General features: G+C 43.7%; 57 protein-coding genes and 2 pseudogenes (2 of these 59 only partly in view). 33 read left to right on the forward strand and 26 right to left on the reverse strand.

Annotated features, from left to right (window positions below; genetic code table 11):
* Positions 1 to 486: the 5' portion of a TetR/AcrR family transcriptional regulator gene (locus ACFI6G_RS03370; RefSeq protein ID WP_010432517.1), read on the reverse strand. The gene continues 108 nt to the left of window position 1, outside the view; the window shows 486 of its 594 coding nt (coding positions 1-486); its start codon is at positions 484 to 486; its stop codon lies off the left edge, out of view.
* Positions 487 to 755: 269 nt separating this feature from the next.
* Between ACFI6G_RS03370 and ACFI6G_RS03375 the strand changes: the two genes are divergently transcribed.
* Entirely contained in the window at positions 756 to 1,712 is a 957-nt protein-coding gene (locus tag ACFI6G_RS03375) for an AEC family transporter (protein WP_016766911.1), read from the forward strand.
* A gap of 122 nt (positions 1,713 to 1,834) precedes the next feature.
* Positions 1,835 to 2,875 carry an acyltransferase gene (locus ACFI6G_RS03380; RefSeq protein WP_016766910.1) on the forward strand — a complete coding sequence of 347 codons (1,041 nt, stop codon included), beginning with the start codon at positions 1,835 to 1,837 and terminating at the stop codon, positions 2,873 to 2,875.
* Positions 2,876 to 3,078: 203 nt separating this feature from the next.
* On the opposite strand, the gene ACFI6G_RS03385 is transcribed toward ACFI6G_RS03380, so the two are convergent.
* Positions 3,079 to 3,903 (reverse strand): AraC family transcriptional regulator, encoded by an 825-nt coding sequence (locus tag ACFI6G_RS03385; RefSeq protein ID WP_016766909.1) that lies wholly within the window; start codon positions 3,901 to 3,903, stop codon positions 3,079 to 3,081.
* Between the two features lie 109 nt (positions 3,904 to 4,012).
* Here ACFI6G_RS03385 and ACFI6G_RS03390 point away from each other — a divergent pair, with 109 nt between their 5' ends.
* Positions 4,013 to 4,489, forward strand: coding sequence for a YHS domain-containing (seleno)protein (locus tag ACFI6G_RS03390; protein WP_010432507.1), 477 nt, complete (start codon positions 4,013 to 4,015; stop codon positions 4,487 to 4,489).
* 282 nt (positions 4,490 to 4,771) lie between these two features.
* A complete protein-coding gene (locus ACFI6G_RS03395; protein ID WP_016766908.1) occupies positions 4,772 to 5,407 on the forward strand; it encodes an START domain-containing protein in 636 nt (211 codons plus the stop codon).
* 32 nt (positions 5,408 to 5,439) lie between these two features.
* Here ACFI6G_RS03395 and ACFI6G_RS03400 read toward each other — a convergent pair whose 3' ends face one another.
* The 3 genes and pseudogenes from ACFI6G_RS03400 to ACFI6G_RS03410 form a co-directional block, all read right to left on the reverse strand.
* Complete coding sequence (locus ACFI6G_RS03400; RefSeq protein ID WP_010432498.1) at positions 5,440 to 5,970, reverse strand: hypothetical protein; 531 nt, start codon at positions 5,968 to 5,970, stop codon at positions 5,440 to 5,442.
* Positions 5,971 to 5,978: 8 nt separating this feature from the next.
* Positions 5,979 to 6,365: an MAPEG family protein gene (locus tag ACFI6G_RS03405; protein WP_010432496.1), complete on the reverse strand. Its 387-nt coding sequence runs from the start codon at positions 6,363 to 6,365 to the stop codon at positions 5,979 to 5,981.
* Positions 6,366 to 7,145: 780 nt separating this feature from the next.
* Positions 7,146 to 7,372 (reverse strand): annotated as a pseudogene (locus tag ACFI6G_RS03410) (nucleoside recognition domain-containing protein); the annotation flags it as partial.
* A gap of 109 nt (positions 7,373 to 7,481) precedes the next feature.
* On the opposite strand from ACFI6G_RS03410, the gene nhaD reads away from it, so the two are divergent.
* On the forward strand, positions 7,482 to 8,921 hold the full coding sequence (nhaD, locus tag ACFI6G_RS03415; RefSeq protein ID WP_016766906.1) for a sodium:proton antiporter NhaD: 1,440 nt from the start codon (positions 7,482 to 7,484) through the stop codon (positions 8,919 to 8,921).
* On the opposite strand, the gene ACFI6G_RS03420 is transcribed toward nhaD, so the two are convergent.
* The 3 genes from ACFI6G_RS03420 to ACFI6G_RS03430 all read right to left on the reverse strand — a co-directional run bounded on the left by ACFI6G_RS03420 (position 8,918) and on the right by ACFI6G_RS03430 (position 11,528).
* Positions 8,918 to 9,304 (reverse strand): hypothetical protein, encoded by a 387-nt coding sequence (locus tag ACFI6G_RS03420; RefSeq protein ID WP_102424554.1) that lies wholly within the window; start codon positions 9,302 to 9,304, stop codon positions 8,918 to 8,920. The genes nhaD and ACFI6G_RS03420 overlap by 4 nt on opposite strands.
* Positions 9,305 to 9,532: 228 nt before the next feature.
* Positions 9,533 to 10,015 carry a methylated-DNA--[protein]-cysteine S-methyltransferase gene (locus ACFI6G_RS03425; protein WP_016766904.1) on the reverse strand — a complete coding sequence of 161 codons (483 nt, stop codon included), beginning with the start codon at positions 10,013 to 10,015 and terminating at the stop codon, positions 9,533 to 9,535.
* Between the two features lie 64 nt (positions 10,016 to 10,079).
* Positions 10,080 to 11,528, reverse strand: coding sequence for a DNA-3-methyladenine glycosylase 2 family protein (locus ACFI6G_RS03430; RefSeq protein ID WP_016785484.1), 1,449 nt, complete (start codon positions 11,526 to 11,528; stop codon positions 10,080 to 10,082).
* A gap of 234 nt (positions 11,529 to 11,762) precedes the next feature.
* On the opposite strand from ACFI6G_RS03430, the gene ACFI6G_RS03435 reads away from it, so the two are divergent.
* Positions 11,763 to 11,966 (forward strand): hypothetical protein, encoded by a 204-nt coding sequence (locus ACFI6G_RS03435; RefSeq protein ID WP_010432480.1) that lies wholly within the window; start codon positions 11,763 to 11,765, stop codon positions 11,964 to 11,966.
* Between the two features lie 201 nt (positions 11,967 to 12,167).
* On the opposite strand, the gene ACFI6G_RS03440 is transcribed toward ACFI6G_RS03435, so the two are convergent.
* On the reverse strand, positions 12,168 to 13,061 hold the full coding sequence (locus ACFI6G_RS03440) for a LysR family transcriptional regulator (RefSeq protein WP_010432478.1): 894 nt from the start codon (positions 13,059 to 13,061) through the stop codon (positions 12,168 to 12,170).
* Positions 13,062 to 13,215: 154 nt separating this feature from the next.
* On the opposite strand from ACFI6G_RS03440, the gene ACFI6G_RS03445 reads away from it, so the two are divergent.
* Both ACFI6G_RS03445 and nagB read left to right on the forward strand, forming a co-directional pair.
* On the forward strand, positions 13,216 to 13,569 hold the full coding sequence (locus ACFI6G_RS03445) for a MaoP family protein (protein WP_010432477.1): 354 nt from the start codon (positions 13,216 to 13,218) through the stop codon (positions 13,567 to 13,569).
* Positions 13,570 to 14,119: 550 nt separating this feature from the next.
* Positions 14,120 to 14,920 carry a glucosamine-6-phosphate deaminase gene (gene nagB, locus ACFI6G_RS03450; protein WP_010432474.1) on the forward strand — a complete coding sequence of 267 codons (801 nt, stop codon included), beginning with the start codon at positions 14,120 to 14,122 and terminating at the stop codon, positions 14,918 to 14,920.
* Between the two features lie 298 nt (positions 14,921 to 15,218).
* Here nagB and ACFI6G_RS03455 read toward each other — a convergent pair whose 3' ends face one another.
* From ACFI6G_RS03455 to ACFI6G_RS03465, 3 genes are all read right to left on the reverse strand, one after another.
* Positions 15,219 to 15,755 carry an MltR family transcriptional regulator gene (locus ACFI6G_RS03455; RefSeq protein ID WP_022571110.1) on the reverse strand — a complete coding sequence of 179 codons (537 nt, stop codon included), beginning with the start codon at positions 15,753 to 15,755 and terminating at the stop codon, positions 15,219 to 15,221.
* Between the two features lie 50 nt (positions 15,756 to 15,805).
* Positions 15,806 to 16,954 carry a mannitol-1-phosphate 5-dehydrogenase gene (locus ACFI6G_RS03460; protein ID WP_010432469.1) on the reverse strand — a complete coding sequence of 383 codons (1,149 nt, stop codon included), beginning with the start codon at positions 16,952 to 16,954 and terminating at the stop codon, positions 15,806 to 15,808.
* A gap of 193 nt (positions 16,955 to 17,147) precedes the next feature.
* Positions 17,148 to 19,037, reverse strand: coding sequence for a PTS mannitol transporter subunit IICBA (locus ACFI6G_RS03465; RefSeq protein ID WP_102363695.1), 1,890 nt, complete (start codon positions 19,035 to 19,037; stop codon positions 17,148 to 17,150).
* A 572-nt stretch (positions 19,038 to 19,609) separates the two neighbouring features.
* On the opposite strand from ACFI6G_RS03465, the gene ACFI6G_RS03470 reads away from it, so the two are divergent.
* The 4 genes from ACFI6G_RS03470 to norW all read left to right on the forward strand — a co-directional run bounded on the left by ACFI6G_RS03470 (position 19,610) and on the right by norW (position 24,570).
* On the forward strand, positions 19,610 to 20,476 hold the full coding sequence (locus ACFI6G_RS03470) for a glycerol kinase (RefSeq protein WP_371968912.1): 867 nt from the start codon (positions 19,610 to 19,612) through the stop codon (positions 20,474 to 20,476).
* A gap of 289 nt (positions 20,477 to 20,765) precedes the next feature.
* Positions 20,766 to 21,422, forward strand: coding sequence for a nitroreductase family protein (locus ACFI6G_RS03475; RefSeq protein ID WP_010432463.1), 657 nt, complete (start codon positions 20,766 to 20,768; stop codon positions 21,420 to 21,422).
* Positions 21,423 to 21,857: 435 nt separating this feature from the next.
* A complete protein-coding gene (gene norV, locus ACFI6G_RS03480) occupies positions 21,858 to 23,420 on the forward strand; it encodes an anaerobic nitric oxide reductase flavorubredoxin (protein ID WP_065099312.1) in 1,563 nt (520 codons plus the stop codon).
* A 1-nt stretch (position 23,421) separates the two neighbouring features.
* On the forward strand, positions 23,422 to 24,570 hold the full coding sequence (gene norW, locus ACFI6G_RS03485; RefSeq protein WP_016766900.1) for an NADH:flavorubredoxin reductase NorW: 1,149 nt from the start codon (positions 23,422 to 23,424) through the stop codon (positions 24,568 to 24,570).
* A 114-nt stretch (positions 24,571 to 24,684) separates the two neighbouring features.
* Here the strand turns inward: norW and gltS are convergent, their stop codons facing one another.
* Both gltS and ACFI6G_RS03495 read right to left on the reverse strand, forming a co-directional pair.
* Positions 24,685 to 25,911, reverse strand: a complete 1,227-nt coding sequence (gene gltS, locus ACFI6G_RS03490; RefSeq protein WP_010432457.1) for a sodium/glutamate symporter — start codon at positions 25,909 to 25,911, stop codon at positions 24,685 to 24,687.
* Positions 25,912 to 26,225: 314 nt separating this feature from the next.
* Positions 26,226 to 26,582: a YibL family ribosome-associated protein gene (locus ACFI6G_RS03495; RefSeq protein WP_010432454.1), complete on the reverse strand. Its 357-nt coding sequence runs from the start codon at positions 26,580 to 26,582 to the stop codon at positions 26,226 to 26,228.
* Positions 26,583 to 26,826: 244 nt separating this feature from the next.
* Between ACFI6G_RS03495 and ACFI6G_RS03500 the strand changes: the two genes are divergently transcribed.
* Positions 26,827 to 27,648, forward strand: coding sequence for a DUF4344 domain-containing metallopeptidase (locus ACFI6G_RS03500; RefSeq protein WP_215945649.1), 822 nt, complete (start codon positions 26,827 to 26,829; stop codon positions 27,646 to 27,648).
* Between the two features lie 104 nt (positions 27,649 to 27,752).
* Here the strand turns inward: ACFI6G_RS03500 and ACFI6G_RS03505 are convergent, their stop codons facing one another.
* Positions 27,753 to 28,139 (reverse strand): tautomerase family protein, encoded by a 387-nt coding sequence (locus tag ACFI6G_RS03505; RefSeq protein ID WP_010432446.1) that lies wholly within the window; start codon positions 28,137 to 28,139, stop codon positions 27,753 to 27,755.
* Positions 28,140 to 28,462: 323 nt separating this feature from the next.
* On the opposite strand from ACFI6G_RS03505, the gene ACFI6G_RS03510 reads away from it, so the two are divergent.
* The 16 genes from ACFI6G_RS03510 (at position 28,463) to ACFI6G_RS03585 (ending at position 41,193) form a co-directional block, all read left to right on the forward strand.
* The gene (locus tag ACFI6G_RS03510) at positions 28,463 to 29,083 is read left to right on the forward strand and encodes an LON peptidase substrate-binding domain-containing protein (protein ID WP_010432444.1); all 621 of its coding nucleotides are present in this window, start codon (positions 28,463 to 28,465) and stop codon (positions 29,081 to 29,083) included.
* Positions 29,084 to 29,193: 110 nt separating this feature from the next.
* Positions 29,194 to 29,841 carry a sigma-70 family RNA polymerase sigma factor gene (locus ACFI6G_RS03515; protein ID WP_010432441.1) on the forward strand — a complete coding sequence of 216 codons (648 nt, stop codon included), beginning with the start codon at positions 29,194 to 29,196 and terminating at the stop codon, positions 29,839 to 29,841.
* Positions 29,834 to 30,556: a ChrR family anti-sigma-E factor gene (locus ACFI6G_RS03520; protein WP_010432438.1), complete on the forward strand. Its 723-nt coding sequence runs from the start codon at positions 29,834 to 29,836 to the stop codon at positions 30,554 to 30,556. The genes ACFI6G_RS03515 and ACFI6G_RS03520 overlap by 8 nt, the downstream gene beginning before the upstream one ends.
* 175 nt (positions 30,557 to 30,731) lie before the next feature.
* Entirely contained in the window at positions 30,732 to 31,679 is a 948-nt protein-coding gene (locus ACFI6G_RS03525; protein WP_010432435.1) for a YbgA family protein, read from the forward strand.
* Positions 31,676 to 33,106 carry a deoxyribodipyrimidine photo-lyase gene (phrB, locus tag ACFI6G_RS03530; protein ID WP_016766899.1) on the forward strand — a complete coding sequence of 477 codons (1,431 nt, stop codon included), beginning with the start codon at positions 31,676 to 31,678 and terminating at the stop codon, positions 33,104 to 33,106. The genes ACFI6G_RS03525 and phrB overlap by 4 nt, the downstream gene beginning before the upstream one ends.
* 14 nt (positions 33,107 to 33,120) lie before the next feature.
* The gene (locus ACFI6G_RS03535; protein WP_215945650.1) at positions 33,121 to 33,552 is read left to right on the forward strand and encodes a nuclear transport factor 2 family protein; all 432 of its coding nucleotides are present in this window, start codon (positions 33,121 to 33,123) and stop codon (positions 33,550 to 33,552) included.
* Positions 33,552 to 34,283, forward strand: coding sequence for an SDR family NAD(P)-dependent oxidoreductase (locus ACFI6G_RS03540; protein WP_010432430.1), 732 nt, complete (start codon positions 33,552 to 33,554; stop codon positions 34,281 to 34,283). The genes ACFI6G_RS03535 and ACFI6G_RS03540 overlap by 1 nt, the downstream gene beginning before the upstream one ends.
* A 2-nt stretch (positions 34,284 to 34,285) precedes the next feature.
* Entirely contained in the window at positions 34,286 to 35,557 is a 1,272-nt protein-coding gene (locus ACFI6G_RS03545; protein WP_010432429.1) for an NAD(P)/FAD-dependent oxidoreductase, read from the forward strand.
* The gene (locus ACFI6G_RS03550) at positions 35,554 to 36,360 is read left to right on the forward strand and encodes a DUF1365 domain-containing protein (RefSeq protein WP_016766895.1); all 807 of its coding nucleotides are present in this window, start codon (positions 35,554 to 35,556) and stop codon (positions 36,358 to 36,360) included. Before ACFI6G_RS03545 ends, ACFI6G_RS03550 begins: the two co-directional genes overlap by 4 nt.
* A gap of 118 nt (positions 36,361 to 36,478) precedes the next feature.
* On the forward strand, positions 36,479 to 37,759 hold the full coding sequence (locus ACFI6G_RS03555) for an SAM-dependent methyltransferase (protein WP_010432426.1): 1,281 nt from the start codon (positions 36,479 to 36,481) through the stop codon (positions 37,757 to 37,759).
* On the forward strand, positions 37,737 to 38,258 hold the full coding sequence (locus tag ACFI6G_RS03560) for a DUF2878 domain-containing protein (protein ID WP_016790498.1): 522 nt from the start codon (positions 37,737 to 37,739) through the stop codon (positions 38,256 to 38,258). Before ACFI6G_RS03555 ends, ACFI6G_RS03560 begins: the two co-directional genes overlap by 23 nt.
* Before the next feature lie 3 nt (positions 38,259 to 38,261).
* A complete protein-coding gene (locus ACFI6G_RS03565) occupies positions 38,262 to 38,885 on the forward strand; it encodes a chalcone isomerase family protein (protein WP_016787504.1) in 624 nt (207 codons plus the stop codon).
* Entirely contained in the window at positions 38,882 to 39,424 is a 543-nt protein-coding gene (locus ACFI6G_RS03570; protein ID WP_016766892.1) for a DUF3833 domain-containing protein, read from the forward strand. The genes ACFI6G_RS03565 and ACFI6G_RS03570 overlap by 4 nt, the downstream gene beginning before the upstream one ends.
* Before the next feature lie 264 nt (positions 39,425 to 39,688).
* Positions 39,689 to 39,952, forward strand: coding sequence for a hypothetical protein (locus ACFI6G_RS03575; RefSeq protein WP_010432418.1), 264 nt, complete (start codon positions 39,689 to 39,691; stop codon positions 39,950 to 39,952).
* A 214-nt stretch (positions 39,953 to 40,166) separates the two neighbouring features.
* Positions 40,167 to 40,841 (forward strand): SDR family NAD(P)-dependent oxidoreductase, encoded by a 675-nt coding sequence (locus ACFI6G_RS03580; protein ID WP_016790008.1) that lies wholly within the window; start codon positions 40,167 to 40,169, stop codon positions 40,839 to 40,841.
* Positions 40,842 to 40,953: 112 nt separating this feature from the next.
* Entirely contained in the window at positions 40,954 to 41,193 is a 240-nt protein-coding gene (locus ACFI6G_RS03585) for an RNA recognition motif domain-containing protein (protein WP_010432413.1), read from the forward strand.
* 139 nt (positions 41,194 to 41,332) lie between these two features.
* Here the strand turns inward: ACFI6G_RS03585 and ACFI6G_RS03590 are convergent, their stop codons facing one another.
* The 5 genes from ACFI6G_RS03590 to ACFI6G_RS03610 form a co-directional block, all read right to left on the reverse strand.
* Positions 41,333 to 41,677 carry a ribosome recycling factor family protein gene (locus tag ACFI6G_RS03590; RefSeq protein WP_010432410.1) on the reverse strand — a complete coding sequence of 115 codons (345 nt, stop codon included), beginning with the start codon at positions 41,675 to 41,677 and terminating at the stop codon, positions 41,333 to 41,335.
* A gap of 173 nt (positions 41,678 to 41,850) precedes the next feature.
* Positions 41,851 to 43,083 (reverse strand): MalY/PatB family protein, encoded by a 1,233-nt coding sequence (locus ACFI6G_RS03595; RefSeq protein ID WP_010432407.1) that lies wholly within the window; start codon positions 43,081 to 43,083, stop codon positions 41,851 to 41,853.
* Positions 43,084 to 43,212: 129 nt separating this feature from the next.
* Positions 43,213 to 43,674 (reverse strand): OsmC family protein, encoded by a 462-nt coding sequence (locus ACFI6G_RS03600; RefSeq protein WP_371968182.1) that lies wholly within the window; start codon positions 43,672 to 43,674, stop codon positions 43,213 to 43,215.
* Between the two features lie 26 nt (positions 43,675 to 43,700).
* Positions 43,701 to 44,093, reverse strand: a complete 393-nt coding sequence (locus tag ACFI6G_RS03605) for a GFA family protein (protein WP_010432401.1) — start codon at positions 44,091 to 44,093, stop codon at positions 43,701 to 43,703.
* A gap of 108 nt (positions 44,094 to 44,201) precedes the next feature.
* Positions 44,202 to 45,137, reverse strand: coding sequence for a LysR family transcriptional regulator (locus tag ACFI6G_RS03610; RefSeq protein WP_010432398.1), 936 nt, complete (start codon positions 45,135 to 45,137; stop codon positions 44,202 to 44,204).
* Positions 45,138 to 45,262: 125 nt separating this feature from the next.
* On the opposite strand from ACFI6G_RS03610, the gene ACFI6G_RS03615 reads away from it, so the two are divergent.
* The 4 genes and pseudogenes from ACFI6G_RS03615 (at position 45,263) to ACFI6G_RS03630 (ending at position 48,631) form a co-directional block, all read left to right on the forward strand.
* Positions 45,263 to 45,946: an SDR family oxidoreductase gene (locus ACFI6G_RS03615; protein ID WP_016766886.1), complete on the forward strand. Its 684-nt coding sequence runs from the start codon at positions 45,263 to 45,265 to the stop codon at positions 45,944 to 45,946.
* 75 nt (positions 45,947 to 46,021) lie between these two features.
* Positions 46,022 to 47,230 carry an MFS transporter gene (locus ACFI6G_RS03620; protein WP_016766885.1) on the forward strand — a complete coding sequence of 403 codons (1,209 nt, stop codon included), beginning with the start codon at positions 46,022 to 46,024 and terminating at the stop codon, positions 47,228 to 47,230.
* Positions 47,231 to 47,377: 147 nt separating this feature from the next.
* Positions 47,378 to 48,055, forward strand: a pseudogene (locus tag ACFI6G_RS03625) (oxidoreductase); the annotation flags it as partial.
* A 156-nt stretch (positions 48,056 to 48,211) separates the two neighbouring features.
* Entirely contained in the window at positions 48,212 to 48,631 is a 420-nt protein-coding gene (locus ACFI6G_RS03630; RefSeq protein ID WP_462710141.1) for a hypothetical protein, read from the forward strand.
* A gap of 279 nt (positions 48,632 to 48,910) precedes the next feature.
* Here ACFI6G_RS03630 and rlmJ read toward each other — a convergent pair whose 3' ends face one another.
* The 6 genes from rlmJ to ACFI6G_RS03660 all read right to left on the reverse strand — a co-directional run.
* A complete protein-coding gene (gene rlmJ / locus ACFI6G_RS03635) occupies positions 48,911 to 49,777 on the reverse strand; it encodes a 23S rRNA (adenine(2030)-N(6))-methyltransferase RlmJ (RefSeq protein WP_016766882.1) in 867 nt (288 codons plus the stop codon).
* Between the two features lie 201 nt (positions 49,778 to 49,978).
* Positions 49,979 to 50,932: a protein translocase subunit SecF gene (secF, locus tag ACFI6G_RS03640; RefSeq protein WP_016766881.1), complete on the reverse strand. Its 954-nt coding sequence runs from the start codon at positions 50,930 to 50,932 to the stop codon at positions 49,979 to 49,981.
* A 2-nt stretch (positions 50,933 to 50,934) separates the two neighbouring features.
* Positions 50,935 to 52,734, reverse strand: a complete 1,800-nt coding sequence (gene secD / locus ACFI6G_RS03645; RefSeq protein WP_016787497.1) for a protein translocase subunit SecD — start codon at positions 52,732 to 52,734, stop codon at positions 50,935 to 50,937.
* A 271-nt stretch (positions 52,735 to 53,005) separates the two neighbouring features.
* Positions 53,006 to 53,470: a hypothetical protein gene (locus ACFI6G_RS03650; RefSeq protein ID WP_010432361.1), complete on the reverse strand. Its 465-nt coding sequence runs from the start codon at positions 53,468 to 53,470 to the stop codon at positions 53,006 to 53,008.
* Between the two features lie 294 nt (positions 53,471 to 53,764).
* Positions 53,765 to 56,545 carry a M16 family metallopeptidase gene (locus ACFI6G_RS03655; protein ID WP_016800466.1) on the reverse strand — a complete coding sequence of 927 codons (2,781 nt, stop codon included), beginning with the start codon at positions 56,543 to 56,545 and terminating at the stop codon, positions 53,765 to 53,767.
* 192 nt (positions 56,546 to 56,737) lie between these two features.
* Positions 56,738 to 57,082, reverse strand: partial view of a LytR/AlgR family response regulator transcription factor gene (locus tag ACFI6G_RS03660; RefSeq protein WP_010432359.1) — the 3' end only. Its footprint extends 504 nt past the window's final position; the window shows 345 of its 849 coding nt (coding positions 505-849); its start codon lies off the right edge, out of view — the gene reads right to left on this strand; it ends in the stop codon at positions 56,738 to 56,740.

Consider the following 57,082-nt stretch of genomic DNA (forward strand, 5'->3'; position numbering starts at 1 on the left):
CCCATATAACTCAAAAGTTGCCTGTTTAGGTTCTAAATCAACTCTAAACTGCTTGCTCTCGATCGCTTTAGCGACCTGAATGGTCAAGTAATCAATCCACACTGAAATGGTTTTCTGCAGTGCCTTCTGAATCACAGACGTTTCGCTGCCTGCATCTTTCCATGCATCAATAAACATGCAGCTACCTTGAAACGAGTGATTCCAACCCAGCCAATTATCGAGCAGCTGTTTCAATTTCGCTTCAATGTCACCATCTCCCAACTCTCTTGCAGGCGTGATGACTCTTTCAGTGAATATGGCGTTGGAATACTCGAGCACAGAGAGTTGTAGGTTCTCTTTAGAGTTGAAGTGCGCGAACAATCCACTCTTAGACATACCACACTGCTTGGCTAATTCGCCAATCGTTAAACTCTCGAGACCATTTTCACTCGCAAGCGCGAATGCATGGCTCAAAATATACTCTTTGGTTATCTTTCCTTTGCTCATTATTCACCAATGATAAATCTGATGATTATTTTTAGCACGTTCGTACTTTTTTTCAAAGTTTTTTGCTTAACCGCAGGGATTTAATTTCTCTTATCAAAGAATTGTGGAAAAATGCGACAGTATTCAAAAGATATTGAGCGAAGCAGCTATTGATCGAAGTAAAAATTGATCGAAGCAGCGCCAAGTTATTCAGTTATTCAGTTATTCAGTTATTCAGTTATTCAGTTATTCAAAAAGTAACGACTCAATTAAACAACAAAGGAAAAATAATGAACACACTTTGGGAACAGTTTGCGTTTTCGGCGTCAGTAACAGGCCCCATCTGTCTAATGCTGTTTCTTGGTGTGATGCTCAAGCGAATCGGCTTGATCAATGACAACTTCATCGATGTCGCATCAAAGGTCGTCTTTCAGGTCACTCTACCAGCAATGCTATTTTTGAGTATTGTTCAGTCTAACCACGATTTTTCGGCTAGCGGCAAGCTCGTTATTTTTGGCTTGGTGGCGAACCTTGTGTTCTTCATATTTACCACGGTAAGCACGAAAATAGCCTTTAAAAAACCAGAAGACCAAGGCGTAATAGTGCAAGGTGGCTTTCGAGCTAATACCGCCATTATTGGACTCGCCTATGTTGCAAACATCTACGGCAACGACGGCGTTGCGCTCGCAGCTCTTTATGTCGCATCACTGACCGTTCTCTACAACATTCAGGCGGTTATCGCACTCACTCCGAAGGGTCAAGAGTCTGGTGATAAAGCCGTTCAAGTGATTATTAAAACACTGACCAAAAACCCTCTGATTATCTCTATCGCAATGGGGGTCTTGTTTTACTTACTGTCGATTCCAGTGCCGAAAATGGTGTCGGATGCAGGACAATATTTTGCCAATATGACCTTACCACTGGCTCTTTTATGCACTGGAGGGTCGCTTGACATACGATCTCTGAAAAAAGATAAGGGCCCCACCTGGTTCTCTACGGGATACAAGCTGGTCTTGGCTCCGCTGCTAATTACTTCAGTTGCTATATTCTTCGATTTTAGAGGATTAGATCTTGGTCTTATTTTCTTGATGAGCGCCGCGCCAACCGCTGCCGCAAGTTACGTAATGGCGCGAGCGATGGGGGGAAACTCTACCTTAGCCGCCAATATTATCGCTCTAACGACTGTCGTTTCTCTTATCACTTGCACGCTTGGTATATTCGCACTCACTGCAATGAATTTAATATAGCTGCGACAGGCTTCAAATAATCAACACAAGCCTTAAAACTAAGGCCGCAAGCCTTGATTTAGGACTAACGTATTCGCCATAAAGACTGTTAGATTTTACGAAATTTTTCTTAGAGATCTGATATGTCTTCCGTTCAACATACGCCTGCACAACGCATTGCCAGTATCGAGTTGGGCCGAGTGATTGCTATATTGGCGATCATTGGTTTACATGGCCAAATGGCACTGACTTATTGGCAAATCAATGAAGTGCCATGGATTGGTTATGTTCTTAACCAAGCCGCGCGCTTCGCCGTGCCGCTATTCTTTCTTATTTCCGGCTATCTGATCCAACCTAAACTCACAGCGTCGCCTTGGACAACCTTCATCAACTACTCCAAACCACTACTCAAAGTTTGGTTGGTATGGAGCATCATCTGTCTGGTCATGCCATTCAACCTCGCTAAGGTTGAAGAATTGGGTTACTTAGGCGAACGCCAAGGTTACTGGGGCTTCCTAATGAACACCCCGCTCAACTCTTTCTTAGAGGGCGGACTAGTTCACTTATGGTTCCTTCCTGCTCTAATGTTCGCTGTTTTGATCATCGCCTTAATGGTTGAGATGAAACTCGACAAACTGCTATTACCAACGGCTATTCTACTTTACGTATATGGTGTGTTGGCAGGCAGTTACACAAGCTTAACCGACCTCAGTGCACCGTTCTTCACTCGTAACGGCCCATTCTTTAGCACACTGATGGTGACTTTAGGCTTCCTGATTCGCCAACATCAATGGAAGGTGTCGTCAACAAAGGCCTTGGGGTTCTTAGCGATAGGCATGTTCATCCACTTTGCCGAAGCTGCATGGCTAACCAACTTTGATGTCGGGTTTAACATGAATGATTTCTTGTTTGGAACCACATTATGGGGCGTAGGTGTATTTATGTGGCTTCTGGCCAATCCAAATATCGGCAACTACGCATGGGTTCGTTCTATTTCAAACCGAATGTTGGGCATCTACGTCAGCCATTTGTTAGTTATTATCGTGCTGTTCAATGTTTGTGGAATATTAGGTATCACAGAGATCGGTAAAGATATCACTGTATTCTTCGGCACCTTTATCCTGAGCTTTATGTTGGTTTCGGGTATCGAAAAGACACCTCTGCAACGCTGGTTGCTTCGCTAACAGCCATCTCACCGGAAACGTTAAACTCTCTTCCCAATATTTATCTGCCAGTGAAAACACTAACCCATGGTCACTGGCAGTTTTTACTTAACTCAAGTATCGACATCCATCTAAATATCTACACAATCATAAGTATTTACACAAACCTCAATATTTACACAAACCTAAGATAAATATCGACAACCTTCATTTGATACTCACCGTTATCCCTCGATCTCTTTTAGCCATTGACGTGGTGATATACCAGAGACATGTTGAAACGCACGAGAGAAGCCAGAGTAACTGCTGTAACCAACCTCATCAGACACCCAATTAATTGGCTTACTTTGTAACAGTAAAGACTGAGCCACTGAGATACGCCACTTTTGTACGTAATCTCCGGGCGTTTCACCGACCTCTCTCTTAAATGCCTCGATAAATTGAGTGCGAGACATCGCAGCCAATGATGCCATTTCCGCAACCGACAAATGACGAGCAGGCAATCTGTGGATAGCGTTCATTACAGGAGCGAGTCGAGTATGGGCAAGAGCTGAAAATAGCCCTTTATCAATTTTCTGTTGTTCAATGAGATGACGGAAAATTAAAGCCATTAATGCATCACTAAATTTATCCATTAAGTATTGTTGGCCTGACGATTCTTGGCTCGACTCCCGAAACAACACTTCGATCACTGGAATTAAGTTAGGTGCTTCATCAAACGGAATCACTATCACATCAGGAAGAGCAGACAACAAAGGATTCATCTGCCCTGCTCGATATTCCACATTCGCGCACACCAACTCTGCCCCCTCCCCCACCCCTTCAATCGCATGTGGCGTGCTGTTAGGCAAATACACCATGCAAGGCTGTGAAAGTTGCTTACTTTCCTTGTGAGCACGAGATAAGGTCAGCTTCCCCGCGCTCAACACATGAAGATGCCCTTCCTTACCCTGTCGTGGCTTGAATGACGATACACCACACAGATTTCCAGAGTAAAAAACACCAGTACGTATCGAGAAATGTTCCATTAGTTGTGACAGCAGATCCATGCATCCTCCGAACGATTCGCTTACTTTTTAGTTCTTTTGTCCCTCTATAGACCGGACTAGTGGGCTAATTTATTCAAACAAGATAACCAAAGAAGACAAGGAAATTGTTATGTCATACATCAAACCAGCCAATAAAAAACTCACTCTAATGGTAGCGTTACTAGGTACCAGCTTCTCGCTAATGGCAGCAGATATCGACATGAGCGTTGATAGCAATGACATAGCGATCAAAGGCTATGACCCAGTAGCTTACTTTACTGATTCGGGCGCCGTTCAAGGCTCATCAAAATTCACAGCAACTTATAAGAACGCTATTTATCAGTTCGCAAGCAGTGAAAACCGAGATCAGTTTCGTACTAACCCTGAAGCTTATGCGCCTCAATACGGTGGCTATTGTGCCTTTGGTGTAGCTATGGGCAAGAAGTTTGAGACCGACCCTAATGCATGGAAAGTCGAAGATGGAAAGCTATATCTGAACTTGGACAAATCTGTACAAAAACGATGGTTGGAAGATACACAAGAATTTATCCAAGATGCCAACAGTAACTGGACGACGATCAAAACTGTCGAAGCTTATAAACTCTAGTCGATAAGCTCTAGTCGACAAGTTTTAGCCTATAAATTTGTCCACTACTCATTTTAGCCTTCAACGTTTATCCATTGCCCATTAATAAAAACGGAAGCGACCGAACGCTTCCGTTTTCATGTCGACGATTTAACCATGGATAAGTAGTCAACTAATGGTGACACCACAATAAACAACGATGTGACACTCAAATCAGAGAAAAGCATAAAGCCCTCAGCACGAATCAAATTCATTTTTACTCTATACTTCTGACAGATAAGCTTTTCTTTTTCAGGAAGAATAATGATATTAGCTAGGATTGTTGCACTCGGGCTTTACACTCTATCAACACTCACCTATGCCGCCCCATGGCAATTTGTGAAAAGCGAAGATGGAATCGTCATTGATAAGAGGCCACATAGTGAAGGCTTGGTAGAAATACGAGCGAAAATGCAAACACCGACCAGTTATTCTGGTTTTTTGTTATTGCTGGAAGATAGCGACAATGTGCCGAACTGGATAGACAATGTATCTGCAAGCCAAGTGTTAATGCAAATTTCTGAAACTGAAAACATCGTCTACACCCAGTTTAAAGCACCTTGGCCTGCTAGAAATCGAGATATGGTGACCTACTCCCAGTACAGCGTCGAAGATGGACAGTTTGTTTTATCGATTAAGGATGCTTCGAACTATTTGGCAAAAGAATCAGGGTATATTCGAATCTACGATGTGGACGCACTTTGGACATTGCAACCACTTACCAATGGCAATACCTACATTACCTATACTGCGTATGCGAACGCGGGTGGGATATTACCAAATTGGTTGATGAACAAGTTATCGATCGGCAGCGCACTGAGTACGTTTAAAGGGTTGAAAGAGCAGCTACCAAAATACCAAGGCCAGCAACACCCTCACCTGCCAAGCGAGTCTCGCTAGCTATATAACTGCCAATAGTGGAAAGCAAACCACTAAGGCCTTCTTGCCAGATCTCGAGCTAAGATCAGTGCTAAACCAAATACCTGAAGAAAAAGCGCGATATTCTTGTAGAAAGCCATTTTCTCATCGAGCCTTTGTATTAACTCAACCAAGGTTAGGTTATCCAAATAGTAATCGTCGATTCGTGTTCGTTGTGCTTCTTGAGCACGGTTTATCAACACCATAATCTCGGGTAAATTAGCCAACGAAATCGTTGGCACTTCATCACTCACCCAGCGCCTGAGCTGGCCGCGCAACGCTTCATTGAGAACTGTCGCAGGTTGAGCCACTTCTGTTGGTCGTTTATCAAGGTGAATTAGAATGGCTTCACGCTTGCGTTCTAGGGTTTCGATCGTATTCCAGGCTAGTTGTATCGAATATACATTGCCGTATTTGCGATCGTTGTATTCCGCTTTTTCCGCTTCAAGTTTATCTAACACCAAGCTCGACATAACAATCGCCATGATGTTGAGTATCAGACCTGCAAGGACAATTGCCCAAGCAGGAGGAAGGCGTAATACCATAATGCTCCCTAGAACATTTTATCAAAAGGTAGGTAAGCTAAGTTTAGGACAATCAAAGAGATCATGCAGATAAGCGTTAACACCATACCCACTTTTCGACCCTTAAAATTTTCCGCTAGAATTCCTTTAGCATGAATCACACGTCCCAAAAGAAAAGCCACGCCCAGTACATGAATAAACCAAACATTGGCTCCGTTCATCTCTAAGAACCCCATCAAGATAATTGTAATGGGGATATAATCCATTGCGTTGCTTTGTGCCGAGCGTGCTATCTGCAACGACTCAACACCGCCATCGGCGTAAGCGACCAGGTTCGCTCGCCTCTGCTTAATAACTTCGATCGCTAACCAGATCATGACGACCGTCAGCAAGGCTGCGTAAAGTGCTGTAACCATTATGTTTCCCTATCACTTGGTGTTAATTCGTCATACATTACCCATCAATTCATTGGTGCAGTCAATGCAAAATGATATTTGAGCCCGAAAATATGTAAGAGATCTCTTACATGTAACGTAAGAGATCACAATTAAGCTTCGCAGAAAACACCTAAAAAACAAACCCAACCCTTTGTTTTGTATGAATCTACGCATATTTATTTCAGTTAGCGTATTCATTTATTTCTTACCATCAATTGCGAGCAAAGCCTCCAAAGTGTTTAATACACAGGTCGACAGGGAGTTGGCAGGAACAGGAAAAAGCCTAACGGATTAGGTATCTTCAGGACGAAGATTTGATGACTTAGGATGAGTGATCAGCATGGAAGTTTTCCTCTAGGATAGAGCCACTCGCCAGGATGACGAGTTAGCAAGGACACCGCTAGGAAGGCGACGAATTGGATAGGTTAAAGGATTTAGCCACGTCAAGGAATGATGCAGGGAGCACCAGTTACCTATTGAAAAATTAGTAACGCGCAGTAGCAGGATGGCTACAAAAAGAATAAACCCCGTTTGGTGAAAGCCAAACGGGGTTTCCTTTTTTTTTAGCGTTTGAAAAGTCTCATTGGCAATTCATTTACCATAAACCCTAAAAAGTTTCGAGAACTGTCATTCTACAAAAGTTATAGAATAATATTCATCAAGAACATCGCACCAAACGCATTCAATACTGAAATCGCGATCATCACTGGAATATAGCGACCTTCAATACCAATTGGTCCCATGATACGTCCCATGTATTGCACCAACAAACTTGAAGATAAACATCACAGCAACCGCTAGGCCAATTGACGAAGTTACCGCCAAATAACCATCCATAACTGGAAGGGTGAACAGTACTGTACCTGAAGAGAAGAAGTTAACGATCGCCCCGCGCCAGCATCAGTACTTTGAAGCGACGCAATCAATGCTAAGCCTGAGTTGCCAGGAGTATCCATCAAAGCTAATACTTTCGCCACCGTCTTTCTTTTTCACTATAATCTATTGAATTATTAAGATATCTATCACACCCCACATGCTTATTTAGGTCTACGCTTTTACCCGTGTTAATAACTTATTAACTTCGGAGCGTAATCCATGCTAGGTATCCAGCTTTCAGCTGTTCTCTCTCTATTCTTCTTTTCAACGGTAGCAGCTGCTTCCACTTCTCAGCTAGAGGAATCGCTCAGTCTAACCAACTCGTTTGCTGGCTACCTGTCGCTGACCATTTTCGTTGTCGCCTACATAGTGGTGATGATGGAAGAATACCTAAAGCTCAGAAAGTCAAAGCCCGTGTTACTGGCAGCTGGCTTAATCTGGATTATCATTGGTTTCACTTACCAAGAACACAACCTTGTCGAAGTGGCCAAACAAGCCCTTGAACATAACTTACTAGAATACGCTGAACTACTGCTGTTCCTACTCGTGGCCATGACGTACATCAGTGCCATGGAAGAGAGGAGGTTATTTGATGCATTGCAAGCGTGGATGGTAGGCAAAGGGTTCAATTTCCGGTCTCTATTTTGGTTAACAGGTATTCTTGCATTCTTCATTTCCCCCATTGCCGATAACCTCACCACGGCTCTATTGATGTGTGCTGTGGTTCTTAAGGTCGCAGGCTCTAATCCAAAATTCGTTAACCTCGCGTGTGTGAATATCGTGATAGCTGCCAATGCCGGCGGCGCATTCAGTCCGTTTGGGGATATCACGACACTAATGGTTTGGCAGGCTGGACATGTCAGTTTTACCGAATTCATTCCGTTATTTATTCCTTCAGTGATGAACTACTTGGTTCCAGCACTGATCATGTCTTACTTTGTTCCAACCACTCAGCCCGATACTGTGCACCAACACATCGAGTTAAAACGTGGCGCAAGGCGAATCGTCTTCTTGTTCATCATGACAATCGGTACCGCGGTCGCTTTCCACGCCGTGCTTCACTTCCCTCCTGTAATGGGCATGATGATGGGGCTCGCCTACCTCCAGTTCTTTGGGTATTACCTACGCCAGACCTTGCCCAATTCGCTCGCTAAGAAAAAAGCGGTGGCGATTGCTAACAAAGACGAAGGCGCGCTTAAGAGATTAGGTTCAGTCGTGCCATTTGATGTATTTCGTAGGGTATCTCATGCCGAGTGGGACACGTTATTGTTCTTCTACGGTGTCGTAATGTGCGTGGGCGGCTTGAGTTTGTTAGGTTACTTAGAGCTTGCCTCTGGTGTGATGTACAACCAATGGGACCCAATTTGGGCCAACATCATGGTCGGGATCTTGTCTGCTATTGTCGATAACATTCCGGTGATGTTTGCGGTGCTGTCCATGGAGCCACAGATGTCAATAGGTAACTGGCTATTGATTACCTTAACTGCAGGTGTTGGGGGCAGCTTGTTGTCTATTGGTAGTGCAGCAGGCGTGGCGTTGATGGGGGCAGCGCATGGGAAATACACCTTCTTTGGGCACTTAAAATGGATGCCAGTGATCATGATAGGTTATGCCGTCAGTATCGTCGCTCACTTATGGCTTAACAGCGCTCTTTTCTAATTAGACAACTCGCCCAAAGGCTTCTCAACCCTTGTCCAGACATTGCTTAGTTGCATCGCTGGGCAGCGGTTGCAGGTGAGTACCGCACCTTGATGTTGAATCCGCATTACCAATCCAGGGTCAATTCGACTATTTGCGGAATTTAATTTAATGTTGATCAAATCATCTTCGACACGATACGTGCGGGTAACGGTATTACCCATAGTTTGATAAGTCACTTGCCCCGATTCGAACACTAAATAGCTGCCATTCTCAGCGTTCTCATACATGCCTTTGAACAAAACAAGCTGTGGTACTTCGAAGGGGCGACTCGTGTCGGTTAAGCAGCCAGTTAGCAATAATGCGCTACTGCAGCAGAATATAAGTGAATAACGGCTATTCATTTGAGCATCCTTGCTTGGAGAATATAGTTAAATAGTATGCAACTAAACTAGTATTTTCCAGAAAGCGCCAATTTTATTGTAAAGTCACTCTTTACGTCCCTAGCCCGTGAGTTTTTAACCATAAATCGATACATCAATGAATGGCATTAGTACTCAATATCAATTTGTGCACCATGAAAAGCAATGCACTCTCGATAAAGCCCAATCAACATTCTCTACAGAACCTATCTACTCCTGTTCCCTTCCTTCGATAACCAATAAGCGTTGCTTTCGTTCGACACCACCTGCATACCCGGTCAGCTTGCCATTTTTACCAATCACACGGTGACACGGCACAATCACTGACACCGGATTTTTGCCATTCGCTAGACCAACAGCACGCACCGCTTTCGGATTGCCAATCGCATCAGCCAATTGTGCATAGCTCCAGGTTTCACCGTATGGAATCGTCGTGAGAGCTTGCCACACCGACTGCTGAAACGGTGTACCCTTGGCTGAGATCGGCACAGTAAATTGAATGGCTTCGCCAGAAAAATATCGATTGAGCTGGTCGGCAACCAATTCAAAGATCGGAAAGTCATCATCTCGAACGCCTAACTGATCTGGCTTGGTTGTGTATGTTTCAAACCAAAGACCGAGCAGCCCTTCATCGTTCCCCTGTAAAGTCACGGTTCCCAGTGGGCTCTCATAATAAGTAAAACGGTTAGTCATAATATCTCCTAGCCTAGTACTACAGATGTTTGTGTATTGTAGATGTTTGTGAGCACTCTTTATTTTAAGACTGATTCCAGCAGTGGAACGTGGCGTAGCTTCCCCAAGGCGAAACACTCTCTGTATTAATCGTAGAGCGATGCTCAATGAACTTCTTCACCACCAAATCGCTAATCAACAGGTGGTTAGGCTCACTTAACCCTCTGAGCAGCGCGTACTGAATCGTCCAAGGCCCAATGCCCTTTAGGTCAATCCACTTAGAAGGGTGTTCGGCTTCGTTGTCGACCATGTATTCGGCAAAACGCTTTAAAGTTTCCTTACGACTTCCCGGCATTCTTAAAAAGCTCACATCAGCATCAGCTATTTGTTTAGGTGTTGGGAAATACGCTTTCTCAGATGCATAAGCAATTTGTTGTAAGTCAGAGCACTCTTGGGAATTAGCCAACTCTTGTAAAACAGAAGCTTGATGCGTACCAGAAATCTCTCGCACCAGTAAGTTGAGTTGGCCGATCGCTGCTGTTACTGAGACTTGCTGCCCTAGAATCGCTCTTACACCAGCCTCCCAAGCACTCCAAACGCCAGGAATACGGATACCACTCTTGGCAACCAAGTTAGGATCAATGGTCATAAAAAAAGCCTCAACCTTGGCAATATCGACATCAAGGTCGAACATACGTCGAATGTTAGCAATCAAGCTTCTTAATTGGCTTATATCGTCCAACTCAAATTCAATATCTAAGCGGTTTTCTTTTACTAAGGTGGCCTTGAACCAGCCTTTAGAACCATTCACATTCACCGTGCGTTGATAATAGTTTTCACCGATGCCCTCCAGACCTTCAATCATTCTTCGTCGATAAAAACCCAACAGGTGCTCCCAATCTAAAGGGCCATGAAAAGAAAGTTGGATATGGTTACTCAGGTAGTTGCTGGGTTTAGAGCGTCGGATTTGGCTTGGTGAGAGCTTCAGCTCTTTTAAAAAGGCATCATTGAAACGGCGTATACTGTTAAAGCCGCTCGCAAAACCGACATCAGTAATGCTCATGCTACTGGTGTGCAGTAACTGCTTCGCAAACATTAACTGGCTATATAGGCTGTATTGCTTTGGTGACACACCGATGTAATTGTCGAATAAGGTTCGTAAATAGCGGTCTGAGATACCCAAACGAGCCGCAAGTTCTACGATTGAGCCTGAATTCAAAGCACCGTTATCGATCAATTGTAAAGCACGCAAAAACGTTGTTTCGACGCCTTTCCACGCGGGTGAGAATGGTGCGCTATCAGGGCGACATCGTAAACAAGGACGATAACCCGCTTTCAAAGCCTGAGCTTGATGAGAAAAGTATTCGACATTTTCTTCTTTGGGCGGGCTTGCCGGGCAAATAGGTCGACAAAAGATACCTGTCGTTTTTACTGCGGTAAAAAACATGCCGTCAAACCGAGCATCTCGAGAGTAGCGAGCCAAACTACACTGCTCAGTCGTTAAGACACTGTTGTTATTGATATTTTTTAACATGTCATACTCTTCTAATTAACGGCTGCTCTTTTTCCAATAACTAAAAGTCTACCGCGAACCGCCATTGCCGCTAGCCACTTTCGGAAGTGAAGGTTAAATAAATCACAAAAACAGTTTTATTTTCACTCAATTCAGCTATTTTTAATAGGTAGAAGGGATACTTCTAACAACGTCAACAACTGGTACTTAGCACATTAAGATGCAGAGACCTATTGGATAAAAAGGAAAAAGGCTATGGATCTTCATACGTGTCGAATTGTGTTATCAAACCAACAAATTCTCACCAGTCAATCAGTCGAGCAATCTCTCAGTTACCTTGAGGATCAAGCCGACATCGGAATTTCTATGATCGAAATTGATGCTACCGATGGAAATCAAATCCATTCGTACATGTCTCGCTCTCTTGAAGAGTCAATCGAGAATCTAATGAACTTATAGTTCCGCCAAATAAGGCACATTGACCAGGCTTAACTTCTTTTATGTGGGTTAGAACTGACTTTTGACTTGGTTTAGAAAATATTTATGTTTTAAAGAATGGGATGATATCGGATTTAAAAATAAAGTTCTCGCTGGTTTAAAAACAAAAATGGCTCCTTTAACAAGGAGCCATTTTTTTATGAAAACATCGTGAAATTAAAACTAAGCGTTTGGAGCTTGCTCAGCTGCTTGTTGAAGCGTATACGCCGTTGATGGGTCAATCTCATTAACCAATTGCTCAACCTGCATGATAGCGTCAACTGAAGTACTGCTTTTACGATAGCTCAAGTAAATAGGGCGATACCAGTCTTCAACCCCTTTAACCTTGTGTAACTGACCCGAAGCAATAAAAGGTTCAACCAGAGATACAGGTAGGTAGGCACTCCCCCCTTTCTCCAAAATGAAGTCAAGGGCAATACGAGCCGTAGAGGTACGTAGATACGGCGCGGGCACTTTTGGGTGACGCTCGGCGTGTTCAGAACCAAAACGCGTTCCCCAGTCGACATAAACATATTTATGTTGGAATACAGATTCCAGATCATCTTGTTGCGTTGATACCAACACCAAAACCAAATCAGCGACTTTTTTACAGTTCAACTCTTCCGCTTTGATCTGATCGAAAGCGAAAGCCATATCTAAGGTGCGTTCAAGTAAATTTCGGTTGAGTTGCTCACGCCCCATCACCTCGGCCATAAAGCCATAACCACCAAAAGAATCGGTTACTACACTCAAACAATTTTGCAGATACGCATCCCAAATATTCGGTGTACCACCCAGTGTTAATTGCAAAGCTTTACCACTCTCCAACGACAGCTCAAATTTAGCTTGTTGTAAGGTAGACACCATCACTTCCGCATAACCAATCAAACGCTCACCGGAAGAGGTGAGCTTGATGTTATTGCGATCACGAATGAAGAGCTGAGTATCAAAATAGCCTTCTAGCTGTTTGATACGCGCACTCACCGCCGCCTGTGTCAGATACAAATTTTCTGCTGCACGCCCAAAATGGCGCACCCTTGCAACCTCAAGAAAGGTTCTAAATACTTTCACATCCATCAAATACATCTCTGTAATAAATCTGCTAACTAGCCGATCTAGGATTGTTTATCGTAAAGGCAAAAACGTTTTGTTTTCTATTTTTGCCTTTTAACAATATTTTCGCGTGAACAATAAACACTAATTTCTATCTAACCACATTACTGAGGCTGATATGTCTGAGACCGAATTCCGACACGGAAAAAAACGTTTTTATGACACCATTAAATTCCCACGAGGGTTCGCTAAGTCAGGTGATTTTACTCTTTCAGAAGAGGAAATCCTAACCTTGTTTGGTGACACTATGCTTGCACTTGAAACTGGTGAACTCACACCAACCAATGCTGAAGAAAAACACTTCATTAAAGTGCTATCTCACCCTCATAAGGCTAAGTCCAAGTTAGAGCGTGTTTGGTTGAAGTACATTCAACTAGCTCGTGGACGCCGTCGCTTTCATACCCTAAACGGCTGCAAACGCGGTGAAGTGCCTAGGGAAGAATACGAAAGTGAGTTAGTGTTAGAAGATTAGTAAAATAGCTCAAAGTGATACCTCATCACTTTGGGCTTTTTTTTGCCTTCAACACACTTTACCTTCGCAACAGTTAAGTTTAGCTAACCCGGCTGGTTTTACCAATATATATAAATAATTCATAACGATAGCACCGAGACACCTCGACTCAGGCATAATCTCAACGGTACTTGCATCACTGTAGAATTTACGTTTCTCTCCTTCCCCCCCTTCTTTAATCAATATCACTCTACATTACCCCCCTTATTTTTCTGCCTGAACTCTATTCTAGCGGCCTGTTAATGCATCGAAGTACACAAACAAATCAAGCTTATCGACCCTTTCAGACGCTGAATTGAATCAATATTATGCTATATGACAAACGTATTAATCTTGTTTAACGCCACCAAATATCCATACAATAATTATGCAATTCTGAGAGATCTAGTCACAAATACAATGAAAAAAGTAAAATATTGACCTAAAACAATAGCAGAACACGACAACTTATTTTATAATGCGAATTAATGTTTCAGAACACTATAAAATTTAATTTCTAGGGGCAAAATCAATGAGACTTATTCCATTAAGCAACAAAGCAAAAGTAGGTAAATGGGCTGCTCGTCATATCGCAGATTCTATCAACAAATTCGCTCCGACTGCCGAGCGTCCATTTGTACTAGGCCTTCCTACTGGTAGCACACCTCTAACTACTTACGCTGCGCTAATTGAACTTTACAAAGCTGGTGAAGTAAGCTTTAAGCACGTTGTAACATTCAATATGGATGAGTACGTTGGCATCGACCCTAACCACCCAGAGTCTTACCGCACATTCATGCACGAGAACTTCTTCAACCACGTTGATATCCAAGCTGAAAACATCAACCTTCTTGATGGCAAAGCTGACGACATAGATGCACACTGTGCAGCGTACGAAGAGAAAATCCGCTCATACGGTAAAATCAACCTATTCATGGGCGGCGTAGGCATCGACGGTCACATCGCATTCAATGAGCCAGGTTCTTCTCTGTCTTCACGCACGCGTATCAAAACGCTAACTGAAGACACTCGTATCGCGAACTCTCGTTTCTTCGATGGCGACATTAACCAAGTGCCTAAATACGCACTAACTATCGGTGTTGCGACTCTTCTAGATGCTGAAGAAGTAATGATCCTTTCTCTAGGACACAACAAAGCGCAAGCACTTCAAATGGCTATCGAAGGTTCTGTAAACCACATGTGGACTGTTACCGCTCTACAGATGCACCGTAAAGCTATCATCGTTGCTGATGAGCCAGCTCAACAAGAGCTAAAAGTTAAGACTCTACGCTACTTCCAAGAGCTAGAAGCTGAAAACATCCAAGACCTATAATCGATTGTCTTGAATAAAAAGGCGTTTTTAATAGAAAGAGCGTCTTGAATAGAGAAAGCCACAGAATGTGGCTTTTTTTGTATCTGCAATTTGAGGAGGTGAGTAACAGGATCGATAATAGAGCGACAAGCTCGTTTAAACAGGCTGCAGAAACAAAAAAGCGATTTCTCAAACAAGAGAAACCGCAATGACGGTATATTCTAAGATGGATAAAACGAATTAAAGCTAGATAAGCTAAATAAACACTTTAGGTGTAAGCTCAAGCGAAAGCTTCAAGCTATGAACTCAATAGCAAAAACTAAGAACTCAGCGCGTTATCTCGGCACAAGGTGTTAATGATGTCTGTAATAGCCAAAACGATCGTGGATTTCACTTTCTGGTTATGTCGACCCAAGAACATTTCTAACATTGGACCAGACATGGTTTTCACCATCTCAGGGTCGTATTCAATAGGCATAATACGCTGAATAGCATGTACTTTGTTTAGCTCAAAGATGATATCCACTTCAGTAAAACTGGTGTCATCACCCTGTATTTTCGCCCATTCTTTTAAGGTCACGAAAATCTCTAAGTCGTCATAAAGCTCTTTACTGATCACGCCAAGCCCCAGAAGCAACTTTCCGCGTATCATTATTTCCCCTAGCGGCCCGCCACTATTGAGAAGAGGTTCTACAACGAACTTAATCGCAGTATCGTCTTTCTTGAAAATATTTTTTAAAACCGAATCTACCGTATCATCCAATGCATCATAAGCGGCCATCAGGCAAGCGCCAGCACTCTCAGCCTCGGAAAGTGCTTCGAGTAATTCTGTTTCATGATTAGTTTGTATTGGCATAACGGCTCGGCAATAAGAAAGTGCCACAGGAGTGGCACTTTGGTGGTTTATCATTTCAATGCTAGATAAGCTTGTTCCGCTAGTTTAACAACTTCTGAGTCACTATTCAGCTCAGAATAATATGCTAATGTCTCTGCAAAGCCTTTTTCTGCAAACATTGCCTGAAGTTCAACCGCTTGAGGGTCATCTTCGTTCTTATAATGGAACGCTGCCGCAATCGCTTTTACTAGGTGAGCGTTTGGAAGGCCGTATTCTAATGTGCCGTTCAGTGGCTTAACCAAGCGATCTTGTGGGCTCAGCTTACGAATTGGTTGACGACCAACACGATCTACTTCATCACGTAGGAATGGGTTTGCAAAACGACCAAGGATTTTTTGGATGTATGCAGCGTGAGCTTCAGGATCAAAACCGTAACGCTTAATAAGTACAGCACCACTCTCTTCCATTGTTGCTGTTACTTCAGCACGGATTACGTCGTCTTCAATAGAGTCTTTGATTGTCTCATGACCCGCAAGAACGCCAAGGTATGCCGTTACTAGGTGACCAGTGTTAAGAGTAAACAGTTTACGCTCAACGAAAGCCATTAAGTTATCAGTACATTCCATTCCTGGGATGTTTGGGATATCACCCTTAAATTGTGTTTGATCTACAATCCATTCGCTGAACGTTTCAACCGTTACTGCTAGAGGGTCTGTCTCGCCAGCTTCTGCCGGTGGAACAATACGGTCAACCGCTGAATCAACGAAACCAATGTGCTCTTCAGTGAAGGCTTTCATTTCATCAGAAAGGTGCTCTAATACTGCAGCTTTAAGTTGGCTAGTACCACGAACCATGTTCTCTGCCGCGATTACGTTCATTGGTGCAGTGTTACCAGCAGCAGCACGTTTTTCAATGCCTTGCGCGATAGATTTAGAGATAATCTTGAGAACCGTTGGGCCTACCGCTGTTGTAATAAGATCCGATTCAGCAATGCAATCCACCACAGCGCTTGTCGCTGAGTTCACTGCTGTTACGTTTTTAACGATCTCAACAACACACTCTTCTCCAACAATCTTTACTGGGTATTCTTTACGCTCAATTAACGCATTAACAACCGTTTCATTTACGTCTGCAAACGTAACCTTCATACCAGCATCAGAAAGAAGCTTACCAATGAAACCACGACCGATATTACCTGCACCAAAATGTAACGCTTTCATAATTTTAGACCTTATAAATATTTGAATCTAGATAGCTAACTACTCAACAACATGCCCTTTCCAATTAGGTTCTAGGCATTAAACAGTAAGCTATACAGACTGAATCTTTATTAAACCGATAAAGAGTAAGACCGAAAATGAGGCCAGTGGGGGGACACCGGCCTCCTTCACTCAGGAGCTTGACTAGAGCGTATTAATTTCCGTTTAGAATACGTAGAACATCATCTGGGTTAGTTGTGTTCTGTAAGCATTCCACTGCTTCTTCGTCATCAAGTGAATTGGTAATAGCCATCAACACCATGTTGTGTTCATCGCCTTGTGCTGCAATACCGATAACCATCTTCGCAATATCATCTTCATCTTCACCCCACTGAATGCCTTCAGGGTATTGACAGAAAACGATGCCGGTTTTTTGTACGTACTTTTTCGCTTCGATTGTGCCGTGTGGTACCGCGATAGACTCACCTAAGTAAGTAGACACAAGCTCTTCACGAGCAAACATACCTTCTACGTATTCAGGTGACACATTGCCAAGTTTTACTAATTGGTCACCAGCAAACTTAATCGCGTCTTTTTTCTGAGTCGCTTTTAGACCAAGGAAGATGCTGTCGTTAGTCAGAGCAAGTTTGTTGCCTTCTTGTGCTGGAGCCGCTGCCGCAGGTGCTGCTACTTTCGCTTCACCGCTTTGTGCTTCTACAAGGTCTACAACCAACTGGTCATATACAGCGCCATCTAGGAAATTGTTAAGAGACATGTGCATTGCACCTGGTACGGTTTTACGTGCACGGTCTGTTAGGTCTTTGTGTGTAATAACAATTTGCGAATCAGCTGGTAGGTTGTTGATTGCATAGTTAGTTACCACAATGTTCAGGCCTGCTGTTTCTACTTTTTTACGTAGTAGACCAGCACCCATTGCGCTTGAACCCATACCCGCATCACACGCTACGTACACAGCTTCTACATTAGCTAGGTTCACGTTTGCACCTGATACCGCACCTTTAGAAGACGCTTTCATGTCTTTCATTTGTGCTGATGCTTTTTCTAGTGAATCTTCGTCGTCACCTTGAGCTGAAGTCTTAAGTAGGATTGAAGCTACGATGAAAGACACAGCGGTTGAAGCGATTACTGAAAGTACAACACCTAGGTAAGAACCTTTTGGCGTCATCAGTAAAACTGCGAAGATAGAACCTGGAGATGCTGGAGAGATAAGACCAGAATCAAACATTACGTTAGTGAATACACCCGTCATACCACCTGCAATTACAGCAAGAATTAGACGTGGGTTCATCAGTACGTACGGGAAGTAAATCTCGTGGATACCACCTAGGAAGTGGATGATAGATGCACCAGCAGCAGACTGTTTCGCGCTACCTTTACCAAATACCATGTAAGCAAGTAGAAGACCAAAACCAGGACCCGGGTTAGCTTCAATTAGGAAGAAGATTGAACGACCAATCTCTTCAGATTGCTGGATACCTAGTGGAGAGAAGATACCGTGGTTGATTGCGTTGTTTAGGAAAAGAATTTTCGCAGGTTCAACAAAGATAGAAGCTAGAGGAAGAGCACCTGCTTCAACCATTGCGTTAACACCGGCCGCAAGACCACCAGATAGAATCTTAACTGCAGGACCAATCACGACAAACGCGATGATTGCGCAGATCATACCGATGATACCAGCAGAGAAGTTGTTCACTAGCATTTCGAAACCGCTCTTCACCTTACCGTGAACAGCTTCATCGAATTTCTTAATTGCGATACCACCTAGTGGACCAACAATCATTGCACCCATGAACATAGGGATATCTGTACCAACGATGACACCCATCGTTGTAATTGCACCAACAACCGCTCCACGGTCGCCGCCAACCATTTTACCACCGGTGTAACCGATCAATAGCGGTAGTAGGTATGTGATCATAGGACCAACCATTGATGCTAACGTTTCGTTAGGCCACCAACCTGTTGGAATAAATAGTGCAGTAATGAAACCCCACGCAATAAATGCGCCGATGTTTGGCATTACCATATTGGATAAGAAACGACCAAAGTTTTGAACCTTAATCTTTGCTTCTGGTGATAACATAGGTAGAACCCCGTAGTGTATTGGTTGGTCAAATGACCGAAAGTGTTTATTCAAAAGTCGATTAAAATGTATCACAACATTTCGAAAATGCACCTTGAGGCAATTTTAGTGACAGTGGTCACACACAAAAAACACTTTCGGGTTATCGATAGCCACTTAGATCACAAAAATGGTATGAATTTAAATTACAAAGCAATGTAAATGGGAATAACACTCATTATCGAGTGATATTGATCACATTTTGTTTTGTAATACTTAAAAATAAATAGTGATCAATATCACACTTAATAAAATAGGGTATCTAAAATCTATAATTAGTGAGCAAAATAACAGCGTATCATGCTCAATACATATGCATCAGTACGAACCAAAAACTTGACTTTGTAATTTAATTACAAAAACAAAACCTAAGCTTCAAATGAAATGAGACATAGCGCACTATTAAAACTACAGGCCAGAGCGCTGCAGTGAACACTAGATGGATGTGATATGGTATTTAGCTACTCAAATGCTATTTATTTAATTCCCCTTCAACACCAACCAGCAGGTTGCTCTGCTATTTGAGAAAAACTATGCCAGAAAAAATCTCCACATCAGCACTCGCCAAACACAAAGGGGTGGAACCTAAAACTCTCTTCAGTGATCTAAAAAGTGCTGGCTATATAGTGCGATCGCAAGAACGTTGGGTGCTCACTGAGCGCGGTGAAAGTTTTGGAGGGGAATATGTAGAGCACAAAAAATTTGGTATCTTTATTGTATGGCCGGAGAATCTGCTCATCGACTTAGATTCATTCTCTGGTAAAACGCTAACCGCGACTCAGTTGGGCAACGCTTTTCAACTCAGCGCGAAGAAAATTAACCTGCTACTCAATGAGCTTGGTTGGATAACCAAAGAAGAAGATGGCTGGCATGTGACTTCTACGGGTTTAAAAGCCGGTGGTGAACAGAGAGAAGATAAAGCAACAAAAAACTTGTTTGTGGTGTGGCACGACTCTTTGGTGCGTAATAAGCGCATAAAGCAATCTGTTGTCGAATTTTTAGGTCACGACGCCGAAAGCCATTCTACTGACGCTTCGTTTTCTAGCTTTCGTCAGAAGTTCGAAGCAAAACACCGAAGCTTGGACGGACACTATGTTAGGTCGAAAGGCGAGCTGATCATAGATAACTGGCTCTATATGGCAGGAGTAGTCCACGCCTACGAACGTCCACTCCCAATCGCAAAAGAAGTCATGAGCGATTTCTACCTGCCAACTGGTAAGGTGTACATTCAGTTCTGGGGAACGGATTATGGGTCAATAGATCAAGACCAGCGCATTGCCACTAAGAAAATTTACGAGGAACATGGTTTTGGTTTAATCGAAATCTGCCCAGAAGATATTCCCAATCTCGACAAGGTATTACCGCCATTATTGCGTGAATATGGAATAAAGGCGTATTAAGTCACTGAAACTCGCACACTATAGCTAATCAAGATCACATTAATTCGCTTATTATGGACTTTAACTACCATAGTGATTTGATATGTTCGCTATTTTTCTCAAGCGACTCTTCTATTATCTTACCCCCATCGACTCGAGTTACTATAGTAATTCGGTATTTAGGGCATGTTCGATAGCCATTTAAACGACTTTATAAAAGGTTTCGATTTAACTGAGCTGTCCGTTTATTGTTGACGTCACTGAACATTAAACCCTACAACATTTATTCTTATAGATATTAGGAGCCAACATGACTCATCCAATCATCACAGATTTGAACACTCGCTACACTGCTAAAAAATACGATGCCGACAAACGTGTATCAGCAGAAGATATGGAAGTAATCAAAGAAGCTCTTCGCTTGTCAGCTTCTTCTATCAACTCTCAGCCTTGGAAGTTCATCATCATTGAGAGTGACGAAGCAAAACAGCGCTTCCACAATACTTTCGAAAACATGTTCCAGTTTAACCAACCACATGCGAAAGAAGCGTCACACACGATCTTGTTTGCTCACGACCCTAAGTACACTAAAGAAAAATTCGCAAAACGTGCTGACACAGAAGTCAGTTCTGGTCACCTACCCGCTGAAATGTACGAGCAGTTCTTAGGTGCTTACGCATTCGCTGAAATGAACACAGACGAAGAAGGCTTTAACGGCAATTGGACTAAATCTCAAGTTTACATCGCACTTGGTAATACACTGCACACGCTAGCTCGTCTTGGCATCGCTTCAACACCGATGGAAGGTGTAGACGCAAAAATGATCAGTGAAGAATTTGCCGATGAGTTAGATGGTCATGTTGTTGATGTTGCATTGGCGATTGGTTACCACAAAGATGGCGAAGATTATAACTACGGTAAACCAAAAGCGCGTCTAGCGGTTGATCAAGTTGTAACAACTCTCTAGTTGATACGAACAACCTTGCTAAATGAACCATTCATTTAGTTTAGTGTGAAAACCAATTTTAGCTTTAAAACCAATATTAGTTATAACGCCAATTTTAGTTATGACTACATTTAATATGCTTAAACGTACTGCCTTATATTTTGGCCAGACACTTGTCTGGCCTTTTTTGTATCTGCTACTGATTTTCCCAATCAACTAGTCATATTTATAGAGGCTCAGTTTCATCTATCTTTATCCATAAGCATGCCAATACCTAGAACAATTTCGCGCGAGTTAAAATGACACTAAAGGATTATTAAGACAACAAATATAAAAAAGTCATAATGACACAAACCCTTACCAGCATTAAATTAACCTAATTAAAAACAATTACTTAAAAACATGGCACACCAAATGCAATGATGAGATCAGATATTTAAATAAGGTATTATCATTATGACTATTCACGTTAAATCAAATGTTCATTGGGTCGGCGTCCACGATTGGGAAACCGAGCACTTCCACGGTAAGGAATACCACATGAACAAAGGTACGAGCTATAACTCATACCTGATCCGTGAAGAGAAGACGGTGCTTGTCGATACTGTCGATCATCGCTTTACTGAACAATTCCTTGCAAACCTAGAGATGGAAATCGATATCAACGAGATCGACTACATCATTTGTCAGCATGCAGAAGAAGATCACTCAGGCGCCCTCTCTGCGCTACTGGCTAAAATTCCGAACACACCCGTCTACTGCACAGAAGCTGGTGTTAACTCTATTGTTGGCCATCACCACCAGCCTGACTGGAACTTCCGAACCGTTAAAACAGGCGACACGCTCGATGTCGGTAACGGTAAGCAACTCATCTTTGTTGAGATGAAAATGCTACACTGGCCAGACTCAATGGCGACATACCTAACCGGTGATGAAATCCTGTTTAGTAACGATGCTTTCGGGCAACACTACTGCGACGAGAACCTATTCAATGACCAACTAGACCAAGTAGAGCTGCATGACCAATGTCTGCGTTACTTCTCAAACATCCTCACGCCTTTCGCGCCCTTGGTGAAAGCGAAGATAGAAGAAGTCTTGAGTTTAGGCGTGCCAATCGATGTTATTGCTACTTCTCATGGCTGTATTTGGCGTGACAACGCGACTCAAATCGTTGAGCAATATTACGAGTGGTCAAAAGCCTACAAAGAAGATCGTATCACCATTGTCTACGACACCATGTCCAATAACACTCGCATGATGGCAGATGCGATCGCAAAGGGTATTCGTAAAGGCAGCCCAGAAACAGCCATCAAAGTCTTCAATATCTCTAAGCACGATAAGAATGACATCCTTGCCAATATCTTCCGTTCAAAGGGCGTGCTTGTTGGATCATCGACCATGAACAATGTGATGATGCCGCAAATCGCCGCACTACTTGAAGAAGTACACGGCCTGCGCTTTGCAGAAAAAAGAGCCGCAGCATTTGGCTCTTCAGGGTGGACTGGCGGCGCAGTAAAACGCATCGATGCTCGCTTACGTGAAGCCAACTTCGAAGTGAGCGCACCTCAGCATATCCACTGGAAACCAGATACAGACGCACTTCGTCAATGTATTGATTATGGTATGACACTGGCCGAGGTTTGGCGTGTGAATCCAGACGAAGTCAGCGCACCAAAGCAAGTATCACGTAATGTGACACCGCTTGAAACCGCGCCTTCGCCAACGAGCACTCCAGTCGCGCTCGCTGACACAGACGAGCTGCAACTCGATCAGCAGCAATTCGATCAGCAACAACTCGTCGAAAAACAACTTGAGAAACAGCCCGAGCAAGTTCAAGGCCAGCCAAACCACAGCGCAGATTGCACTTGCTGGCGCTGCACTGTCTGTGAATGGGTGTACGACCCACAATTGGGCGAACCCTACCAAGGCGTTGAACCAGGAACACCTTGGGCACAAGTGCCGGATGACTTCCTTTGCCCAGAATGCCATTTAGGCAAAGAAGTGTTTGTGGAGAAGTAATATGGACAACATTGTTCTTGTGGGCGCTGGTTTCGCTGCTTTACAAACCATAAAGATGATCCGTAAAACTGACCCAAATATCGCTATTACAATAGTCACTGCTGATGCGGGTATTGAATACAGTAAGCCGAATCTTTCGCATGTATTCAGTCAAGCTCAAACACCTCAGCAACTTGCGATCAATACTGCTCAACAATTAGCTGAGCTGCATAACGTTGTCATTAAAACCAACGTTTGGGTAAACGAGATTAACACCGAGCAACAGTTTATTGTCGCTGGCGATGATATCATCCCATACTCAAAACTAGTGCTGGCAACCGGGGCAGCGCCTTTCATACCTGCTGCTGAGGGGTTGAGTGCTCAGGCAACGATTACTCTCAATAGCTTGGAAGAGTTCGAAAAACACAAAGCTCAGATCGACGCTGCGCAACGAATCACCGTTATCGGTGGCGGGCTCATTGGCGTCGAGTTAGCTTTCGACCTTCAAACTGCGGGGAAAAGTGTCACGGTCATTGAACCAGCAAGTTATCTATTAGGTAGTTTGGTACCACCTTTTATCTCCCTAGAACTGGAACGAGAGCTTCGTAAAGCCGGTGTGACAGTTGAGACGGATGCAATGGTAAGCCATGCCACCTATCTCGCTGACGGAGTAAGGTTACAAACGACCTCTTCTCGATTAATCAAAACCGATGTGGTCATCGCTGCAGCTGGGTTAATGCCAAATACAGCACTCGCGCAACAGACAGGAATGGCAGTGAACAGAGGTATCATCGTTGATGAAGCAATGAGAACTAACATCAAAAATGTCTATGCCATTGGGGATTGTGCTGAAATTCAAGGACGAGTAATGGCTTACCTGCAACCCGCGATATTAGCGGCCAACGTATTGGCGAAACAACTCACTACGGGTGAAGGAAAGCTAAGCTTGCCGCATATTATGACTAAAGTGAAAACGCCTAGTTATCCGATTCAGCTGGCAGGCCGTGATATTCAAACTGCTCAGAGTTGGGAGACTCGGTTTGATCCAAAAGGGATTGTCGCCAAAGGTTTTAATGAGGCAAACCAACTCGTCGGATTCATTGTCACAGGGGAACACACTAAAGCAGCATTTCCTCTGCTTAAAGAACTACAGACCAGTTCACCGACATAAGATAAAATCTATAAGTTCGGTATATGCTAGACAATAAAAAAGCCAGTCAATCGACTGGCTTTCTTGTATTCATCTTGGTGCGATTAGCTCATCGCATTTAAGCAAGGACGAACATTAACCGATAAACGAGATGTAACCTTGAAGGATGATCAGGTTAACGATATCGATAAAGAAGGCACCAACGATTGGCACAACCATGAAGGCTTGTGGCGACGGACCGAATCGGTTCACCAAAGAACCCATGTTCATTACCGCTGTTGGTGTTGCACCTAGGCCGAAACCACAGTGACCACCCGCCATAACCGCTGCGTCGTAGTTAGAACCCATTACTTTGAACGTCACAAAGTAAGAGAAGATACCCAACACCACAGCCTGAACCGCAAGGATAACCAAGAACGGAATCGCAAGGTCAAAGATGTTCCAAAGCTTAAGGCTCATTAGCGCCATAGCTAAGAACAGTGATAATGACACCGTGCCCAGAATATCGACCGTTTCGCTATCGGTTTTATGCAGCTTAGTGACTTCAAAAACATTTGTAATGAATACACCAATAAACAACGCATAAACGAAGTCAGGGATCATCAACCAAGAAATTTCAAAGGTCGCTACCCACTGCTCTAGGTATTTCGCGCCCGTGATACAGATAAGAAGAATGAACAATACTTCGATCACCTTCTTCGCGGTCACTTTGTCTTCTTCGTACTCATTGTAAGTAACGAGTTCAGGGAAGCGTTCGTGCGTTTGCGTGCCAGTACCGTATTCAGATTCAAGTTGGTTCTTATCAATCAACTTTTGGGCCACAGGGCTACCGATGATGCCGCCAATAATCAAACCAAAGGTGGCTGAAGCCATCGCAATTTCTAGAGTATTGGCAATACCGAATGTGTCTGAAAACGTCTGTGACCAAGCTGCACCGGTACCATGACCGCCAGATAGCGTAATAGAGCCTGCAATCAAGCCCATCAAAGGTTCAAGACCAAGGGCTGTGGCTAATGTCACACCTACACCATTTTGGATAATGATGTAAATCGAAGCGACCCCTAAGAACAGAAACACCTTTGCACCACCTTTCATCAACTGGGTGTAGTTAGCAGCAAGGCCAACAGTCGCAAAGAACATCAACATGAAGGTGTTCTGCAATGGCAAAGAGAACTCTAGGTCAACGCCGTTGAAGTGTAGGGCAGTAATAGCAAAAGCGACGATCAAACCGCCGACGATGGGCTCAGGGATATTGTACTTTTTGAGAACCGGTAGCTTTGCATTTACAAAATGACCTAGAAACAAAACGCTAATTGCGATTAGGAAAGATTCTAGTGGCCCTATTGAAATTAATTGATTCATATAACCTCTATTGTTTTGCGTGCTCATCTTCCCTAATGAGTCTGGTTTTGTCTGTAATTATGTGTGCTGCTCTACCTGTGCTATGAGAATGGGTAAGAAATTGTGGATGAGAAAACCAGCGCATTGCTGCGTTCACTCCGTACCATGTTAGTAGTACGTTAACTTTTAAGTAGAGAGCGACGGTTTTGTGATAACAATCAATCTCCAAAAGTATAAATCGACAGCAATGATACTGCTGCTCAATCTCTTTTTGAATACCTAAAAAAGCAAAAAGGAGCCATTGCTAGCTCCTTTTTTATTACCATTGCTGGTAATTAGAATTTTTTCGGGGCATACCCTGTCATAACCTCAATGCGAAGCTCTTTACCAATCTTCGTCATTGGGTGAACAATCACTAATCCTTTTACAGACTTTTTCAATTTGCCCATATCCGCTTGCTCAGCTTTTGTAATTTCACGGCTAAATGGCATATCAATCAGCGACTTACGCTCTTGATTCACATCGAAGCTTTCTTTGTGTTTAAGCTGGGCAATTTTCTTAGTTAGCTTCTTAATCTCATCTTCAAATTGACGAACAACAGGACGATCATTACGAGTTTTAGCAGCCGCTAACTTGTTGCGACACTTGTCTAGACGGTTGTTAATTTGTTGAAGTTCGTTTTTAACACTCATAATAATTTCCTAAGATTAAACAAGCCAATTCGGATTGGGGCGCGGAGTATAGCACAAGGCTTTACCTGAACCGAAATTTATCTGACAAATAGCCAATCGAATCAAAGATAACCTAAACTGATTACCACTCGATAATCATTCTAGAATAGATTAACCCTCGATAAGTGATGTTTCACTCGTCTGTGCCACTCACCAAAAATCCAATGGCAAAAAGAACTTAGTGCCAACCACATAAGGATCTACGATGACATTCATTAAACTCGTGCAGAAACGAGCACTAACCTACAGCCTAGCCATTGGCTCTGTGTTCGCCACAACTTATGTGTCTAGTGAAACATCCCGTGTCAATACGCTACCTGATAACCTTATTGTTGAGTACTCGACACCTAAGACTGAGGCAGAACAACAGATCAAAAAAGAGATTCAACTTAGTGGCGTCAACGACACCGTGATTGACCTATCCAATCAGCTCTTCATGTTTAATAACCCATTAACCATTCAATATGGCAACGAAGACGGTCCACTCTACGATCCACAAACGCATCAAGTGCTCATCCCTTATAGCTTTTATGCTGAATCGTTAACTTACTTTGAAAAGAATCAGTACGAAAAAGAGTACGGGAAAACGGCACAAACTGGAGCTATCGATACCTTACTTCACACCCTACTGCACGAAACTGGGCATGCTTACATAGAAGATCAAAAAATTGCTATTTTGGGGAAGGAAGAGGACGCCGTTGATAACCTCGCTACCATCATGTTGCTCAACTATGTAGAACACGGCGGAGATGCCGCAATTAGTGCCGCTGACATGTTTGCTTTCGAGTCAGAAGACCGTCCTGAATATTACGATTTAGGTGAATACATTGATGAACACAGCTTTGATCTCCAACGTTACTTCTCTACTCTGTGTTTAGTATATGGAAGCGACCCTGAAGCTTATAAAAACTTACTCGATGACGTGGAAAATGACTACCTAAAAAATAGAAAAGAGTTCTGCGTGGAGCACTTCGATGTGATTAACGCGAATTGGCATCAGTATTTGAAAGAGAGTAGTGAGGGTTAGTTAAAGACCTAAAGAGACAAAAAGCCGAAAGTTCTACAAAAGAGTTAGAGTTAAGCGAGCGGCCTAGAAACCAATTCTGAAGCCGCTATCAAACAGGGTTAAATCTAGACTTTTACTTTATACTTAAGGTCTTGAGCTTCATCACCGGTCATTCCTCGGAATCCCCAACAGTGCGATGGCTGCTCTTTAATGGTGATTTCGATATCAATAGGAGAGATAGAGAGTTGCTTTTCTATTTCGGAGAATATTTTCTTAATCAGACGCTTTTTAGTATTTACCGCCCGACCTTCCATCATGTTGATTTCGATAACCGTGTATGCGTCGGTTCTACCCTCTGGGTAAAAGAAGTCATCCCTTTCCAACGGCACAAACCGATGGGCTCGCTTGTCATCGGGCAACCCCATCTCACTGTTTAAGCATTGCTGCAACACGTTAGATAGCTGCAACTTAATTGGATTTAAGCACTCTTTGATACCATAAATAACAATCATGACCATTCCTTTGATGTGATGTTAGGTAAAGAAGAACGTTAGATAGAAGGACCGCTTGGCTGCTATCCACTCGCTTACTATTTGTTCATATATTACCTAATGACGTCAATGAAAGAAGGTTAAATCAATGAATTTATGAACAGGTGCAACAAAAAACATAGGGTTCGATTTTTCACTCAGTCACTCCTCCGTGAGATATCTATCAGACCTCAGTAAAGTAGCTATTCTAGAAACGCTCAGAGGTACTCATTACAACAAATTGATCGAACACCAGAAATACCCCGTATATCTGTTCACATTAAATTTGAACTAAGGAGTACTATGTGCCGAACTCACTCAACAAGACCACACAGACAAAAGACGAATTAGAAACACCTGTAAAGTCTTCTCCAGAACTCGCCGTGTTTCCTCTCCCCATCTTTCTTTTGCCTGGAGGCCGACAAAGATTACGCATTTTTGAGCCTAAGTACCTTGCCATGGTCGCTCAAGCGGCACAGGGGGATGGTTTTATTCTCGCCACTCAAGACAATTCAAATTCAGAACACCATAGTTACTGGGGAACAAAAGTTTCTATTGTCGATTTCAATATGTCTGATGATCAAATTTTAGAAATCGATGTCGAGGGACAAGAGCTTGTCCAACTTCATTCGTCTTTTCGTTCTCAAGACGGTTTAATTAAGAGTAGATTTAGTTCAATGCCTCACTGGCCTGAGCTTGAGTACAAAGTCCCTAATGTGGTAACAGCGTTCTTGGTGCAACTGTTTCGCGACCACGACTCAATCAGAAACCTCTACCCGACCCCTGATTTTGAGAGCTCACAATGGATATGCGCTCGGTTGCTTGAGATAATGCCTATCCCTATAGAAAAGAAAACAAAATTCACTGAGCCAACCAGCTTTCCATCACTAGTTCCTTTTTTGAATCAAATCATTACGGGGCAATAAACACTTTTATTCACTATAATTTTGTATAGTAGAAATTATTTTAATTAAAAGTGATCCCTCTCCTCTTTAACCACGTAATGCCAATCAAATTCGAACAGCGGTAATTTGCTATGCAAGTGGAAAGCAGAAGTTTAGGGATAGGCAAGGAGCAAGTCATTATTCCTGACAATAACTCACCTACCAACAACAAAGTACCTACAGAGCTCTCAAGCTGGCTAATTTTGGTTGGTACAGACCGAGACAAGCAGGCTTTTACCTGTTTGTTCAAATTCTTCGCTCCGAAGATAAAACGTTTTGGCATTAACAAGTTAGGTAGCGAAGCCGCGGCTAACGAGCTAGTTCAAGACACTATGACCAATGTGTGGAAGAAAGCACATCTTTACAACCAAGAGAAAGGTGCAGCGACCACTTGGGTTTACACCGTGATGCGAAATGCTGCCTTCGACATGTTGAGAAAGGTCAAAGCAAAAGCAGAACAAACGATCGCCGACGACATTTGGCCAATTGATGCGATGGTGGCCGAGTCTCAGAATGAAGAATTGCCTTTTGGTGATCATTTGATGAGTCGTCACGTAATGACTCAAATTGAGAAGCTGCCTCTAGCTCAAAAAACGATTGTCAAAGGTGTGTATTTTCAGGAGCTATCTCAAGAACAGCTCGCACAACAACTCGGCGTTCCGCTCGGAACAGTGAAATCGCGACTAAGACTCGCTTTAGCCAAACTCAAGGTTCACATGGGGGACCAAAGTCATGATTAAACATCATCCAAACGCAGCAATGTTGAAAGACTTTGTCGATGGCACTCTAGCCGATTCAGTTTCCTTGATCGTATCAAGCCACGTTGAACTGTGTGAACACTGCCAGCAACAAGTAAATCAATTGACCGCAGAAGCGGCAAATAATGTTTTTGATGCAGAAGAATCGGGTCAACGCGTGTTGTCAGAAGATCAATCATTCTCTAACGAAGAAATAGATTTGGATATAGAAAAATTCCTGTCCGAAAATAGTGATTTTGATTTCGAAGCTATAGCGCAGATAACATCCGATCCATCTCAATCAGTTGAGGTGACACCTGAACTGCAGAAAGTAACCATCGCCGACACCACGTTCACTATTCCAAGAGCATTGAGTTCGGTGACAAGAAAAGATTGGATGAATTTAGGAAAAATTTCGCGAGCGAGATTGGATTTTGATGACGAGGCACACCACACGAGTTTGTTACACATCGACAAAGATGGAAAGGTACCTTGCCACACTCATAAGGGCTTCGAGATCACACTACTTTTAGAAGGTAGCTTCGAAGATGAAATGGGCGTCTACAACAAAGGTGATTTCATCTGGTTGGACGGTAATCATACTCATCAACCAGCGACCAAAGAAGGTTGTGTTTGTTTGACTGTTTCGAGTGATGCGCTTTACTTCACAAAAGGTGTAAGCCAGTTATTCAATCCACTCGGCAGGTATATCTATTAATCCAGTTGCACGCTATAAATATACAGGATGGCATTAAGCCATCCTGTAAATCGTTAATATCACTGGATTAAAACATCGACAATATTGAGACTTGAAAACAACTTGGCTCAGTAAGTACGATTAGCAATGTTGAAATATAATAAATAGCTCAGAGCAAGAGCAAAGGAGTTGGCCAATGGAAAAGAAAATTAAAATAGGTATCAGCGCATGTGTTGCAGGACACAAAGTACGCTTCGATACTGGTCATAAACGCTCTCGTTTTTGTACAGATGATCTTGCAGATTATGTTGAGTTAGAACCTGTATGCCCAGAAATGGCAATCGGCCTTCCAACGCCTCGTCCTACTATTCGCCAAACAAGAATGTTAGATGACGTCATCCATGTTTCTCGTCCTGATGGTTCAGGCGATGTGACCAACGAACTTATCGAGTTCGGACAAAACTACTCGAAGGCCAATCAGCACATTGCTGGTTTCATTGTTTGCCAAAAAAGTCCTACCTGCGGTATGGAGCGAGTAAAGATTTATCACCACCACGGTCGCGGTTCTGAATCGACAGGTGTCGGCATGTTCACCCAACAAATCATGGATGGTAACCCTTTACTTCCTGTTGAAGAGAATGGCCGCCTCAACGACCCAATTCTACGTGAAAACTTCATGACACGAGTTTTCACTTATCAAAAGTGGCTGGATCTTGTCGACGAGGGCGTTACCAAACACAAATTGATTCAATTCCACAGTGCGCACAAGTATTTGGTGATGTGTCACCACGTTGAAGGGTACAAGAGCCTTGGCAAATTGCTAGCTGGCAATGAACTTGAAATTGATGAATTAGCAAACCAATACATTGAAGGGTTGATGACCGCATTATCTCATCACGCGAATCGCGGTAGCCACGCTAATACTTTGCATCACTTGCAAGGTTACTTTAAAAAACAGCTGAGCAGCGCTCACAAACAAGAACTCACCAATCAAATTTCATCATTCAGAGAAGGGCTAGTTCCTCTGTTAGTCCCATTAACCTTGATTAACCACTACTTGATGGAATACCCAAACGAGTACTTAGAATCACAGGTTTACCTGAACCCTCATCCACAAGAACTTAAACTGAGATACGGATATTGAGCGACATTCTATGGATAAGACGAGATCTGCGGATTCACGATAACCCAGCGCTCGTCGCGGCAGTTGAAAACGGTGTAACTAACGCCGTTTTCATCTCAACCCCGCAACAATGGCAACAACATGATCTCGCACCAATAAAAGCTGATTTTATTTATCGCCATCTCAAGCAACTTGAATTGCAGCTTGCTGAATTTGGGATAACTTTGCTGCATCTGAAAGCGACCGACTTTGACGACCAAGCCGCACAACTCACTCGTTTATACAATGAGCTCGATGCCAAGTGTGTTTACACTAACTCTGAGCCTGAAGTAGACGAGCAGTTACGTGACAAACGTTTAATCGCTAGCGGTATCAAACTGAAAATGACCGACTGCGACACCATTCTTCCCTTGGGCAGTGTTTTGAATAAACAAGGCGAGATGTTCAAAGTTTTCACGCCATTCAAAAACGCCTGGTTAAAAGAAGTGCAAGTCAAAGGGATCCAGTGTAGCCCAGCTCCAATCATACAAGCAGAGCCTACACAGACCGAGCGTCTTAACACCCAGTTGTCTGGCGATCTTACTCCTCATAAGCTTTCTGATGAGTACGACTTTGACTTTCCGCGTGTTGATTCAGATCGTTGGCCACTAAGCCAAGATGTACTAAATAGCGTGATCCCAAACTTCTTAGCCAACAAAGTTAACGACTATGGCAAATTTAGAGACATTCCTTCGATCAAAGGAACCTCTGGCCTGTCGCCATACTTAACGATTGGTGCGGTCAGTCCGCGCTGGCTAGCGATTCAGCTGATTCAACAACAGCCCGATTTGTTGTTTGATACTCAACTGCCCGCTTTTTCTTGGCTCAATGAATTGATTTGGCGAGATTTTTACAAGCATTTAATGTTCCACCATCCTAGACTGGTTAAAGGTGCTAACTTTCAACAGAAATATAATGGCTTAGATTGGTATCAAGATCACCCAAGTTTCAAAGCTTGGTGTGAAGGTAAAACTGGCTATCCATTGGTTGATGCGGCAATGCGTCAATTGGTTGAGACAGGTTGGATGCACAACAGATTGAGAATGGTGGTGGCGAGCTTCCTTACCAAACACCTGTTGATTGACTGGCGCTGGGGAGAGAGATTTTTTATGTCGCACCTTATCGATGGCGATTTTAGTGCGAACAACGGTGGCTGGCAGTGGGCTTCGAGCACTGGTTGTGATGCTCAACCTTACTTTCGAATTTTCAATCCAATCACGCAAAGCGAAAAGTTTGATCCAAAAGGAATTTTTATTCGTAAGTACATACCAGAGCTGCAAAAAATTCCGGATAAGCATGTGCACTTCCCGCATGACTACATCAAGAAAAACGGATTAAACAGTGAATACTGGCAACCCATCGTTGAACACAAAGAAGCACGATTGAGAGCCTTAGCCTTTTTCAAATAATTAGAGTGTAGATTATGGATAACTCTCTCTGGCTTAATAACTTTCTCAACATGTATCAAGAACTCGGAACAGACAATTTCGACGTGCTAAGAACGGTTTATCACTCTGATGTCGAATTCCAAGATCCGCTGCATCACGTCAGCGGAATTGATGAACTAACCCATTATTTTGAGAACATTTATACACAAGTGACAAGCTGTAACTTTCATATCGAGCACGCCTTTGAGGCAAATAATGAAGCGTCAGTATATTGGACCATGCAGTTTTCTCACAAACAGCTGAACGGTCAAAAACCAATCGAAGTGCAAGGGCACAGCCACCTGAAAATGCTCGACGATCAAGTGGTCTATCACAGAGACTATCTCGACGTTGGCGCTATGCTATATGAACATATCCCAATGTTAGGCTGCGCGATCAAATCCATCAAGAAAAGAGCGAGCCGCTAATGCGTATTATGATTACTGGCGCGACCTCAGGTATCGGCCAATCACTGTCCAAGGACTATGCCCAGCAAGGACATCAAGTCATCGCTTGCGGACGTAGCGCGGAAAAGTTACAGGCTCTCGTTGATTCTCACGAGACAGACCTGTCCCATCCGTCAATTACGCCACTCTGTTTTGATTTAACTGATTACCATAATTTCCCAGAACTCAACCAAAATGAACCTCTCGACCTGTTGATTTTGAACGCCGGAGACTGTGAATACATTGATGACCCAATTAACTTTGATGCCGAGCTATTCGAACGTGTTATCAATATTAATCTGATATCAATCGGTTATGCGCTTAAGTCGTGGTTAAAAAACATTAAGCCTGGTGGTCGCTTGGTACTAGTCAGCTCAAGCGCCAGTTTTCTCCCTCTACCCAGAGCAGAAGCTTATGGCGCTTCAAAGGCGGCACTGACGTATTTAGGAAGAACCCTGTCGGTTGACCTAGCAAAACACAATATTCATGTCTCAATTGTGCATCCAGGCTTTGTTGAGACACCACTTACCGAGCGAAACTCTTTCTCTATGCCTATGATTATTAGTAGCGAAGCTGCAACTCAGAGAATTGTAAAAGGTATTGCTCAAGGAAAGAGTGAAATTGATTTCCCAAGACGATTCATTATGTTGATGAAGCTACTCAGAATGCTTCCAACTTCAGTTTGGCAAAAACTCGCTTCAAGGATGGTATAACAATGAAGAAAATCGCCATTATAGGTTCAGGTATTTCTGGACTGACTTGCGCACACATATTAGATAAACACCACGACGTAACGGTATTCGAAAAAAATGACTACGTCGGTGGTCACACCGCCACGGTTGATATTGAACATCAAGGCACGGCGTTTTCAATAGATACTGGTTTCATCGTTTTTAACGACAGAACCTATCCAAACTTTAACCAACTGCTTGAGCAGTTAGGCATAGAAAGACAACCAACCGAGATGAGCTTTAGCGTCCATAACACGACGACTAAGTTTGAATACAACGGCCACAGCATTAATTCGTTATTCGCTCAAAGAAGCAACATTTTCAAACCTCAGTTCTGGTCTTTAGTCTCCGACATTCTAAAGTTCAACAAGCTGTGTAAAGCTCAGTTCGAAAGTAACAAATTCACGCCTGATGTAACCCTTGGCACTTTCCTACGCGATAACCAGTTTTCAGATTTTTTCAGCCAGCACTATATTCTTCCAATGGGTGCCGCTATTTGGTCCACAAGCTTAAAAGAGATGGAAGAGTTTGAGCTTAAGTTCTTCATTCAATTTTTCTATAACCACGGACTATTAGATATCGCGAATCGCCCACAGTGGTATGTGATTCCTAAGGGTTCTCGCTCTTACGTGGAAATTATCCTTTCACGCTTGAGCAAACCCGTCGCTTTGAACACATCGATTAAGCAAGTGACTCGCCAAGAATCAGGTATAACGATTGAATTCAAAGATGGCGGCACTCAAAATTTCGACGAAGTAATATTTGCATGTCACTCAGATCAAGCGCTACATTTACTCGGCGATGCGACAGAGCAAGAACAACAGGTTCTAGGCGAGATCCCATACAGCCGTAACGAAGTAGTTCTGCACACAGATACTCGCTTATTGCCAGACAGAAAACTGGCTTGGGCAAGTTGGAACTACATGTTGGATGGCGACAGTAAAAGGCCAGCCTGTGTCACTTACAACATGAACATTCTGCAAGGTATCGAAAGTCAAGACACCTTCTGTGTCACCTTGAATCAAAGCGAAGCCATCGACCCAGAAAAAATCATTCGCAGCTTTGTTTATCATCACCCGGTACTGAACTCGAACACGGTAGAAGCTCAGCACAAGCGCGAACAGATCTGTGGCAAAAACCAGACTCACTTCGCCGGCGCGTACTGGTATAACGGGTTCCACGAAGATGGTGTCCACAGTGCTCTCGATGTAACCAAACGCTTTGGCTTAGATTTGAGTACGAGTTCAACACTATGAACACTCACACCTTAACACCCGAAATGGGCATCGCATCCGAAAAGAGTGAAGAGCTCAGCGGTATCTATTGGGGTAATGTCAGACATCGCCGTTTTGGTGATATCACACACGAGTTTAGCTACCAGCTTTACATGATGGGGTTAGATCTTGACGAATTGCCCCAAACCACAGCGCGCAGTCCGCTGTTTGGGACTCAGTGGTACAACCTGATTCGCTTTGTCGAATCGGATTATCTCGCTGAAAAAAAAGAAAATCTCACGAATGATGAACCAAAATCACTCAAGCAACGTATAGCCTCCAAAGTACAACAACTTGGTGGAGTTTGGTCAGATTCAAATCGTGTAACGATGTTAGCCCAGTGCCGTTGTCTAGGTATCTATTTCAGTCCAATCAACTGTTTTTTCTGTTATGACGATACTGGCGATTGCAAATACATGTTGGCCGAAGTGAGTAATACACCATGGCGACAACGACATTATTACCTCATCGACATGCATCAAGAATTAAAAGTTAAGAAAGAGTTTCACGTTTCGCCGTTCATGGATTTAGACATGACTTACTTTTGGAAAATTAAGCCACCCGCGAAACGGACATTAGTACACATCGAAAGCCGCCGAGACGATAAGCTTTTCGATGCAACACTAGCACTGACGAAACAGTCAGTAACGAAGAAAAATATTAGACGGACGTTATTAAAAGTTCCGGCAATGACGATAAAGATCGTGATGGGAATTTATTATCAGGCTCTCAAACTATTCCTGAAAAAGGTACCGTTTATAGCGCACCCAGATTCAACATCTTAAGCGCTTAAAAAGCAATTAAATGACAACAAGGCAATTAGAACTGAGTTATCTCAAACCGACGAGCAATACTCAATTTTAGTTGGCCGAAAAATTAGAATGAGTTCTCAGCGAGGTTGACATGGAACAGCTTGCAAAACAAAACAACAATATTGAACATCAAGCTAAAGCCGTTGCTGTTTCGAGCAACTGTAAATATCGTGCTTTAATATTCAAAGTTCTTGAGCGTCTGCAATTTGCGACTCTTGAAGTGATTGAGCGTGACCAACATTCAGTGTTCGGCGACAGAGAAGCAGACCTCAAAGGTCAAATCGTCATTCATGATGCTACTTTTTTTAGAGACGTTGTCATCAACGGTAGTATCGGCGCTTCAGAAGCCTATATTGACGGTAAATGGACAAGCCCTGACCTCACACACGTTATTCAGATCATGGCTCGAAACCAAGCGCAGCTTGACGAACTAGACGACAAAACTCAGTGGATCTCTCGCATCAAAAACCTGTTGTTGCGTCGTAAGAATGTGAACACTGAACAAGGCTCTAAAAGAAACATACTCGCACATTACGATATCGGCAACGAACTCTATGAACGCTTCTTAGACAGTTCAATGCAATACTCTTCGGCTATCTACAGCAAGGAAGCGGAGACCTTATCTAAAGCTCAGCAGAACAAAATGAAGACCATTTGTGAACGGTTAGAGTTATCGGAATCCGACAGTGTCGTTGAGATTGGTACGGGCTGGGGTGGCTTAGCTATTTTTATGGCTCAACATTACGGATGCCATGTCACTACAACCACCATATCAGATGCGCAACATGAGCTCGCGGAGCGGAGAGTAAAAGCGCTCGGTTTAACGGACAAAATCACCCTACTTAAAGAGGATTACCGCAACCTCTCTGGCGAATACGACAAACTCGTATCGATTGAAATGATCGAAGCCGTTGGTCATGAATACCTGCAAACTTTCTTTGAAAAGTGTTCTTCGCTGCTAAAGCCTTCGGGAAAAATGTTAATTCAAGCGATTACCATCGCCGACAGTCGTTATGAAAAATATCGCAAAGGCGTCGACTTTATTCAGAAATACATATTCCCTGGCGGTTGCTTACCCTCTGTTTCAGTCATGACTCAGCATCTTGCCACCAGCACTGATCTTGTGGTTCAAGAGATCGATGATATTGGCTTGCACTACGCTCGAACGCTAAGCGATTGGAACATCGCCTTTGAAAACAGCTGGGACGAACTTGAATCTCTCGGATATTCAGAAGAGTTCAAGCGCTTGTGGATCTTCTATTTCTGCTACTGTGAAGGTGCATTCAAAGAGCGAGTAATCAGCACTCACCATTTAGTGGCAAGAAAACCTCGTTACTTTGGAGCGAAAGATGAAACGGTTTTGGATTATTAATCTCGTTCTGTTTCAAGCGACCTGGGTTTGTAGTGCGTTTTTTACCGCGCAAGCCCCGTTCGTGACCCCATTGATCGTGGTGGTTCACTTCCTTCTTTCTCCAACCCGCAGAAGCGACCTCAAAATACTCGCTTTATTACCGTTAGGGCTGTTGCTTGATAGCTTCTTACTTCATTTCGGCGTGTTTGCAGTCGACTCAGAGATTGCTAATCAATCTTGGTTTCCTGTGTGGCTTGTTTGCCTGTGGATCATGTTTTTAATCAGTTTCAATCACAGCCTAAATTGGCTTTTAAAATGCTCGAAAGTGATCTTGTTTGTCATAGGGTTCGTAGCAGGTACTAGTAGTTATTGGGGAGGTATCAAAGCAGGTGCCCTCATTACTACTTGGCCAGATGCTTGGGTGCTTGCCGCCCTTGCAATAAGTTGGGGGATTTTGTTGCCCTTACTGGTGGCCGCCTACTCCAACTTGGTCCAACCTAAAATGGCAACAACGAGGTGATTTATGGCTTATTCACGCAAACCGACGCAAGCGTTCAGACCAGAGAGCGATAGCAGTCGCGTTCGTATTCATCCAGGCTCGTTTGCTCAAACCAGCTCTCAAAACCGGTCAAACCCGCAAACTAACAATAAACTGCTCAGCTTAATCGCCTTAGCGTTAGTTTGCGCTGCACTCCTTTTTACCGGAAATTCGAAAGCTTCTGCCGTCGATGATTTGAATAAGCGTGGTCAAGGCGAGATGAGTTACCTGTTTTGGACACTTTACTCGGCCGAGTTCTACACCACACCCTCTAATTCGGAGCGGGCGTTAAAAATTGAGTACTATCGATCTATTGATAGTCAAGACTTAGTAAATGCAACCAAAGATCAGTGGAGTAAACTTGGTTACTCTAGCAGTAACATTCAGCGTTGGTTGAAACCGTTATACGCAATGTGGCCGAACGTTGAAGAAGGAAGCACCCTAACCATCCGTGTCGCTGAAGATAATGTGAGCCGTTTTTATTTCGATGAACAACCTATCGGCACCATACAAGACAAACAATTTGGCGAGGCCTTTCTGGCGATTTGGCTCTCTGAAAACACATCCGAGCCGCTTCTACGCAAGCAACTTTTAGGTTTGAATAAATGAATCCAAAGACAAAAATATTAAAATTCACCCTAGCTATTTTGTCACTCACTTGGCTAGTCGGCTGCGGTTCGGCGAGTTTAGATAATCACGCAAACACCACTCCAGAGCTCAAGCTTGAAACCTTTTTCAACGGTGAACTTAAGGCCTATGGCATGGTTCTCGACCGTTCGGGCGATTTATTGCGACGCTTTGATGTCAAACTCATCGCCACTTGGGAGGGTAATAACGGAGTAATCAAAGAGTGGTTTTTTTTCGCTGATGGCGAGCGTTCAACTCGAGTATGGAACCTAATCAAGACCGGAGAAAACACGTATACCGGAACGGCCAATGACGTAGTTGGTACCGCTTATGGTGAAACTCAAGGTTCAGCTCTATATTGGAAATATGATTTAGAAATTGAAGTAGACGGCAGCACTTATGAAGTAGTCTTGGATGACTGGATGTTCTTAATGGACGAAAAACGCTTATTTAACAAAACTGAAATGTCCAAATTCGGTTTCAAAGTTGGTGAAGTGATCTTATACATTGAGAAAATTTGATTAACCCAATTTTAGGTTCAACAGAGTTTATCTGACATTCCTATAAGCCAACAAGCGCCATTCAGTCCTTACAAAAACCACAGCCTACAACATTAAATTGTAGGCTGTTTTGTTTAATCCCTCGAATAGCGTATCTGCAACATCAAGTCTCTGTGCTAAGATGCGCCACCAGCACACAAATAGGCTAGACTCACACACAGCAGTTCCTATTTGTTTCGCTAAGTGTAGATTCCCTACCATGATTAATTGAAAAGGCTTTAAAGCATGAGCAAGTTGACCTCAGCGGAGCGTAAAGCTCGCGACAATGAACGTTTCTCACAACGCGTAAACGACCGCAGAGAAAAAGGCGAAGACGTAGTTGCTTACGCATTGACCAACAAAAAAGCTGTAAAATTCCTGACTAAGTCAGAGAAAAAACGTTTCAACGAAACGAGAGCAACGCTTCAAGAAGAGAAGCGAGTTAAAGAACAAGAAGAACTAAACCGAATCGAAGACGCATTCACGATCAAACAGTTCGACGAAGAATAATCACGGCTGATTACTCAAAAGCGCTGGCTCAATGCCGGCGTTTTTACTTTCTAGCTCTGCTTCATCATTCTGCTCCTCCACTTTCACTATTCTGTAATCTCGATCTATCGTAAAGACTATCAACGAAGCTATCCGTCAACTTTGGCCATAGATCTCAGAAAAACTCAGCCTAGCCCCTTACTATCTCGAATCAACTCTACAAATTTAAGACAGTATGATTTTAATTACCGGATCAAGCAGCGGATTAGGTGCAGCTCTAGCGAAACAATATGCGAGCTCTACAACAGACGCTCAACGCGTAGCCATTACAGGTCGTAACGCGCAACGTTTAGCTGAAGTGGCGAAAATTCTGCCAGCGAATACCATTAGCCAAACCTGTGACTTATGTGACCCGCAATCAGTAAGCGATTTGTTGGATGCGTTACCTGAAACACCCAAACTGGTCATTCACAGCGCAGGCAGTGGATACTTCGGTAAGATAGAGCAGCAAGACCCAACCACAATCAGCGATATGCTTAAAAACAATATCGAGTCTTCAATCTTTCTGATTCGAGAAATGGTTAAACGCTACAAAGAGCAACCTGTCACCATCGCTGTAATAATGTCGACCGCAGCGCAAGGAGCAAAAGCGGAAGAATCAACTTACTGCGCGGCCAAATGGGCAGTAAAAGGCTTTATCGAATCGGTTAGGTTGGAACTAAAAGGTCACCCGATGAAAATCGTTGCCGTTTATCCTGGAGGAATGGCGACCGAGTTTTGGGGAACGAGTGGCAAAGCGATGGATACCTCAAGCTTTATGACAGCTACAGAAGCCGCTCAGATGCTGCAACAGGCGTTAACCAGCACTGAGCATGGGTATATTTCAGATGTCACAATAAACCGCGGCTAACACGTAAACAGAGAAGCGAATAGCTAAAGAGTTACATTCGAGTAATTATTTGTGAGGGTGAGCATGAAAGTGTGCGACAATGCTCGGCGTAAATTCATATTCAAGGTTTATTATGAAACTTCTAGTTCGTAACCTATCACGCTCTACTGCTGAGCAAGACATCCGTGTTCTATTTTCTGAGTTTGGCTCAGTAAAAGAGTGCAGCCTAGTTTTAGACCAAGAAACTGGTGAATCTAAAGGCTTTGCTTTTGTTGAAATGCCAGAGCACGAAGAAGCTAAAGCAGCACTAAACAAGCTGAACATGTCAAAGCTTGGCAAAAACACGATTCGTGTAAAAGTGGCTAACTCTTAATCGAGTAGATGCTTTGTAAGCCCTACGGCTTAACTGCAACACAAATGATAAAGCCTGTAACGATATTGCGTTGAAAAACGTAATATCGTTACAGGCTTTTTGCTGACCGCAAATCTCTTTTCATACGATTCGAATATGCCTACAGTCCTTCATGTTCATCAATAGCACGTCTTGCCTCTGCCATTGAACATCCAGATTCCATAACCAACTGAGCCACAGTCATTGAGGGTGTCGCGACCAACAGAGATGCCAAACATACCACTGGTTTAGGCAGTACTTTGTCGATTGCGATCGCTATCCAACCGTCTTTTTCGTGGGTTAACATCGTTTTAAACTCAACGAGCTGACGCTCTTGAGCGACCAACATCCAATTACGCGAACGACGAACGCGTTTTAACTGACATCCACACTCTTCAGCATTGGCCATCAATTGGCTCTTATCACTCACACGATGTACAAAACTATTCAATGGGACGCTAAACATAACTCTCTGATAACCAATCCATTCCTACCATTCAAAAGCTCTCTACCTATCTCTCCGAACTTTTTAACTGTTACTCAATAAACCGCACGTAGGATTACACAGACACAAAAAAACCGCCAGTGATGCACTAAGCAGCCTGGCGATTTTTCGTTTTTTAGGCCTAACGATCGATATCAGCAGCAGCTTTTTGAAGCACCGCTATCACAACAAATTGAACGAGTATGACTTCCTCGCTCAAAGCCATCAATCGCGTCCGCTAAAGCATTAAATGATTGCTCGATATTGTCGCGTGACGTCGCAATATTCATTCGCATAAAGTTAGGACTTTCAGCACCAAACCAATCACCTGGGGTTAAACCCATTTTAGCCTGCTCAAACACCACATTTTTTAGCTCTTCTCCCGAAAAGCCTAAGCCTGAGAAATCAAACCACATTTGGTAGGTGCCTTGCGGCTGAAAGACTTTTAATTGAGGAATACGTTGCTCTGTAAACTCGGTAATCCACTTAACCGTGTCTTGCAGGTACACCAACATGCCATCTAACCACTCTTCACCCTTTTCGAAGGCCGCCACGGTTGCAAACGTGCTGAATGCATTCCCGTGATCAAGATACATCGCGACCACATTGGTTTTGAACGCTTCAAATAGCTCATCATTGTTGGTGTACACATAGCCGTTTGAGATGCTGTGCATACCAAATGTTTTTGCCGGAGATCCAATTAAGGTGATGACCTTGTCGTAATCAAAGTTGGTTAAACTCGTAAAAGCGTGACCTTCAAAGATAATGTCTGAATGGACCTCATCACTGATGATCAATACATCATGACGCTTAGCAATCTCGATGACTTGTTCAATGTCTTGAGATGTCCACACGCGCCCAGTCGGGTTATGTGGATTACAGAAAATCATCGCCTTCACTTTTTGCTCGATGATTTGTTGTTCCATACCAGCGAAATCAATTTGGTAACCCTGTTTATCACTGCACAACGGGCTTTGCACGACCTGACGGTTTGCTTTATTCACCAAGTTAGAAAACTGATGATATGCCGGAGTGTGGATAAGCACGCCATCGTCTTCGTTGGTAAATTGACGCAATAACAGTGCAATACCTGATAGCACTCCCGGGACCTGAACAAATTTATCAGCCGAAAGGCTCACACCGTGACGCTTTGAATACCACTGAGACAAAGCTTCAAACACCTCTTGCTCACTAAATTCGTAAGAGTACACACCACGTTCAACCAATCGGTTCAGCTCTTGAGTGATAGGTTCTGCAACCTGAAAGTCCATATCAGCAATCCAATATGGGAATACATCTGTGGTGTTATAAATATTCTGTAGCATCTGCGGTTTGTTTTTTATAAACGCATTTTCACCATAGTTAGATGTGCTGTTAAACGCTGTCATGGAGGTGCCCTCAAATAGTATATTCGGTCTTTTTACAATCAACTGAATTGCATTAATACCCTTAAGACGATGGTGAAGCCAGAAAGACGAAACTTTTTAGAAAATAAGATGATGAGATAAAAATTAAACTCACTCTTCTACCTTTATCTCTGTTTTGACAGAGTTCGCGATAAAGCAGTTTTTATGGGCTAGGTGATGAAGTTTTTTGAGTTGTTTGGCGGTTGGTTGTTTAGAGCCTAGAAACACAATTTGAGGTCGTAGAGTCACCGTGGTAACCGATGAGCGGCCTGATTCATCTTCTTCAAGCACACCAATTGCAGCATCGACATAAGAGTCGACCACGTACTTCTGCTTTGCGGCAATGCCCAAAAACGTCAACATATGGCAGCTAGAAAGTGCCGCGATAAAGGCTTCTTCTGGGTCAACATTCTCTTCTACCGAAAACGGCAGTGGTACCACATGGGGAGAAGACGAAGCTGGCACAGTAGCACCGCCATCAAATTCCCACGTATGACCGCGGCTGTATTGATTATCGTTAAAGACTTCATCTTCCGCTTTTTGCCAACGAATGAGCGCACCGTATTCAGACATAGAACTGTTCCTTTTTAATGTTTATCTTATCGATCAGCAGGGTGATTGACACCATCGTTGGTCACTACATCGTCAATATCAAAAGGGTTTACCCCTTCCAAACAACCAATGTTAAACCCGTATTCATTTGGGCTAGAACGGCGTTGATGATGCGTATATATACCGCAGTTCGAGCAGAAGTAGTGCTTAGCCGTATTAGTATTAAATTGATAAAGCTTGAGATGCTCAGCACCTTTCAGAACCTTAATCCCATCAAGCGCCACAGAGCCAACTATCGCGCCTTTACGACGACAGATAGAGCAATCGCAGCGACGCGGCTTTTCGATCCCGTTAGGTAGGCTGAGTTCTAATTCCACCGCACCGCAGTGGCAGGTGGCTTTGTGAAAAGGTTGGATAACCGTGTTACCGACGACTTTCATTTCTCTCTCCAATCACGTCCTTATGTTGCAGGTATCATAACCAGAACGATGATCTCTGTCCGTAAGCTGACGCTGAGTTCGAGAGATCCGTCATACGTAGGTAAGCGTCTACTCTTTACCTGATCTTTCGACCAAACCACTGAAGTTCTCAAGAAGATAATCTAAGAAGAGTCGGATACGTTTCGGCTGATATTTCTTGCTGATGTACACCACATTCAAATCGGTACTGGACACAGACATCGCGGTATTGAAGTTCTTCATGTAGCCGTTAAGTAACGTCACAAGACGCTGATTATTGATGTCATCTTGCACATCCAGAATGGATTTCAGTGCAATCCCCTCTCCTTGTAGCGCCCAATAACGGATCACTTCGCCATCATCCGAAAATCGCTTGGGAACCACCGTCACAGCCTTCTTCATGTCATGATCTTGGAAGTGCCAGGTTTTGAGTTCTTCGTTGCTGCGAAGCATCGCCAGACACGCATGATCAACCAAATCTTGTGGCTTGATCGGCGTGCCGTGTTTAGCGAGATATTCTGGTGAAGCACATAGCACTCGTCGGCTTGGTGATAAGCGTCTAGAGATCAAACTACTGTCAACCAATTCACCGTAGCGGATCACGATGTCCATGCCTGATTCAGCGATATTCGATAAGTTATCGTTCAAATACAAGTAGGGAACAACGTCTGGATACTGCTGACAAAACTCAGTCAAAATAGGAAGAATGTACTGTTTCCCGATGTCTTTTGGCGCAGCAATCTTTAACGGACCTTTAACTTCTTTGACGCCATTTTGAATCAGGTTTTCGGCCTCGCTGACGTTGTCTAAAATCTCCAAACACGCCTTGTGATACAGCTCTCCAGAGTCGGTCAAAGACACATGGCGCGTACTTCGATTCAACAACTTCACACCATATCGTTCTTCAAGTGCTTGAAGCCTTGCTGTCATGGTCGCGGGTGATAAACCCAGTTCACGTCCCGCAGCAGCCAAACCTTGATGTTTCACGATACTGACGAACATCGCCATGTCTGAAAACTTATCCATGCTATTCGTGCTCTCGCCCTATTGTTCATTTAAACCGAATAATGAATTTATATTTTAGCCAATTATCAAATTTAGTCGAACAAATATAATGACAACCATCAGCAGAACACGCAGGAATTCAGACCATGAGCAACACACTAGCGAACCAAGAAAAGAGCACTTTTGTCATCATTGGTGGCACATCTGGTATCGGCAAAGCATTAGCAATGCAATTGAGAAACGAAGAAAACACGGTACACATTGCCAGTCGACACACAGGCCTCGATATCAGAGATGAAAAGTCAATTTGTGCTTACTTTGAGTCAATTGGTGCCTTTGATCATTTGGTAATAACCGCAGGCTCATACGCTCCGGGCGGAAAAGTGACAGACGTTGCTATCACAGACGCAAAAGCAGCATTTGATACAAAGTTTTGGGGAAGCTTAAACGTAGCCAAGCACGCCGCACGTTACATGACTCCAAACGGCTCAATCACACTCACAACCGGCATGCTGTCACGCAAAGTGGTTGCTGGTACTTACGTAAAAACCGCGATTAATGCCGCACTAGAGAGCGTGACTAAAGTACTGGCGAAAGAGCTATCACCGATTAGAGTCAACGCCGTCAGCCCCGGCCTTACCATGACTGAAGCCTACAAAAATATGGATGACTCAGCTCGTTCAACAATGTACGACAACGCGAAAAACAACCTACCAGCAGGCAAAGTCGGAGAGGCTAAAGATATCGCAATGGGCTATTTATTCGTGATTAACAACCCATATGTAACGGGGTCAATCATCGACATCGATGGCGGTGCTCTACTCGGTTAACACTCCGCAAAGAACAATCGTTAGGGCGTGTATGTAAACGTCCTAACAAACAAGAATTAACACAGGTACTTCACTATGAAACCAGAAGCGATCCATAAAGAAAAGATCCCATTCCAAGTTTGGATACTGACACTCGCGGCGTTCGCTATTGGTACGGCTGAATTTGTTATCGCAGGCATCCTTCCACAAATTGCCACATCCCTTTCGATCACCGAAGGTCAAGCCGGATACCTAATCAGTGCTTACGCATTGGCTATCGTTATTGGTGGCCCTATCTTAACCATCTACCTCGCACGTTTTAACAAGAAGATGGTACTGATTGGCTTAATGGCACTGTTCATCATCGGCAATATCTTGTCAGCCTTAGCTCCTAGCTACCCACTTCTACTTGCAAGCCGCGTTATCGCAGGCTTAGTGCAAGGTCCTTTCTATGGCATAGGTGCAGTTGTCGCGACCAATTTAGTGTCTGAGAAAATGGCAGGTCGTGCTGTTGGTCAGATGTTCGCTGGCTTAACACTCGCTAACGTTCTAGGGGTTCCCGCAGGAACTTGGGTGAGCTTGCAATTCGGTTGGCACACCACTTTCTTTACCGTGGCAGCACTTGGCACCATCGCCATGATTTCAATCTTAACGTCAATAAAATCTTCAGGTCACAGCGAAGCGAAAGACATCAAAACTCAGCTGTTGGCATTCAAAAATCCAATGCTTCTCATCAGCTTGGCGATCACCGCTTTTGCTTGGTCTGGCTTCATGACGCTTTACGGCTACCTTGCGCCTATCGCCATGCACATCACGGGTTACGGTCAAGAGTCAGTCACTTGGATCTTAGTGATTGTGGGTGTCGGCTTAATCATCGGTAACACCTTGGGCGGACGCTCTTCTGACAAAGATTTAGGCAAAGCATCGATGTTTTGGGCTGTCGCGATGATCGTTTCATTAGTAGTGGTTGGCCTTGTTGTAGACAACAAAATCCTATTCGTTGCAGCTGCATTTGTCTTTGGCATTGCATCATTTGCGAACGTTCCTGCTATGCAGCTTCGAGTAATGAACCACGGTGGCGAAGGGCAAGAGCTAGCAGCAACCGCGAATATCTCAGCCTTTAACTTGGCCAATGCCTTCGGTGGCTTCCTTGGCGGCATGGTACTCGACAGCCAACTAGGCGCAGGAATGATTCCATTCACTGCCGTTGTCGTTCCTTTCATCGGCTTGTTCTTGATTGCTAAAGCTAACCGAAACGGAAAGCCACAAAGCAACTCAATATTCGCACCAACAGAAGCTAAGTAATTTAAGAACTCAGAAACTTCAAAATGCCAATTCATTCTCAAACTGGCATTGGCACAGCAGCTAAAAATTCACAAAGGTAGAGACCATGAACAAATTATTCGAAACATCAGAACTAAAAGGCCTAGAACTGCAAAACCGCGTCGTTATGGCAACATGGTCGATTGCATCCAACCAAGAGAGATGACCCAAGCAGATATCGATCGTGTTGTTCAAGATTTTGCTAACTCAGCGAAAAAAGCAGTCGAAGCAGGATTCAACGGCGTCGAGATCCACGGTGGTAATGGCTACCTCATCGATCAATTCCTAAGAACCAATTCAAATAAGCGCACCGACAACTATGGCGGTAGCCGTGAGAACCGACTTCGCTTTCTAATCGAAGTAGTAGATGCGGTGATTGAAGCAATTGGCGCAGGCAAAGTGGGCGTACGTTTGGCCCTATTCATCACCTTCAAAGACATGAACTGCCCAGACATAGTGCCAACGATTTTAGAAGCGTCAAAAGCACTGCAGGCGCGTGATATCGCTTATCTGCACCTTTCAGAAGCCGACTGGGATGACGCACCGGTTATCCCTGAAAGCTTCCGAGTCGATCTAAGAGAGCTGTTCTCTAACGCTATCATCGTCGCTGGCAGTTACACACCAGAGCGCGCCGAAGAAGTATTGAGTAAAGGCTACGCCGATCTCGTCGCATTTGGTCGCCCATTCGTGGCCAACCCAGATCTCGTATCACGCCTACAAAACGGCAGCGAACTGTCAGAACTAGACGGCACCACCCTATTCGGCGGCAACGAAAAAGGCTACATCGATTACCCAGCGTTGGCGTAATTGAAAAGGCCTGCATGAAATCTTCAGGCTAATATAACTGTGGTTCTGATTCATACCCTGTGTTTTAAGATCCTGTTATAATTTGTTTTTATTGATATACGGTAAAATATAAACAACTCGATTTATTATTATCTGAAGCTATCAGGGGAATTCGAAATGGTTGATGTAGCAAGTATCTCTGCGGGAATAACGTCGATAAAAACAGCACTAGATATTACGAAAGAATTGAGGAATATTGACTCTTCGCTAAAGGACGCTGAAGTCAGGTTAAAACTGGCAGAACTCATTGAATCCCTATCTGATGCAAAAATCGCTGCATCTGAGTTGAGAGAGGAAAACCAAGAACTGAAAACGGCTATCAAAGAGTTAAAAGAGAAACTAAACCAAAATGAAGAAGTAGTATTTACAAACGGACATTACTTTTTGAAAACACCTCAAGAAGGACAAGCTCCAGGTCCTTTTTGTGCCAAATGCTACAACGACGATAAAAAATTAATTATTGAATCCGAACTACCTTCAACGTTCCACGATTTAGGTAAATACAAATGCCCGAAGTGCAACTCTGTCACTCAGTAGACTAGAAATACATTTCCGACAGGCAAAAGAAAGGCTCGCATGACTAGTGCGAGCCTTATGCAGTTTAGGGGGTAAACCACAATCTGATATTAATCTTAGACTAATTATTTAACTTATGAGCCTTTATGCACTTGCGCGCATTGATATTCTATTTTTAAATGATTCACTGCAATTAATCAATCGATAAAAGTTAGCGTTTGGTCAATTTAAACCACACAAAAATTAGCGATTTAGTGAGACACATCTCGAAAGTAATCATAAACCCCATATAAATCAGAGCTATAGACTTCTGATTTGCCAATACCCTTCACCATTGGTCGCGAGTTGGCTGTGTAAATAATAGAGCGTATCTGCAACTGTCCCAGCAATGCCTTGTGGTGGATTGAACAACAGTAAACCACTACCGATCAGGCGATCATCACCCTTAGGATCTCGAAGGCGAAGCTCCGATTTAATCGGACTTGGCAGTAAACCATCTTTCACTGCGGTCACACAGTGGTTCAAAATCAGTGAGCTCTTGTCATCCGTGTAGAGCGGGTACCAAATTAGTGCAGATACTTTCTCCGACTGCTGATATGCCTTAACTAAGGCATCAATCACCGCGAGATATTCTGAATCAGTTTCATAGGGTGGGTCGATAACAATCAGATGATGATTGTCATGTTTAGCTACGTCATCAGGTAACGCTTTTAGCCCATCACCTGCGCTAATCGTAAGCTTGCTTGAAACACCAAAGTTACGCTGTAACTTATCGATATTAGTTTGCAGTAAATCAGCTTCATCTTGCTGAATGTCTGAAAAATAGAAGCTATCTTGGCTGCGACCTTGTTGGTAAGTGATGGCGGCAGAACCCGGATACAAAGAGATAAGTTGATTCGGATTGTAGTATTCCAGTACCGACATAAAAGAAGCGAATGCAGGAGGAAGATAAGCCTTATTGTGCCACAAGTACCCGACCCCTTCAGCAAACTCACCTGCATGATTACTTGGTGCGGTGGTGAGGTCATAACACCCTGTACCAGAGTGTGTGTCGATAACATTGAGGCGTGAATGTTGCTGCATTAATGACTGAACAAGTGCACTCAATACTGGATGCTTTAGCGCATCACCATGGTCGCCTACATGACATTGATGTCGATATTCCATTCCCTTGCCTCATTTCTACGAACGTCATATAAACATACTTCATATCATGTGGGCTTGCCTGCTCAATCCACTGTTTTTTGAAATAGGCTCTCTTTTCACTAACTGTTTGACTCTTATAAAAAATAAAGCCCTTCGTTTTATTACAAACGAAGGGCTTTACTGACGTTACTTGCTAACTTGTACTGCTAGAGCATAAACAACCTAGGGGTACTCTCCCTCAACTTCTACTGGCACTTTTACTTTGTAGTGACAAGGCTGCAGGCCAAGCAACTTAGGCAGAGTGATGCCGACGGAAACGGAAGACCACGTACCGCTAACAATGCCGACAACCAACGCAATAGCAAAACCTTGCAGCGCAGCACCACCAAGTAGCCAAAGCGCTGATACGGTGATTAGAGTTGTTCCTGAAGTCACCATGGTGCGTGAGAAGGTCGCTTTCACCGATTCGTTAAGTAGGTTGTCAGTATCACCGTTTGGATTACCGCGCAGCATTTCACGGACACGGTCGGCGATGATGATTGAGTCATTGAGTGAGTAACCCAAAATCGCTAACACAGCCGCCAATACGGTCAGGTTGAACTCGAATTGAGTGAAGGCGAACAAGCCTAAGATAAGCGTGACATCATAGATAATCGCGGCAAGCGCACCCAGAGCCAAACGCCATTCAAATCGTACACTCAGGTACAGCATGATCATTAGGAAGCACACCAACACCGCCAAGCCGCCTTGCTCAACCATGTCTTGACCCACTTGAGGGCCAACCACGCTGCTGTTGAGCACTTTTACTTGGTCGCTCACCGATGACAAAGCATCCACTAAGTTTGGCTGTGGAGCATCTGTCAGCTGGCTGTAACGAATCGTCCAGCGATCTTGCTCTGCCATGCCAACCACTTGAACGTCTTGTTGGAAAGCCGTATCAAGCTTGGTTTTTAACGCGTCTTTCGTCACTTGGTCAGAGAGCTGAACCTCGGCAACCACACCGCCAGTAAAGTCCAAGCCCCAGTTAAAACCTTTCACTGCCACCAGCATTACAGAGCTCATGAACAGCATAATAGAAATCACAGACATCACCTTACGGAGGCGAGTCATGTTGCTGTCTGTAATATAGCGGTCTGAAACATAGCTGTTTGAATTAGTCATATTTGAAATACTCATGCTTAAATCCTTACGTCGTGGCGTTGGTCACGCCCCCAAACCAAATTGATGATCGCTCGTGAAGCAAAAATGCCCGTAAACATGCTGGTTAGAAGACCTAAGCCCAGAGTCAAAGCGAAGCCCTGAATCGGTCCATTACCAATGGTGTATAGAGCCACAGCAACGATCATGGTGGTGACGTTGGCATCGAAAATAGAAGAGAACGCACTGTCAAAGCCACGATCGATAGAACTCGCAAAGCTGCGCCCTTCTTTCATCTTGTCTCGAATACGCTCGAAGATAAGCACGTTGGTATCTACCGCCATACCGACAGTCAATACCAAGCCCGCAATGCCCGGCAGGGTTAATACCGCACCTGGTAGCAAGGCAATCAAGCCAAACAATGTGGTCATGTTCACCACCAATGCACAGTTCGCGACCCAACCTAAGCGGCGATACCATAGCGCCATAAACGTCAGAGTAAGACCAAGGCCAAGCGCCAGAGCAGCAAAGCCGTTGGTTACGTTTTCTGCACCCAGAGATGGGCCAATAGTACGTTCTTCAATGATGGTAACGGGCGCGGTTAATGACCCCGCACGCAACAGTAACGCAAGCTCTTGTGCGTCTGCCAAGCTGCCTGCGCCAGTGATTCTGAAGCGGCTACCCAGTTGAGATTGGATGTTTGCTACACTAATCACTTCACTGTCTTGCTTGCTGTTGCCTGCTCTATCACGGCTGTATTCGCTGTAAACAGTCGCCATTGGCTTACCAATATTATGGCGAGAAAATTCAGACATTTTTTTGCCGCCAGAAGAATCCAGTGTGATGTTTACTTCTGCGCTGCCCATCTCACCAATGCCACTACGAGCATCGATAATGTGTTCGCCACTCAACACAGCCTTGCGGTCGACTACCACGCGGTTGCCGTCTGTGTCCTTCAGCGTTTGAGTGCTGCGCGTTGGGTTGTCGTACACAGAATAGAAAGCAAGTGATGCGGTTGCACCAATCACATCTTTCGCTGCTGCAGGGTCTTGTACGCCCGGCAGTTCAATACGAATACGGCTTTCACCTTGGCGTTGAATTGATGCTTCTGTGATGCCTAACTCTTCAATACGGCTGCGCATGATTTGCAGGTTTTGTTGAACCGTTAGGTTACGTAGCGTTCTTTGCTCTTCTTCAGATTGGGTTAACGTTAGCGATTTATCTGAACGATCACGTTGCCATTGTGGGAACTCTTCACGAATCAGCTTTTGAGCTTGTTCAAAATCAGCATCAGTGCGGAAATTAAACTTAACTTGGTTGTTCACCACTTCACCACGGGCATAACGCACTTCGCTAGTGATCTCGTCGACCACCGCTTGAGCTTGCGCGTGATAAACCGGTGCCATATCCACTTCTAGCAAGAACTGCACGCCACCGCGTAAATCAAGGCCTAGTTGAATCGGCGCAAAACCCATATCAGTCAGCCATTTTGGTGCAGCGGGCTCCATCGCTAAAGCAACGGTTGCGCTGTCTAGTAAGCGCTCATTAAGTACTTCTTTGGCTTTCGCTTGCTGCTCTGCATCTTCTAAGATCACAACTAAGCGTTTGTCTTTTTGAAAGGCTGATGTCGCTTGAATGCCTTCGCTAGCAAGGTATTGCGTCACTTGAGTGGCGTCGATCGTCTGCTCAGAACGGTTACTGATTTGAACCGAGGCGTCCTCACCAAACCAAGAAGGTAAAGCACTTAGAATCATGATAATGATGGTGGCGATAAGCACCACGTATTTCCACTTTGAGTAGTGGTTAATTTGTTTTCTTGGAATGCGTTTTTTCACAGTCAAGATCTCTTCTTTGTACCAATCACCGTAAATACGAGCTCAAAAATAGAGCCGAAAAAAAGCAGTGATCGAGCATTTTAACCAGCTAGGGTGACCAGTTATTTACTACGATTGGTATAACTAATGTTTTGCGAACACGATCGATAGCCAAAACCAGAACAAGCTGATTGAACGGTAGTGATGCTAAAGCTGATGTCGCTATGTTTGTCTTGGTTAACTGGCGAGCTCAACGGGCACAAGTGACCATCGAGACGACCAATTTAGGGTCAAACGATTAGCTGAGAAGTTCTCGGAAATGCGAGTATTGGATGTTGCCCTCTTTCCACCCCGAAAGCCGGGAGGACGGAGAACTCACAATGCTGGTCCAATGCTGCTTAGTATCCAACATCGGCGTGTTGAAGAGCAGAGATGCCAGTAGTGATGGGGGAGAGAAGTCGATCAATAGATGATAAGCAGGCTCAAGGTCGGCCACGCTTTCTTGCTCGTTGCTGAGCATACGTCTAAAGGTTACCGCTTGGAGACTCGATTCAGTGTCGTGATAATTGGAACTATCACCTAAAGACGCAGTGTCAAACTGAACCTGGTCACATTCCATGTAGCTCGACGGATTATCCGCAGCAGCTTGTTTACAAAGATTATTCTGCGAAGGCTGCTCTTGAGCGGAGTGGATTTGGAATGGCTTAGAAGGGAACGAATAGCCGTTAGAATTCACTAAGCCAAAGCTCAGTAAAAACAACATTAAGACTAATCGGGTACCTAATTTAAGCAATCTAATATCCAAACAACATTCTCGTAGATCGCCAATTTACAATACAAATGAAACGCTGTCTTGATTTAAAACATTTTTTTAGAAAATGATACGAAGCAACCGATTAAGCACTCTCGCATTTAGAACTACATGCCTTTAAATGCGGCCAACAACACCTAATACATTGATGTTATGAATAATGTAAAAAAACAAAAAAACCAAGCAGTGCATCAGTGCATGCTTGGCTTTGAGTTAAGTCTTTCTGTTTGCTTATAGCTTTAGGCTTTAGGCTTTAGGACGCATGATATTTTTAACCTTACGGCTGTTTTCACCAAATATACGCTGCACAAGTTGATTCATGTCTTCACGAGAAATTGAGCGAATCGTCGCTTTTACGTTAAACAAAGCTGCTACGCCATAGTCGTGCAAAAGATAACGAGACACGAACCATGCTTGGTCAACAGTGCTAGCATCTAAAGGCGTAAAATCCGCTTCTAATTGCTTGCCCGCCGCTCTAACTTCATCTTGTGAGACCCCCTTCAAAAGGTCTGCAACCACTTTATCAATCGCCACTTCTATCTGTTCAGTATTTTCAGGGGCGATCATCGCACCAATAAACCAATCATGACTTGTTTCTCCATCTTGAGATACATAGTAAGAATAAGGTGAATAATCTAGGCTTAAATCTTCACGAATGTACGCATCTAAACGAGTAGAAAGCACGCGTTGTAGCAGATCTTCCATAAAGATATCTTTCGCCGTTTGCCCTCTTACCATTCCTGTATTAACGGAAGGCTCCGCAATCACTCTTAGCATGTACTCAGTACTGTTGGCACTGTTAACCGCCAAATCAATACGCGCTTTGGAAGGGTGCTTGTACGCGACGTTAAAGTCAGGTGCAGCGGTTTTCTCCAACGGAATAGAAGCCAAGTACTGGCGAACCAAAGGTTTCAGTTCACTAGGATCAATATCGCCCACCATAACCAGTTGGTTACTTCGCAATTGCCCGAATAACTGCTGATGCACATTCTTTACATCCTCAACGGAAACCGCTTCAACACTTTTTCCGTCTAACAACACATGGTCGCTGTTTGCTTGATAAGTATTTTTGTTCATTGCATAGGCGAACTGACCAGCTGGGCTTGCTAAGTAGGATTCTCGGTTTTGAATGAACTCTTGCTTAACCGCCGCTAGTTGCTCTGGTGATACTTTCACTGATGTCACGATCGCGTTGAGTGCGGCAAAAGTTTCCGCTAAACCACTCTTTTTGATCTTAAACTCGACGCCGTGGCGAGTCGGTTCGATGAACGGATAAACTTTAATATCTTCACGATCAAGATGCGCATCAAGCTCCGTTCCTGTAAAACTGCCAACACCACTTCGACCAATAGCCGCAAGAGCCAACTCGGTCGCTGGATATAAGCTTGAGTCTAAAACGGCCTTGCCCCCTAAGCTTGTGTAGTACATACCCACTTCATTACCAGCAAGAGAATCACGCAGATACCACATATCGATACCATTACTGAGCGTCCACTTTTGAACATATGGGTCAATATACATCTGTTCGACCAACACAATATCACCTTGAGAACTCGGTACGGCAAAAGCACTGCTGGTCACTGCAAGCACAGGTTTGGCGCCCGCTTCGCTATAGGTTGCTTTTAAGCTATCGATAGCTTGGGTAACCGCAACTTTATCTTCGCTTTCACTCATCCCTACCACTAAAAAATAGTCACTAGAAAGCAAGGCATTGATACTGGCATTAATCCCTTCAAGATCGAGATTCGCGACAAACTCTTCAAGGCTCGCTTCATAGTCTCTTTGTGATTGCACGGTTTGCTCGTTCACTAAAGCCAACGTTTTCTGATTAGCGTGTTGAGCACTGTCCATGTTGTCCCAGTCGACCTCAACATTATCGAGCAAGTCTTGATAATAGTTCTGCTCGCTGATGATCTCACTTTCAGAGACACCATAATCACGTAGAGATGCCAATGTCGCGATAAGCTCTTGTTGAGTCACCTCACGCGCACCAACAGGGAAACCAACACTGATCGATGAATAGCGCTGATATTCCATTGAGTAATGTTCAGCCACCACCCATTGAGTCGCTAAGGCCGCGTCATTGAACTTGGTGTTGAGTCGTTGTCGAATCAGTTGTTGTGCAGTTTCATCGAGCCAAAGTTGATGCTGTTGTTCGCGAGTCGTTATCTCGCTTGAACCTCGGTTGATCATCAAAGAAATACTTGGGGTTTCCCCTTCTGCATACTCGATATAATCACCGTCATTGAACTTTATGATTCTTTGTTTTCCTGGCTTTGGTGTTTCACCACGTTCCCAGCTAGAAAACTTCGCTTCAATGAGTGGAATAGCCGTTTTTTTGTCAATGTCACCCGAGACAATCACCTCGACAATTTGGGGCTGATACCAAGTCTGATAAAAGCTATTTATCCCTTGAGAAGTCGCGTTGAGCACAGATCCTTTGGAACCCAATGCATCTTGGTCTTCATACTGGCTGCCCTCTATAAAGTGATCGAAGAACTGCTCTGCGAATGGTTTATCATCTAAGCGTGCATAACGAAATTCACCAATAATAACGCCTTTCTCTTTTTCTACTTCCGTATCGGCGATTTCAAGGCCATCACCGACATCACGCAGCCAGGTTAAAGCCTGCTCTAATTGTGTATTATCTGGTAAATCTAATTCGTATACGGTTTCTTGGTAAGAGGTATAAGCATTAATATCAGCACCAAAGCTAGCGCCGGCATCTTCAAATAAGCGAATCACGTCATTTTGAGAGAAATTCTTGCTGCCATTGAATGCCATGTGCTCCAAGAAATGAGCATAACCTTCTTGTTGGTCAGTTTCTTGGAACGAACCCGCGTGCACGACTAACCGAACAGATACGGATTCTTCATGATCTGGATAAACATGGTAGGTAAGACCATTTTCTAGCTGGCCTGATGTCCATGCCGGATCCGGCTGGATTAAGGTTTCGGTGATATTTGATGTTGAACTACAGCCAACTAAGGTAAGGCATAGTGCCGTCGCTAAATAATATATTTTCATAACAACCTCTTAATGTCATTCATCAACAATATACAGATTGAATTAATGATTATTATTTAATATTTAACCCGATGAATATCTTTGTGATCTGCATCCTCATTTTATAAACCATCACGCGCTATAAAAAATCGACAGTATTCGTTTAAAATGGCGTTTTGATAAGAACTTATTACGTCCCTTTAAAATCAATGGCTACATCCCTTTAAAGAGCACTTGCGACGCTCGACTAATAGGTAGCTTCTCGCCTGATACATACGCCGACATTTGACCTGAGAGCCCTTTCTTCACCTTATCAATGGCCGAGACTTTCACCACGACAGAACGATGGATCTGCCAAAACTCATCAGGATTAAGCTGGGCGATCAGCTCTTTTAGTGATACGCGAAGAATAAACTCCTCTAACGAACCGCCTTGGCCTTTTTTGAATATCGAGACGTACTTGTCTTCCGCTTTGAAGTAAGCCACATCATCAACGGCGATAAGGTGGATGTCTTCCCCAACGCTGGCTTTGAGCCAAGTGAGATGCTTTTTCTGAGA

This window comes from Vibrio sp. PSi01 (assembly GCF_054960695.1).

Excerpts from the sequence above, each read along its gene's own strand:
- ACFI6G_RS03375 (WP_016766911.1), top strand. The coding sequence starts at position 756 with ATGAACACACTTTGGGAACAGTTTGCGTTTTCGGCGTCAGTAACAGGC.
- ACFI6G_RS03380 (WP_016766910.1), top strand. The coding sequence starts at position 1,835 with ATGTCTTCCGTTCAACATACGCCTGCACAACGCATTGCCAGTATCGAG.
- ACFI6G_RS03385 (WP_016766909.1), bottom strand. The coding sequence starts at position 3,903 with ATGGATCTGCTGTCACAACTAATGGAACATTTCTCGATACGTACTGGT.
- ACFI6G_RS03390 (WP_010432507.1), top strand. The coding sequence starts at position 4,013 with ATGTCATACATCAAACCAGCCAATAAAAAACTCACTCTAATGGTAGCG.
- ACFI6G_RS03395 (WP_016766908.1), top strand. The coding sequence starts at position 4,772 with ATGATATTAGCTAGGATTGTTGCACTCGGGCTTTACACTCTATCAACA.
- ACFI6G_RS03400 (WP_010432498.1), bottom strand. The coding sequence starts at position 5,970 with ATGGTATTACGCCTTCCTCCTGCTTGGGCAATTGTCCTTGCAGGTCTG.
- ACFI6G_RS03405 (WP_010432496.1), bottom strand. The coding sequence starts at position 6,365 with ATGGTTACAGCACTTTACGCAGCCTTGCTGACGGTCGTCATGATCTGG.
- nhaD (WP_016766906.1), top strand. The coding sequence starts at position 7,482 with ATGCTAGGTATCCAGCTTTCAGCTGTTCTCTCTCTATTCTTCTTTTCA.
- ACFI6G_RS03420 (WP_102424554.1), bottom strand. The coding sequence starts at position 9,304 with ATGAATAGCCGTTATTCACTTATATTCTGCTGCAGTAGCGCATTATTG.
- ACFI6G_RS03425 (WP_016766904.1), bottom strand. The coding sequence starts at position 10,015 with ATGACTAACCGTTTTACTTATTATGAGAGCCCACTGGGAACCGTGACT.
- ACFI6G_RS03430 (WP_016785484.1), bottom strand. The coding sequence starts at position 11,528 with ATGTTAAAAAATATCAATAACAACAGTGTCTTAACGACTGAGCAGTGT.
- ACFI6G_RS03435 (WP_010432480.1), top strand. The coding sequence starts at position 11,763 with ATGGATCTTCATACGTGTCGAATTGTGTTATCAAACCAACAAATTCTC.
- ACFI6G_RS03440 (WP_010432478.1), bottom strand. The coding sequence starts at position 13,061 with ATGGATGTGAAAGTATTTAGAACCTTTCTTGAGGTTGCAAGGGTGCGC.
- ACFI6G_RS03445 (WP_010432477.1), top strand. The coding sequence starts at position 13,216 with ATGTCTGAGACCGAATTCCGACACGGAAAAAAACGTTTTTATGACACC.
- nagB (WP_010432474.1), top strand. The coding sequence starts at position 14,120 with ATGAGACTTATTCCATTAAGCAACAAAGCAAAAGTAGGTAAATGGGCT.
- ACFI6G_RS03455 (WP_022571110.1), bottom strand. The coding sequence starts at position 15,755 with ATGCCAATACAAACTAATCATGAAACAGAATTACTCGAAGCACTTTCC.
- ACFI6G_RS03460 (WP_010432469.1), bottom strand. The coding sequence starts at position 16,954 with ATGAAAGCGTTACATTTTGGTGCAGGTAATATCGGTCGTGGTTTCATT.
- ACFI6G_RS03465 (WP_102363695.1), bottom strand. The coding sequence starts at position 19,037 with ATGTTATCACCAGAAGCAAAGATTAAGGTTCAAAACTTTGGTCGTTTC.
- ACFI6G_RS03470 (WP_371968912.1), top strand. The coding sequence starts at position 19,610 with ATGCCAGAAAAAATCTCCACATCAGCACTCGCCAAACACAAAGGGGTG.
- ACFI6G_RS03475 (WP_010432463.1), top strand. The coding sequence starts at position 20,766 with ATGACTCATCCAATCATCACAGATTTGAACACTCGCTACACTGCTAAA.
- norV (WP_065099312.1), top strand. The coding sequence starts at position 21,858 with ATGACTATTCACGTTAAATCAAATGTTCATTGGGTCGGCGTCCACGAT.
- norW (WP_016766900.1), top strand. The coding sequence starts at position 23,422 with ATGGACAACATTGTTCTTGTGGGCGCTGGTTTCGCTGCTTTACAAACC.
- gltS (WP_010432457.1), bottom strand. The coding sequence starts at position 25,911 with ATGAATCAATTAATTTCAATAGGGCCACTAGAATCTTTCCTAATCGCA.
- ACFI6G_RS03495 (WP_010432454.1), bottom strand. The coding sequence starts at position 26,582 with ATGAGTGTTAAAAACGAACTTCAACAAATTAACAACCGTCTAGACAAG.
- ACFI6G_RS03500 (WP_215945649.1), top strand. The coding sequence starts at position 26,827 with ATGACATTCATTAAACTCGTGCAGAAACGAGCACTAACCTACAGCCTA.
- ACFI6G_RS03505 (WP_010432446.1), bottom strand. The coding sequence starts at position 28,139 with ATGATTGTTATTTATGGTATCAAAGAGTGCTTAAATCCAATTAAGTTG.
- ACFI6G_RS03515 (WP_010432441.1), top strand. The coding sequence starts at position 29,194 with ATGCAAGTGGAAAGCAGAAGTTTAGGGATAGGCAAGGAGCAAGTCATT.
- ACFI6G_RS03520 (WP_010432438.1), top strand. The coding sequence starts at position 29,834 with ATGATTAAACATCATCCAAACGCAGCAATGTTGAAAGACTTTGTCGAT.
- ACFI6G_RS03525 (WP_010432435.1), top strand. The coding sequence starts at position 30,732 with ATGGAAAAGAAAATTAAAATAGGTATCAGCGCATGTGTTGCAGGACAC.
- ACFI6G_RS03535 (WP_215945650.1), top strand. The coding sequence starts at position 33,121 with ATGGATAACTCTCTCTGGCTTAATAACTTTCTCAACATGTATCAAGAA.
- ACFI6G_RS03540 (WP_010432430.1), top strand. The coding sequence starts at position 33,552 with ATGCGTATTATGATTACTGGCGCGACCTCAGGTATCGGCCAATCACTG.
- ACFI6G_RS03545 (WP_010432429.1), top strand. The coding sequence starts at position 34,286 with ATGAAGAAAATCGCCATTATAGGTTCAGGTATTTCTGGACTGACTTGC.
- ACFI6G_RS03550 (WP_016766895.1), top strand. The coding sequence starts at position 35,554 with ATGAACACTCACACCTTAACACCCGAAATGGGCATCGCATCCGAAAAG.
- ACFI6G_RS03555 (WP_010432426.1), top strand. The coding sequence starts at position 36,479 with ATGGAACAGCTTGCAAAACAAAACAACAATATTGAACATCAAGCTAAA.
- ACFI6G_RS03560 (WP_016790498.1), top strand. The coding sequence starts at position 37,737 with ATGAAACGGTTTTGGATTATTAATCTCGTTCTGTTTCAAGCGACCTGG.
- ACFI6G_RS03565 (WP_016787504.1), top strand. The coding sequence starts at position 38,262 with ATGGCTTATTCACGCAAACCGACGCAAGCGTTCAGACCAGAGAGCGAT.
- ACFI6G_RS03570 (WP_016766892.1), top strand. The coding sequence starts at position 38,882 with ATGAATCCAAAGACAAAAATATTAAAATTCACCCTAGCTATTTTGTCA.
- ACFI6G_RS03575 (WP_010432418.1), top strand. The coding sequence starts at position 39,689 with ATGAGCAAGTTGACCTCAGCGGAGCGTAAAGCTCGCGACAATGAACGT.
- ACFI6G_RS03580 (WP_016790008.1), top strand. The coding sequence starts at position 40,167 with ATGATTTTAATTACCGGATCAAGCAGCGGATTAGGTGCAGCTCTAGCG.
- ACFI6G_RS03585 (WP_010432413.1), top strand. The coding sequence starts at position 40,954 with ATGAAACTTCTAGTTCGTAACCTATCACGCTCTACTGCTGAGCAAGAC.
- ACFI6G_RS03590 (WP_010432410.1), bottom strand. The coding sequence starts at position 41,677 with ATGTTTAGCGTCCCATTGAATAGTTTTGTACATCGTGTGAGTGATAAG.
- ACFI6G_RS03595 (WP_010432407.1), bottom strand. The coding sequence starts at position 43,083 with ATGACAGCGTTTAACAGCACATCTAACTATGGTGAAAATGCGTTTATA.
- ACFI6G_RS03600 (WP_371968182.1), bottom strand. The coding sequence starts at position 43,674 with ATGTCTGAATACGGTGCGCTCATTCGTTGGCAAAAAGCGGAAGATGAA.
- ACFI6G_RS03605 (WP_010432401.1), bottom strand. The coding sequence starts at position 44,093 with ATGAAAGTCGTCGGTAACACGGTTATCCAACCTTTTCACAAAGCCACC.
- ACFI6G_RS03610 (WP_010432398.1), bottom strand. The coding sequence starts at position 45,137 with ATGGATAAGTTTTCAGACATGGCGATGTTCGTCAGTATCGTGAAACAT.
- ACFI6G_RS03615 (WP_016766886.1), top strand. The coding sequence starts at position 45,263 with ATGAGCAACACACTAGCGAACCAAGAAAAGAGCACTTTTGTCATCATT.
- ACFI6G_RS03620 (WP_016766885.1), top strand. The coding sequence starts at position 46,022 with ATGAAACCAGAAGCGATCCATAAAGAAAAGATCCCATTCCAAGTTTGG.
- ACFI6G_RS03630 (WP_462710141.1), top strand. The coding sequence starts at position 48,212 with ATGGTTGATGTAGCAAGTATCTCTGCGGGAATAACGTCGATAAAAACA.
- rlmJ (WP_016766882.1), bottom strand. The coding sequence starts at position 49,777 with ATGGAATATCGACATCAATGTCATGTAGGCGACCATGGTGATGCGCTA.
- secF (WP_016766881.1), bottom strand. The coding sequence starts at position 50,932 with ATGAGTATTTCAAATATGACTAATTCAAACAGCTATGTTTCAGACCGC.
- ACFI6G_RS03650 (WP_010432361.1), bottom strand. The coding sequence starts at position 53,470 with ATGTTGTTTTTACTGAGCTTTGGCTTAGTGAATTCTAACGGCTATTCG.
- ACFI6G_RS03655 (WP_016800466.1), bottom strand. The coding sequence starts at position 56,545 with ATGAAAATATATTATTTAGCGACGGCACTATGCCTTACCTTAGTTGGC.